This window comes from Vreelandella aquamarina (assembly GCF_044805175.1).
Classification (GTDB): Bacteria; Pseudomonadota; Gammaproteobacteria; order Pseudomonadales; family Halomonadaceae; genus Vreelandella; species Vreelandella aquamarina_B.
The window spans coordinates 3,210,344-3,268,014 of the sequence record NZ_CP085232.1 but is presented as its reverse complement, the minus strand read 5'-3'; the positions used below and the strand labels follow the sequence as shown (position 1 = coordinate 3,268,014).

Below are 57,671 nucleotides of genomic sequence, written 5' to 3'. Positions count from 1 at the left end.
AGACAATCCCGAGAGGCACAAAAGAAAACCAATGAAACGCATATTGCCATCGTCGATGCAATTAAAACACGTGACAGGGAACTGGCCAGACAAGCAATGCATGATCATTTCGAAACCTGGAATCAGCACACGATGCGGGCTTTTCCGGAGATGGTAGTGGCAAACGTGCTTGAGGAGTAAACTTGATCTTCTGCCAGCGGCTTTTAAACGCCCAAGGTATTATCAAACACCTTAAATTAACGGCTTGTTCTATAACTAACTGGTGAAAGTTAGCAAATAATAACATGTTGGTTCATTGGGTTACCGCTTAGAGCTTCTTTCAAAACTGTCGTGTGAGCTGCTTCAAGCAGATCAGGGAGCAGCCCAGTAAAGTGAACGCATAGTGGATGTCAGTGCGCCGCTCATATCGTGTTGCGAGTCGGCGCATCTGTTCCAACCAGGCAAAGGTTCTTTCAACTACCCAGCGATGGCGTCCCAGTCGCTGAGTATCTTCCACACCACGTCTGGCTATGCGAGCCTGAATATGGCGTCGATGGCAGGCACGACGACAACGAGCAAAGTCGTATGCCTTGTCGGCGTGAAGCTTACGTGGTCGCTGTCGAGGTCGACCAAGACGACCTGCTACGGGGGATACCGTGTCTAGCAGGACAGATAGGGGAACGCTGTCATGCATATTGGCTCCAGACAGAACGACCGCCAGTGGTGTGCCCTTTCGATCCGTCAGTAGGTGCCGTTTAGTCCCGGGTCGCCCACGGTCTGTCGGGTTTGGACCGGTAGCTGATCCCCCTTTTTTGCCTTGATGGAGGCACTGTCCATGCAAGCACGATCCCAATCCAATTGTTCCGCTTCTTGCAGGTGTTCCAGCAACGCCTGGTGAAGCTTTTTCCAGACACCCGCTTCATGCCAGTCCCGCAGCCGTCGCCAACAAGTGACGCCAGAACCGCACCCCATTTCTTGAGGCAACATCTCCCACGGAATGCCTGACTTAAGAACGAACAGGATGCCAGTCAAGGCGGCACGGTTGGACACACGTGGCCTGCCACCATCAGGCTTGGGTGGTTCAGGTGGCAAGAGCGGCTCGATAATATCCCAGAGTTCATCAGGTACAATCTTCTTAGCCATACTAACTAAGTTAGGCACGTAGGCGAGCTGTTTCAAGGGTTTTGAAAGGAGCTCTTAATGAGATGTGATCGGACAAGTCAACCTCAATCAATTTATTTGCTAAGAGATCACTCGCCTTAGAGGGTGTTTACAAATTTTCAGGACAGGCGAGTTAATCGGTTAAGCAACTGACGACTCGCTGCCAACCAAACCCAGGCTTCAGATACTTCAACACGTCGGTCATGGTGCATCACCAAACGGCGGGCCTTTTCGATCCAGGCATGGGTTCGCTCAACGACCCAACGCTTGGGAATAACTATGAAGCCTTTCGCATCAGGCTGGCGTGTGAAAAGGTTTTCCTGGTTCGGTGTACACCACTGGCCCACATTGGCATTACCAGGATGGCGTACGACTTCGACCGAAATGGCATGCTATTGGCTGATCGTCTGTGCGCAGCGTCCCGCATAGCCAGCATCAACAAAAACCCGTGATATGCCCGCATATTTTTCTATTCCACTGACCATGACAGGATGTGCGCCGTCGCGGTCTTGCACGCTGGCAGCTGTCACACTCACGGCAAGTATCAGCCCCAAGGTGTCGACCAAGACATGGCGTTTGCGACCTTTGACCTTCTTCCCTGCATCGTAACCACTCGTCCCTCCTTGCGGTGAACTCCGCGTCGACTGGGCATCCAAAACGGCGGTGCTGGGCATGGGGTCGCGCCCCTCACGTTCTCGCCATTGTGCACGTAACCGGTCGTGCATCTGTTCAAACTTGCCCTGTTGGCTCCAGCGGCGAAACGTCCGGTAGACGTTCTGCCAAGGCGGAAAATCCTTGGGTAGCATTCTCCACGAACACCCGCTTCGGACCACATAACAGCAGGCATCGACTAACAGGCGGCGAGGATAGCGAGGCGGTGTGCCACGCTCGCCATCACATTTCGAAAATGTCGGCTACAAGGTGCCACTCCTCATCAGTGAGTGAGCTGGGATAGCGCTGTTCTGGCTGTTGGCGACGGTGGGCTGGGTGATAGCCATAACGCCTTTCATGCTCAGCCTGAGGGGGGGGGTGGTGTCGCCACTTGCTTACGCCGAATGCCCATCTCGTCCAAGCCCCTGCGTACGGTCATGTGATGCACGGAGACACCTGTATGCGTGCAAAAGGCCTCGGTGATCTCGTCTAGAGTCGCGAGTGGCTTCTCCTCAACCAACTGGCACAGTAGGCGCTTCTCCGCGTTACCCATTTTTCTGGGTCGTCCACCTGTCGACATGATCCCTCCCCTTAATGGAAGGCCTCATCGTGTCAGGCATCTATTGTTTTTGTAAACACCCTCTAAACCAGCAGCGCTAAGCCATCAATTTGCTTGCGCATATCAACAGGTTCTAGATACAGGTATACCTTGAGGTCAGGGCCGGAGCGAGTCATGTCACAACCACGATTAACCGTTTTTCCCATGCTATCAGGTCGGCTAACGTGACTGTCTGTACTTTGGCATATGTACTTAACGGTATCTGCAGGGCGGCGGCATGAGACAGATGACCTAACCAAAACGCCTGATTGGGTTTGGGTTCGCGGCTCATGAGGATCTCCAAAGCAAAAGAGGCCATCGGTGTGATCAGAGAAGATACGCTTCGGTAGATGTGTTTTGTGGCGCGCTTACACCTACGGTACCGGCACAATCTACATAAAGCTGCGTCAAGCATATGAACAGGACAACCATAAGCGTTTAGAACCCCTCCTTGCCTTTATTCGGTTACAGGCTACACGACGCAGACATAAGAAAGCCCCAGCCTCTAATAGAAATTAGTTTTTCTGCTCTGGTGTTGTCCTTTGGGTCTGATGCAGGAATTTCGGATTTGACTCAGCCACATAGGAATTGGTGCTTCACGGTTGGCATGGCAACCCCTAACGAGTGGGAGATCTCATCTTCGTCTGCGTGGCTAGGAAATACACCGCTACAAATACCAGTCGTGGAATAGCTCAGAAGTGCTTTGAGGTGAGGCTTCGGGCCGGCGAGGTTATGGCATTGCAGGAGCTTAAAATAGGGCGCGCCATTCACGGCGGTTCGTTTTCGACAACCCGCAGCATGTTCTCCTTGGCATTGGCTATAACACTAGGGGTCGCGAATGAGAATACAAATGAAAATTTTATCTCGCTTGCGATGAATTATTTTTATAATAAAATCATGAAGTTATAAGTGATATTGGCTGAGGTTGATCTGCCTTATCAAGCTGTTTCTTGTTTTTCTGACTCCATGGGGTGTCTGAGGTGAAAAAAAAATTTGACCAAACGGAAAAATATGGTCTAGTGTAATATTTACCGAATGGTAAAAAACAAAATAAAGCGCACAACAATAACAGGAGCGCTACGTACCATGCTGACACGTCCAGAAGCTTTGGCGCTGGAAAATGCGTCAACCCATGAATTAGAGAACTTCTCTCGTCATGCTGCCAAACTTCGCGATGAATATTGGGGCAAGACGATGACTTATTCGCGCAAAGTTTTTGTTCCTCTTACTAACATGTGCCGCGATGACTGTGGTTATTGTACTTTTGTTCAGAAACCTGGGTCGCCTAACGCTCGGATCATGACGCCTGACGAAGTCATGGCTGTAGTTAGAGAGGGCGAGCGATTGGGCTGCAAGGAAGTGCTTTTTAGCCTCGGCGAAAAGCCAGAACAACGTTATTCAGAGGCTCGAGAGGCCTTGGCTAAGTTAGGGCATGTCAGCATGATTGATTATCTAATCGAGATGTGTAGACGTGTATTAGACGAAACTTCGCTTCTCCCTCATGTCAACGCTGGCACTCTTTCTGATGAAGAAGTTGCTCGCCTTAAACCCGTCAGCGTCAGTATGGGAATGATGTTGGAGAATGTTAGCCGCCGATTATTGCATCGCGGGCAAGCACATTACGCCTGTCCAGATAAAGTGCCGGTTCAACGTTTACGCACTTTGGAGCGAGCAGGTAGACATGGTGTCCCTTTTACCACAGGTATCCTTATTGGTATCGGAGAAACTTGGGAAGAGCGCGTCGATAGTCTACAGGCTATAAACTACCAGCATCGTTATTATGGTCATATTCAAGAAGTGATTGTCCAGAATTTCCGTGCAAAACCTGGCACCGCTATGGCTAACCATCCAGAGCCGGACTTAAACGATATGGTCCGCACTCTTGTTCTTGCGCGTCTGATACTTGACCCATCAATTAGTCTACAAGCCCCTCCTAATTTGGAGTCGCGATTTTCAGCTTATATAGGTGCTGGTATCAATGACTGGGGTGGCATTTCCCCTGTAACCCTTGACCATATCAACCCAGAGCGGGCTTGGCCCCAAATAGATGCTCTGCGTGAAGCGACAGCTCGCTGTGGATATGGCCTTGAAGAGCGTCTAGCTATTTATCCGAGATATTTAAAATCTCCGGAACACTTTCTCTCCACTTCACTCGCTGAACGTCTTGAAGAAATCGCTCGTGACGATGGTTTGGCTCTACAACAATGCGTCTAACACAGCGCCCATGAACCGGAGATATTTTTATGACTACAACGATAACACCACTCCATTCAATTGATCGCCTATCTGAAAATCTTGCATGTTCAGAAGTGAGTTGGAAAACGCGACATATATTAAAGAGTGTATTGGCGGGGGAAGAGTTAAGTGAGGCAAATGCCATACACCTTTTCCAAGTAGACGGAGCTGACTTAGATGCTTTAACTGCAACCGCTGACGAGGTACGCCGGCGTCGTGTAGGTGATGATGCCTCATTCGTGATTACTCGTAATATCAATTATACGAATGTTTGCTATATGGGGTGCCGTTTTTGTAATTTCGCCAAGCGCAAGAGCGACCCTGAAGCTGAATTCTTCGATATTGATGAGGTTGTACGTCGTGCCCAAGAAGCTTGGGATCGCGGGGCTACTGAGGTCTGTATACAAGGAGGGCTTCACCCAAATATTCCAGGCCATTTCTACCGAGATATGCTTAAAGCTATCAAGCGGGTCTTGCCAGACATGCATATCCATGCCTTTTCACCATTTGAAATTTGGTTTGGCGCTCAAAAAAGTCGCTTGTCTTATCGTGATTTCATTCGTGACTTAGTAGATAACGGTTTGGGTTCGATGCCGGGTACTGCTGCAGAGATCTTGGATACGGAAGTACGCAAGCAGTTAACTCGCGACAAATTAACTACCAATCAATGGGTAGAGATTATCACGACAGCTCACGAGGAAGGAGTACCTACTACTGCGACCATTATGTATGGCCACATCGATGGCCCTGAGCACTGGGCATCCCATATTGCTTTACTTCGAGACATACAAAAACGTACTGGTGGCTTTACCGAATTCGTACCGCTAGGGTTCGTGCATTATAAGACCCCTTTGTTCCTAGAGCATGAAGGAGTGCGTCCCGGTCCTACTCGTCTTGAGCATATCAGGATGCATGCTGTCTCGCGTCTGATGCTGGATGGTTGGATCAATAACATCCAGGCTTCCTGGGTAAAACTAGGGCCAGATCTTGCCCGTCAGATGCTAGCTGCTGGTGTCAATGATATGGGGGGTACTCTGATGAATGAAAGTATCTCACGAGCAGCCGGTGGACAGCATGGCCAGGAAATGCTTCCCAATAATCTTGTATCTATGATCCGTGAAATGGGTCGTCGTCCGGTTCGTCGCAATACACTTTATGAGGTAGTTGAAACTTTTAATGAAGAAACTCCTGCTTCATCATTTCGTCATGTTGCTGGAGGTTTTGCATGATACCTCGCGTCACCTTGCTTGCTGGCGGTGTGGGAGGCGCAAAACTAGCCGAGGGGTTAGCTGCCATTTGCCCATCTGAACGCCTCTCAGTCATCGGTAATGTAGCTGATGACCAGGAGTTTCATGGACTTTGGGTATCGCCAGATATTGATACTTTGACCTATAGCCTAGCGAATATGATTGATCGCCAACAGGGCTGGGGGCTAGCCAATGATAGTCATGGGGTACTGACTGCTTTGGAGCGCTTTGGCTGCGATACTTGGATGACGCTAGGTGACCAAGATATGGCAACACATATTTTTCGTACTCAACTACGACGCCAAGGTATTAGACCTAGCGCTATTGCTCAAAGCATTGCTAATTCTCTTGGTGTGAAAATCAACCTATTGCTGCCTACAGATGATTGCTTACAGACCATGATTAAAACGGATCAGGGCTGGCTAGCTTTTCAAGAATATTTTGTTAGGGAGCACTGTAAACCCGAGGTACTTGAGATTCGGTTTGAAGGTGCCAACCATGCGCGTCCAACTTATGAAGCCCTGGAAGCTATTGAAAATGCAGACTTGCTATTAATTGCACCTAGTAACCCTGTGGTCAGTATTGCACCCATCTTGGCTGTGCCTGGTATTCGTCAAGCCATAGAGAACTCTCACGCTGTCAAGCTGGCTGTCTCACCTTTGATTGGTGGTCAGACTGTTAAGGGGCCCGCTGATCGTATGCTGACAGCAATGGGGTATAGCAGCAGCAATTTAGGAGTCGCCGCCAATTATGCAGGTTTAATCGATGGTTTGATTATCGATGAAAGTGATCGAGCCGATCAAGATGCTTTAGAGGCTGAAGGGTTACGAGTCATGACTACGTCTACTCTCATGACCTGTCTTGAGGACAAAGCTCGCCTAGCTAAAGAAACCCTTACTTTTGCCAGTGCTTGTCGTCGTCAGGAGGTGGAAAGATGACTCAGAAACCACTGATCGTAATTCCAGTTAAAGAATTTAGCCAGGCTAAGAGCCGACTGGGGAAAACGCTTTCACCTTATCATCGCTCCACTCTGGCAAGGCGTTTGTGTGAGCGCACCCTGCGTTTTCTTGAGCACTGTTTTTATGACTACGATCGTCTTGTTGTCACCGATTCATCGGCTATCGGAAAACTGGCTATGGATTACGGTGCTATGGTCCTTGAGGAGCCAATTGCTGATGGGTTATCTCAGGCGGCTCGGCGTGCTGCAGCCTGGGCCTGTCGAAAGGGGTATCCGGCACAATTGCTTATCCCAGCAGACATTGTACAGCTTGAGGAAGCGGAAATACGACAATTGTTAGAGACCCATCAAGACGAGCCATTTGTGGTTATCTGTCCAGCTAACGACGGCGGTACAAACGCTTTATTAACTTCCCCACCCGATGTAATACCGTTCCGTTTTGGGCCTCGCTCAGCGGAAGCCCATCGTGAAACAGCCTTACGCCTTAGCTTGGCCTGTCAGGTACTTGATTTATCTAATTTACGCTTCGACCTAGATACACCCTCAGATATTAACACGCTGGGTTCCTTCATCCAGCAACACGGCGCTGAGACGCCGCAGGAGCTAAAGAAGTTATGGAACCTGTGCACGATACCTCACAGCATGACTCCCTGGACAGCCTGGCTGACAACGCCATGATCAATGACCACGTGGCACTTCAGGCCCTTTCAGGCATACCCGATATACATCCGGGAGATGACTTAGCTGCGATTTTGATTGAGAGCTTGCAGTGTCAAGGCATGGTTCTGCGCGAGGGTGACATCTTGGTGATTGCGCACAAAGTGATCTCCAAGGCCGAGGGTCAAGTTGTGGCTTTAGCGGGCATTACGCCAAGTAAAAAAGCACTCGAATTGGCTGAGCAGGTTAATAAAGATCCTCGGAAGGTTGAGGCTATTTTGCGGGAATCGACGCGTGTGGTGCGTGCTGTAAAACGTCCTGAACAAGAGGAAGGTACTCTCATAGCCGAACATCGCTTAGGTTTTATATGTGCTAATGCAGCGGTGGATGAATCCAACGTTGGTGCTGAGGAAACTGTCATTCTATTACCCCATGACCCTGATGCTAGTGCACGCCGCCTGTGCGAGCGCCTAGAAGAAGCTTTCGGGGTGAGTGTAGGTGTTGTAGTAACCGATACTTTTGGCCGTCCTTGGCGAATGGGTTTAGTTAATGTGGCTATTGGGCTAGCCAAGGTTCCGGCACGAATTGACCTGATAGGTGAGCGTGATGCATTCGGTCGAGTGCTGTCTGTGACCATGCCTGCTTTGGCTGATGAGCTGGCTGCCGCTTCTGGTTTGGTAATGGGCAAAAGTGACAAAACTCCGGTGGTGTTGTTCCGCGGCATCAACTGGCAACCCTGTGTCAGTTCTGCAAACGAGCTGATAAGACCCCAACAAGAGGACTTGTTCCGATGAGCGTTGCAATTCTTGGTGGTACCGGCCCACAGGGCCGAGGCTTGGCACTGCGCTTTGCGCGTGCTGGTATTCCGGTTGTGATCGGTTCCCGCGATGGTGAGCGGGCACAAAGTGTGGCTGAAGAGCTTAATGGACAACTCAACGATGCTGCAGCTATTACAGGTGAGGATCTACGTGGTGCTGTAACTACTGCCGATGAAATGGTTATCTTAGCTGTCCCCTACAGTGCCCATGACGCCACTCTTGAAGGAATCCGAGATCTACTTCCTGGGAAAATTTTGATCGATATTGTGGTGCCTTTAGCAGACGGTGACCCCAAAAAAGTGGATATGCCCGCTGCTGGCTCAGCTACTGAAGCTGCTCAGGCCCTCTTGGGTGATGACATCCCCGTAATTGGTGCACTACATAATGTTTCAGCGGCAACTCTTAATCACTTAGATCATCCGATCAACTGTGATGTTCTGGTATGCGGTAACGACTTAGCAGCGAGAGAGAAGGTTATAGAGCTGATCCGTAAAATCGACGTAGAGGCTTACAACGCTGGCCCGGCAATCAGTGCTCGTTGTATTGAGGCTATTACACCAATCTTAATACGCATCAATATCTCTAAAAAAGTTCCTTTTACCCATGCTGGTATACGTATCTGGGCTCCAGGCACCTGATACATTTATAAGACTAGTAACACTCAATAAGTACAATGTAAGGAGAAATACAATGGAATTCGGCATTTGTTTTAAAGGCTTCGTAAGTCCAGATCGTGCGCGTAAGCTGGTTCAGCAAGCTGAGGCAGCTGGTTTCGACTACTGCTGGTTTTATGATTCGCATATCTTGTGGCGTGAGTGTTATCCAGCTATTGCTATGTGTATGGAACACACCACTAAAATGCGCTTTGCTCCTTGTGTTACCAACCCTAATGCTCGTGATTGGTCATTGGCTGCCAGCTTGTTTGGTAGCCTCGCTAAACAGAGTGGTGGGCGGTTTGATATCGGTTTAGGACGTGGCGATAGTTCAGTCCGGGTTATGGGAAAAAAGCCTGCTACGCTAGCTCGCGTTGCTGAGTTTACTCATAAAGTCAAGGCGATGGTACGTGGTGAAGAAGTACACTACGGAGAATGTCCTGAGCCGGTCAAATTCCCTTGGGCGGATGGTTATGAGCTACCAGTTCATATCGGTGCCTATGGCCCCAAGGCTCTTAAAACTGCAGGCGAAGTGGGTGACGGTGTCATTCTACAGATCGGCGATACTTACCTGGTTGAGTGGCTAGGAAAACAGTCCATCAAAGCGGGTGAAGAAGCCGGTCGTGACATGTCAGACTATAAGGTTATTGTTGCAGCACCTGCTTACTTTGGTGATAAAGAAAGTTGCATCGAAGCTACGAAATGGTTTCCGGCCATGGTCGGCAATCACGTGGCCGATATTGTGGAAAAATATGGTACTGATAGCGGCTTAGTTCCTAAAAGCCTTACTGACTATATCGAGAAACGCAAGGGTTATGATTACTCGAAGCATGGGCAAAGTGATAACCCCTATCTCGACTTTATTACTCCAGAAATCGTAGAAAGTTTCTGCGTTCTGGGCCAGCCAGAAGATCATGTTAACAAGCTTCAGAAACTGCAAGAAGCTGGCATGACCCATTTTAATATTTATCTAGACAACGGTGACGAGGAAAACATTATCGCTCAGTACGGCGAACATGTGATCCCTCGCTTCCGTAGCTGATTTCGTCTGCCGATAAATAATCGGCTTCCATATCAATACAACATGAGGGCCACTAAAAGTGGCCCCCTAGAGCCCTTTGTGCTCCGTTTATGGAGCTCTTTAGTTTGACGCTTAAGGAGTAAATTATGGAAGACATTCGCATTAACAAGCAGCGCCTATGGGATAGTTTGATGGAAATGGGCGAAATCGGAGGTACTGAGAAAGGTGGCTGTTGTCGTCTGGCTTTGACGGATTTAGATAAGCAGGGCCGAAACTTATTTGTGAAGTGGTGTGAAGAATCTGGTTGCAGTATCACCGTGGACAAAATGGGAAATATCTTTGCCCGTCGTCCTGGCCAGGATAACTCACTGCCTCCAGTTGCTATGGGTAGTCACTTGGATACTCAGCCTACTGGTGGCAAGTTTGATGGTGTGTATGGCGTGCTGGCTGGCCTGGAGATTTTTCGAACATTGAATGAGCATGGCATTCAAACTCTTACTCCTTTGGAAACGATAGTTTGGACTAACGAAGAAGGCTCACGCTTCCCACCAGCTATGGTTTCTTCGGGGGTTTTTGCAGGTGCTTTTGACCTTGAATACGGCCTAAGCCGTGCTGATCTTGATGGCAAAACAATGGGTGAAGAGCTGAAGCGCATCGGTTATGCAGGAGATGCTGAAGTAGGTGGTCGACCCTTTAAGGCATTTTTTGAAGCACATATCGAACAGGGTCCGATCTTAGAAGATGAGCAAAAACAGATTGGAGTAGTTACCGACGCACAGGGACAACGTTGGTACGAAATTACTCTTACAGGCCAAGAGTCGCATGCTGGCCCAACACCTATGCTAAGCCGCCGCGATGCATTAGTTGGTGCCTCGCGTATTGTTGAACTGGTCAATCGTATAGGCATGATCAACCAGCCCAATGCTTGCGCTACGGTTGGGTTGATGCAGGTTTTTCCTAACTCACGAAATGTTATTCCTGGCCAAGTGTTTTTCACTGTGGACTTCCGTCATCCCGATGCGAAGGTCCTAGAAAGGATGGACCAGGAGCTAAGAGAAGGGGCACTTCGTATTGTTGAAGAGCTCAAGCTGGAAATGGATTTTGAACAAATTTGGTACTCGCCACCTGTGCCGTTTGATCAGACCTGTGTCAACTCTGTTCGCAAGGCCGCCGAAGAACTTTCGTTAAGCCACCGAGAAATGGTCAGCGGTGCTGGGCACGATGCTTGCTATATCGCTCGTGTAGCTCCTACTTCCATGATTTTTGTTCCTTGTGAAAAAGGCATCAGTCATAACGAATTGGAGCGAGCTGATGCAGACGATCTGGCGGCTGGTTGTAATGTTCTGCTTAAAGCGGTGTTGGAGCGTGCTAACGCTTGATTAAGCATCCGATTGTGTCACAGGAGAATAACAATGAAATTATCGGTGATGCGGGAGCGTCACCCTGGTGAAACCAGGGTAGCGTTGACTCCTGCCAATATATCGACTTTGACGAATCTTGGTTGTGAGGTTTTTGTAGAAACTGGCGCAGGCGATGCTGCTGGTTTTTCCAACGATAGCTATCGTGAAGCGGGAGCAGTAATACTCGAAACACGCTCTCAGTTGCTTGCCCAAGGTGAAATCATACTCTGTGTAGATGCCTCACACGAAGAAGCGCTGGCAGACTTACAAAAGGGGCATATTTGCATCGGCATGATGGATCCCCTTGGGCGAGCCGAACAATTCGTTAAATTAGCTGAACGAGGAGTTACAAGCGTAGCACTTGAATTAGTACCTCGCATTAGTCGTGCCCAGAGCATGGACGCCTTATCCTCTATTGCCACTTTGGCTGGTTACAAAGCTGTATTACTAGCAGCACTCCATGCCCCACGTATCTTTCCGATGATGATGACTGCAGCCGGCACGTTGAATCCCTCTCGGGTCTTTATTATGGGAGCTGGTGTTGCAGGTTTACAGGCAGCCGCTACGGCTAAGCGCTTGGGTGCAATCGTAGAAGCTTATGATGTGCGTCCTGCAGCAAGGGATCAGATCCTCTCTGTGGGTGCTAAACCTATTGAACTGGATCTTGATACTACATCCAGTGAAGGGCAGGGTGGCTACGCTAGTGAACAGGATGATGATTTCCTAAATCGGCAGCGAGAGCAGATGGCCAATATTCTTGCGAAACAGGATGTAGTCGTGACGACTGCAGCAATTCCGGGAGCCAAGGCGCCAGTTTTAATTACTGAGGAAATGGTGAAAAGCATGAAGCCGGGTGCCGTCATCGTTGATCTTGCAGCTGAACGAGGAGGTAACTGCGAACTGAGCCAGCCGGGTGAGACAGTAAAAGCTTATGGTGTAACTATTATCGGCCCAATCAATATCGTCGCCACGTTACCTCACCATGCCAGCCAGATGTATGGACGCAATGTAGAGAATTTACTGCTTCATATATTGGATGATGAGGGGGCGCTGAAGATGGATTTCGAGGACGAAATTCTTGATGAAACCGTAGTTACTTATGAAGGGGAAGTACGTGCCTCGCGTATTCGTGAGCGTCTATGTGTGGCTCCTTCCCATGAAGAGGAGACAGCCTGATGGATATGCTTGTAATGCAAATATCGCTCTTTGTATTAGCTGTCATCCTCGGTGTTGAGTTAATCACTAAAGTTCCTGCAACACTCCATACGCCTCTGATGTCGGGTAGTAATGCTATCTCTGGTATCACTCTGGTTGGGGCTTTACTTGCAGCAGGCTCAGGGGAAGTTGGTGGTATCTGGACTTCAGTACTTGGCATGGTTGCTGTCACCCTGGCTACTATCAATGTGGTGGGAGGTTTCCTAGTCACCAACCGCATGCTGCGCATGTTCCGCAAAAGGGGATAAACATGAGTCTATCTTTCGTAAACCTATTTTATCTTGTATCTGCGGTACTGTTTATTATCGGCATTAAGGGGCTGACTCGTCCACGCACCGCTGTCCGCGGTAACTTGCTAGCTGCTGTCGGTATGCTGGTTGCAGTTGTAGTCACTCTTTTAGATCAGTCGATACTTTCCTACGGATGGATTCTTGCTGGGGTTATCTTGGGTGGTGCGGTAGGTGTCTTACTAGCTACTCGCATCCAAATGACTGCGATGCCACAAATGGTTGCCTTGCTGAATGGTTTCGGTGGAGGTGCCTCTTTAGCTGTCGCTATGGCAAGCTTTCTTTCAACGAGTGGGCCAATCGCTGCTGCTGGCACCATCAGCTTTATAGCAATAGGCCTGACAGTATTAATCGGTGCAGTAACCTTGACCGGTAGTGCCATAGCTTTCGGCAAGCTACAAGAGCTGTTGCCGGGAAAACCGATTGGTTTTAAAGGCATCACACTTTTTAATGCTGCTTTGCTAGCTGTCGCTGTTGTGATTGTTGCAGTCCTATCAAATGGTAACGGTGGTATAGGCTTATTGCTATTGTTGACGGTTGTTGCCCTAGTATTAGGTGTAACGTTAGTCATCCCTATTGGGGGGGCTGATATGCCAGTCGTGATTGCCTTACTTAACTCTTATTCTGGTATCGCTGCTGCTGCAGCGGGTTTCATCATGGGTAACACGGTACTGATAGTTTCAGGTGCTTTAGTCGGTGCTTCTGGATTGATACTTACTCGTATCATGTGTGTAGCCATGAACCGCTCTTTGGCTGGTGTCTTGTTTGGCTCATTATCCGAAGAAGGTGGTGAGACTCTCGATGCTGACGAAGTATATGCTGGAAAAGTTAAGTCTTCTTCAGCAGAGGAAGTCAGTATGCTGCTAGAAACTGCGCGGCGAGTGGTAATTGTTCCGGGCTTCGGTCTAGCAATGGCTCAGGCCCAGCACGCAGTTAGAGATTTGGCAGATACATTGGAAAGGCGCGGTGTGGAAGTGATCTATGGTTTGCATCCGGTCGCTGGTCGTATGCCAGGCCATATGAACGTACTACTCGCCGAAGCTGAGGTGGACTATGACAAGATGCAGCCCATGGAGCAGGTGAATCCAAGTTTTGCGCAGACAGATGTCGTCATTGTTATCGGAGCTAACGACGTTACTAATCCAATGGCTCGAGAAGATAAAGGAAGCCCAATCTATGGAATGCCGATTCTAGATGTCGACCAGGCGCGGACTGTCGTAGTAGTAAAACGTAGTCTGAGCCCTGGCTTTGCCGGTCTCCCTAACCCTTTGTTCGCCAAAGACAACACTTTGATGCTGTTTGGCGATGGAAAGCAAGCAATTCTTGATCTTACAGGAGCTCTAAACGAAGCGGCATAATGCCATAGTTTTCTGACTATAAGCAGGGTGCCCGTAAAATGGCACCCTTTCATTTCAAGGGAATTTATTAAGATAATCTTACGACAACAACCACAAGAGAATTAATATGAATCATTATAAAAAATACCTCGCTGTTACTTGTATTTCCATGACTGGTATTTCTGCCGCCCATGCTGAGAAGCTTTTTTCTGACTCAAGTATTACTTTACTACACAGTGATCAGTATGAGGCTTTTGGAAAAGAGCAGCAGGAACATACTTTTTTTACCTTTGAGAATGTGACTGCCCATGATTGGGGAGGGACCTTCTTTTTTATCGATGCCAATCAAGGACATGGTAGCGCGGAAGGGCAGGATGATGTTTATGGTGAGTTTTCACCTTCAATAAATCTGAGTTGGCTGTCTGATCGAGATCTGTCAGCCGGACCTATTAAGGATGTTTTTCTGGCAGCAACCTATGAATTTGGTGGTGAAACCGACCTGAATAACTATTTAACTGGTTTCGGCTTCGCGTGGGATGTTCCAGGCTTTTCGTATGTCAATACAGCTTTCTACCATGCTAATAATAGCGAAATCGATAACGATCTTCAGATGACGCTGACTTGGGGAGCTCCCTTTGAGCTAGGGCCTGCTCTCTTCCTCTTTGATGGGTTCTTAGACTATTCAACTGCGGAGTCTGATCATAAATCTGAGTTAAACTTTACACCACAGTTGAAGCTTGATATTGGGCATTTTCAAGGCAATCCTGGTGTGCTCTACGCAGGTGTCGAATATTCTTATTGGAGAAATAAATATGGCCTTTCAGATAACTTAATTGAAACCGAAAGCTCGGTGAGTGCACTATTAAAGTTCCATTTTTGAATATTTAGAGTGACGTGGGGCGCATTTTGCGCCCTTTTTATTTTATATGTTTTTAAGCCCTAACCCTTTGAGAAGTACATGGGTAAGAAAGTCACCTGCGCGACGAAAGTCTTCTTCCTCCAGTTCACTCTTACCTAGTGCCAAACTAACCTGGGCGGAAAAATCAGCATAGGTTTGAGTGGAAGCCCATATGGTAAAGAAAAGATGTTCTGGGTCAATCGGATCCATAATGCCTTGTGTGATCCAACTGCGTACTAGCTCAATATCTGCAGTAAACTGGGGTAGTAGATTCTCCTCGAGATAAACCTGCAGGTGAGAAGCGCCGCTGATCACTTCGTTGGCGAATACTTTAGAGCCGTAAGGATGTACCCTTGAAATCTCAAGCTTGCCGCGAATGTAATTCTCCAGCATGCTAGCAGGCGTATCACCAGCTTGCTCAATTAACGCCATTTTTTCGATCCAAAGATCGAGAATATTTTTTAGGACGTGATGATACAAGCTGTCCTTCGAGGGAAAATAGTACAGCATGTTTTGCTTAGAAAGGCTTGCCTTTTCAGCGATAGCCTCTAAGGAAGCGCCGTTGAATCCCTGTTCTGCAAAAACAATTTCGGCAGCGGCGATAATTTTTTGCTCGAGAGCTTTACGGCTGGCGGAACGGCGAGGTGGTTTATGCTTGGTGATTGGCTGATTCATGGGACTCTCGACCAGGTTTTCATGTGCCACCGTACCCACCACTCAAGGTGTCATCATCAGTATAACTAATCGCGATCAGCGTACCAATGCACCGGATGGTTGGTTGCACCAAGGTGGTGAAACGAGTGACAGAATACCGATAGCCTTGAGCCACGTCTAGCCGTTCAGAATCTGCGAATAAGGATCACTCCTAAAAATAAAAGAACAACACCCAGAAGTCTTGGTAGAGAAATTGCCTGCTGTGGGAATCCCAAAACTCCAAAGTGGTCGAGCAAGGTGGATGCTAGCATCTGGCCTGCTACAACAAGTGCTAATAGAGTTGCAGCCCCCAGCTTGGGTGCAAAAATAACCATAACGGTCACATAGAAAGCGCCTAATATTCCTCCTGACCAGCTCCAAAGGGGAATATCAGAAAGCTGCTGCCAGCTGGGTACTGTAAGGCGTAAGGCTGTAGAAGCGCCCAGTAGTACTATAGTTCCTATACCAAAAGATACGGTTGCTGCCCACAATGGATGTCCCCAACCACGAGCCAACCCAGCATTGATACCAGCCTGCATCGGAAGCATAGCACCTGCTACCAATACTGTGATGAAATGGAACCACATAATAGTCACTCCTTTAAAGCAGTGATTACGGTTCTAACTTTATGAGTTAAATATCAAATATAAAATGGGCCCACCTTCATAAATACAGTGGGCCCTAATCGAAAGACATTTATGCAATTTTTGGTGAAGATACTCCCACCAAAAAGTTAGTAATTAACGTCTTACAGCTTGTGGTTCATTTAGCTCAGTTTGGCGAGCTACGGCTTCCAGCACCGGGGCAAAAGGTGCCCGCTTGATGTACTGGCCGGCGCCACGCTCCGCATTTAGCTCCCCATTACGCCAAACTATTTTCCCATGGCTCAATGTATGGGAGGGAATGCCTTTGACAGTGCGGCCTTCAAAAATATTGAAGTCTACGTTCATGTGGTGACTATCGGCAGAAATGGTACGTGTGCCCTGGGGATCCCATACAACAATATCGGCATCCGCACCTTCCGTGATACTGCCCTTCTGCGGATACATATTGAACAGTTTTGCTGTATTAGTAGATGTTACCGCAACAAACTCATTTAGGGTCAGCCTACCCTTATTAACCCCTTCGTCCCACAGAATTGCTAGGCGATCCTCCACCCCTGCCGTACCATTGGGAATCTTGGTGAAATCATCACGACCTGCTGCTTTTTGATCTTTGCAGAAACAGCAATGGTCCGTTGCTGTAGTATGAAGGTTGCCACCTTGCAAACCATTCCAAAGCGCGTCCTGGTGCTCCTTCGGACGGAAGGGAGGGCTCATAACGTGGCCTGCCGCGAAGTCGAAATCCTCATTGCGATAGACACTATCATCAATGGCTAGATGACCAGCTAGTACTTCACCATAAACCCGCTGCCCCGCTGATCTTGCTCTGGTAATAGCATCTAAAGAGTCTTTGCAGGAAACATGTACGATATAGATGGGTGTGTGCATCGCATGAGCTACCTGAATAGCTCGGTTGGCCGCTTCTCCTTCAACAAAAGGTGGGCGCGAAAGAGGGTGAGCCTCGGGGCCGGTAATACCTTTGGCCAGCATTTCTTGCTGAAGCTGATAAACTAATTCACCATTTTCCGCATGCACAGTAGGCATTGCTCCCAACTCTACACAGCGGCGGAAGCTGTTAACTAAGGTTTCATCATCGGCCATAATAGCATTTTTGTAGGCCATAAAGTGTTTGAAGCTGTTTACCCCGTGTTCTCGTACCAGAGTTTCCATATCTTCGTGTACAGAATCGTCCCACCAGGTGATCGCTACATGAAAGGTATAATCAGCTGCAGATTTTTCGGCCCATTCTTGCCACTGGTTGTAAGCGTCTAGGAGACGCTGCCCCGGTTGTGGAATGACGAAGTCGATAATACATGTAGTGCCACCGGCCAGGGCTGCAGCTGTGCCTGTGTAGAAATCATCGCTAGCTACAGTGCCCATAAAAGGAAACTGCATATGCGTGTGGGGATCGATTCCTCCCGGCATAACGTACTGGCCGTTAGCATCTATTACTTCTGCAGTTGTGGGGACATCGAGATTCTCGCCAATGGCAACAATTTTTCCACCTTCACAGTAGACATCGGCATTGAAGGTACGGTCTGCAGTGACAATTGTGCCACTCTTGATCAAAACGGACATGGATATCTCCTTTTACTCTTGTAAGTTATTGCTAATAGTTAAGGTTACGGCGTTATTGTTGTCCTTCAGGCACAACTACCGTTACAGGGCGGTACATTTTCATAAGGCCTAGATAAACAATGGCCCCAAGAACGACACCGACAAACCAGGCGTAGTTATAAATGTTCAAAAATATTCCGGGAACACTGTCTAATATTCCTGCAGCTGATAGGAATCCAGGAAGGTTGGGGAGAACTGCAATAATAAAGGCAATCCAGGCCACAGGATTCCAACCATTGCTGTAGCTGTATCTACCATTGGTCTTGAACAAGTCATCATGTGATAACTCTGTCTTCCTAAGCAGCAGATAGTCAGCCAGCATGATGCCTGCTAGTGGGCCGAGTAGAGCAGAATATCCAATGAGCCAAGTGAAAATGTAAGCGCCTGTAGTTTCTAATAGTTTCCAGGGCATGATGGCAATGCCCAGACCTGCAGTAATGTAACCCCCCATGCGGAAGGAGATTTTTCCTGGCATCAGGTTGGCGAAGCCGTTTGCTGGAGCTACTACGTTAGCGGCTAGGTTAGTGGTTACCGTAGCAATTATTAATGCCAATAGAGCAATAACAACAGCAGTTCCACCCATACGCTCAGTGATAGCTACAGGATCCCAAAGTGCTTCTCCATAGATCACAACAGTTGCAGAGGCAACGGCGACCGCGATGAACGCCAAAATTGCCATGGGAATAGGTAAACCTAGAGCTTGGCCGACAAGTTGATGTTTTTGACTTTTAGCGAACCGGGTAAAGTCAGGAATATTCAAAGCCAGGGTTGCCCAAAAACCAACCATGGCAGTTAGGCCCGGCCAAAAAGCTAGCCAAAATTCACCCTCTCGAGATCCCCCTGCCACAAACTCTGATGGAGTAGAAAGCATGGGGCCAAATCCCCCTGCTCTTGTGACCGCCCAAATCAATAGCCCGAAGCACATGGCAATCAGAAAAGGAGCCGCATAAGTCTCAAGGAAGCGAATGGACTCAGTACCGCGTGCAATAAAGTAGACATGCATGCCCCAGGAGGCCATAAAGCAAAGGAATTGCGCTAAGTCTATACCTAAGCCCGGTATCGGCTCGCCGACCAGAGCACGTTCAGTAAGGATATTGAGAATTGCGTATATGGCTGAGCCGCCTATCCATGTTTGGATGCCAAACCAGCCACAACCCACAATACCTCGCATCATGGCTGCAAGTTTGGCACCGGATGTGCCAAATGAAGCCCGAAGCAGAACAGGAAATGGAATGCCATGCTTGGTTCCTGCATGCCCCAGCAAAAGCATGGGAATAAGAATAATAGTATTAGCCAAGAATACAGTCAGGACTGCTTGCCACCATGACATTCCTTCTGGTATCAGGCTTGCTGCCAGCATGTAAGCCGGAACACACACCACCATTGATACCCACAAGCTGGCAATATTTAGCCAAGACCAAGTACGTTCTTCTTGCTCTACTGGTGCTAAATCGGCATTCCACAGCTCATGGCTGTAACCTGCCTTAATATTTTTGTGTTTTATTTCGCTCATGAATCAGCTCGCTATTTAGTTGTTATAGTGATGGGATAAGCTGTTTTCCCGAGTTTAATGAATAAAAGCCATTTAATAATGGACTAGCTCATCATAGGATTCGGGACGACGATCTCTGAAGAACTGCCACCCCTTGCGAACTTCTCGGATCATATCTAGATCAATCTCGTGAATAAGCAATTCATCCTTGTCTTCGCTGGCCTGTGCCTCGATCTGTCCCTTGGGGTTGACGATATAGCTAGAACCGTAAAACTCACCCATCTGCTCATCCCAAGGAGCTTCTTTACCTACACGGTTGATGGCACCGATAAAGACGCCATTAGCAGCGGCAGAAGCAGGCTGTTCCAGCTCCCAAAGGTATTGACTCTTACCTTTTACTGTTGCTGATGGATTGACAATATATTCTGCACCGTTAAGCGAAAGGGCCCGCCATCCTTCCGGAAAGTGTCGGTCGTAGCAGATATAGACACCTAACTTGCAGTAGGCTGTGTCAAAAACGGGGTAGCCCATATCTCCGGGTTTGAAGTAAAGTTTTTCCCAGAAACCAGGTGCTGTATCAGGAATATGGTTCTTACGATATTTTCCGAGATAACTCCCATCTGCATCTATGACAGCAGCAGTATTATAGAAAACACCGGGCATATCTTCTTCATAGATTGGCACTACAATGACCATATTGTGCTTTTTTGCATATTCTTGCATTAGCTTGGTCGTTGGTCCGTCAGGAATTTTTTCTGCTGAGTCATACCATTTACTATCTTGGCTCGGGCAGAAATATGGCTGAGTAAATACCTCCTGGAAGCAGAGCACTTGCACACCCTGTTCTGCCGCTTTTTCGATGAAGGGAATATGGGCGTCAATCATCATATTACGGATCTCCTCAGGACTCATTGAGGTATCACCCTTCAGAGACATTTGGATCAAACCGCATTTTACTTTTTTCACCATTTTGAAACCTCATTATTTTATTGTTGAAGTGTTGCTATGGAGGTTGTGTCGTTGCACTTCCTTTAGATTTAGCGGGCTTAGCCGCTTTTTTCGGGCACATAAAGGCCCATTTGCTCAGCAATCCTTGAGCTGAACACTATGTATTGATGCGCGATACAAACTCCAGCTGTACCAAGCTCACCCTAAGAAGCTGTGGGCAGGTGAGAAGTCAGATGGCACATCGCGATTATTCAGTAAGCTGATGAATAGTAAGTATTTTTTTTCATTGGCGGTATGCTCAAATTGTGATTGTATTTTTTACCTTTTGGTAAAGATAAAAGCCATTTTTCTAGTGGTCAAGGGGTTTTTGCAACTGAGGGTCAAGAGTTTTTCCCTCATGTAACGCCGTATTTTGACACTAGGATTCCCAAAGGCTGTATTGATGAGCAGGTTGAAAAGTACATCCTCGCGTTTTTAAAAGAGAGGAAGTGCTTGAAATTCAAGCAGCTAATCAAGGGTTAGTAGCGAGGAGCATGATTAATTATGGGCGTGTCACCAGGAGTGTTGTGCTTATATATCAGGCTTATTGATTAGCTTATTCAGCTCCTCTAGATAGCTTTCTAATACAAGGTTAGACATTCCACCTTTGCGTGTAATAGCGCTGTACCTTGTCAAATAGTGCCATTGATTAGAAAGGAGAGGTCTCATTTGGCCATCATGTACCCACCGCTCAGCGTAATGAGTGGGTAGGTAGCCAATATAGCGGCCTGAAAGAATTAAAAAGGCCACGCCTTCTCGGTCAGTGGCTGAGGCAGAGGCTTTCAGTGAGTCGTGGACTGATTTGATCTCCGGTGTCTGAGCGTAAGCTGGAACGACTGCATCATAGTCGCTCAAAGTCTCTTTGGTTATGTCTACGGTGTTAAATAGCGGATGACCAACAGCGCAATAAAGTCTTGATTTCTCTTCATACAGCGCCAGGTAATTGAGCCCCGGTAGAGTTTTGAGGTTGGGTATTACTCCGGTGTGCAGTCGTCCATCAAGTACTGCCAGCTCAATATCGCTTGGTGGAATCATTCGGATGTTGATGCGGACATCTGGTCCGCGTTCTTTGAGTGCACTAAGGGCATGGGTAATGTGCATCTCTGGCATGGTGACCAAGTTGTCAGTGATGCCGATGTTTAGCTCGCCCTTGAGTTGGGCGTGCAGCCCATTGACCTGTGTTCGAAAACCTTCGACTGCAGCTAGTAGCTGTAAGGCTGATTGGTAGACCTCGGTACCTTCACTAGTTAGTGCAAAGCCGCTGCGCCCGCGCTGGCAGAGGCGCAGTCCGAGCCTAGTCTCCAAGTCGCTCATCGCCATACTTATAGCAGCTCGACTGATACCCAGTTCAATTTCGGCAGCAGAGAAGCCCCCGCATTCAACGACTTTACGGTAAATTCTTAATAGACGAAGGTCTGAGTCGCCGGGCTGCCCCATAGGGGCAATTTTTTTGTGTTGTCCCATTTTTCTTCCTTTTGATTGTGAGCCTATTCAAGCCGTTCATCCTCATCGCTTAAGGTAGCAACGAGGATGAGGTGTAAAGTTAACTAAATGGTTGCGTGAAATTAAACAACTTTCTATTTAACTGATTCAATGAGATGCCTAGCCTGACACATGAAACCTACAATAATGGCAATAGAAAATAGAGGTCAGTGGCCATGTCAGCTCAAGAACTCTCTCCTACCGCCGGTCTCAGTGCTGAGCAGATTGATTCCTACTGGATGCCTTACACCGGTAACAGACAATTCAAGCGTGATCCACGCATAATTGTTAGTGCTAAAGGCAGCTATCTAACCGATGCCCACGGGCGACAAATATTTGATGGTCTATCGGGTCTGTGGACCTGCGGCGCTGGTCACTCACGGCCAGAAATAGCCAATGCAGTCAGCAAGCAACTGCGCGAATTAGATTATTCTCCCGCTTTCCAGTTTGGCCACCCTAAAGCATTTGAGCTGGCACACAGGCTGCGTGAGCTAACCCCGAAAGGTTTGGATTACACATTTTTCACTGGTTCAGGATCTGAAAGCGCTGATACTTCTTTAAAAATTGCTAGGGCCTATTGGCGAAAGAAAGGCAAACCCACCAAGACTAAATTGATTGGGCGCGCTAAAGGATATCATGGGGTGAATTTCGGTGGCTTCAGTCTGGGCGGTATTGGCGCTAACCGTGCTCTTTATGGACAGGGTGTCGATGCTGATCACCTCCCCCATACCTTGATTCCAGAGAATGCTTTTACTCGCGGCATGCCTGAAAACGGTGCCGAAAAGGCTAACGAATTATTGGAGCTGATTGCACTGCACGACGCTTCTAATATCGCTGCAGTGATTGTTGAGCCTCTTGCTGGCTCCGCAGGAGTAATTCCTCCCCCCAAAGGGTACTTGAAGAGATTACGCGAGATCTGCGATCAGCATGACATATTGCTGATCTTTGATGAGGTAATCACGGCCTTTGGCCGGATGGGGTCTATGACGGGTGCTGAGGAGTTTGGCATCACCCCAGACATTATGAACTTTGCCAAGCAGCTGACTAATGGCGCGGTTCCTATGGGGGGGGTGATTGTGCAGAGCGAGATTTACCACACCTTTATGGAGCAGGGTGGCCCTGATTATATGCTTGAACTGCCCCATGGTTATACATATTCGGGCCACCCTGTGGGTTGTGCAGCAGCTCTGGCGTCCTTGGATGTGTTGGAGAAAGAATGCTTGATCGACCGAGTGCGTGAAATGAGCCCGGTCTTTGAAGAGGCGCTGCACAGCCTTAAAGGAACTCGTTATATCAGTGATATACGAAACTATGGCCTTGCCGGAGCTCTTCAGATTGAGTCGTATCCAGGTGAACCTGCACGCCGTCCCTACGAAATTGCCATGAAATGTTGGGAGAAGGGTTTCTATGTGCGCTACGGCGGTGACACCATCCAGCTCGGACTGCCATTTATCGTAGAGCGTGATGAGATTGACCGGGTGGTCAATGCTATTGGTGAGGCCATTGGCCAATTGAACTGAAATTTCAACTTTAATAGACGCAATAAGAGGCAACCAATGACAAAAATCGGCCATTTAATCAACGGTGTAAATGTTGATCGCGAAGAGCGTACTCAAGATATTTTCAATCCATCTGTTGGTGAGGTTATCGGACAGGTAAGCCTTGCTAGTAAGGCTACTGTTGAGGAAGCCATTGCAGCTGCTCAGTCCGCATACCCGGCTTGGCGTGACACTCCGGTAGCAAAACGTGCAAGAGTCATGTTCCGCTTCAAGCAACTGCTGGAAGAGCATGCAGATGAGATTGTCCGGCTAGTTGGTCAGGAGCATGGTAAGATCGTGCATGATGCGCGAGGTGAACTTGCCCGTGGCATCGAAAATGTAGAGTATGCTTGCTATGCCCCCGAACTTCTCAAAGGCGAACACAGCAAGAATACAGGCCCAAGTATTGATTCTTGGAGTGAATTTCAACCTCTAGGTGTAGTTGCTGGCATTACACCGTTTAACTTCCCTGCCATGGTACCACTATGGATGTATCCTATGGCTATCGCTTGCGGCAACACCTTCGTTCTGAAGCCGTCTGAGCGTGACCCCACTTCTGCGCTATATATTGCTAATCTGGCCCAAGAAGCTGGATTGCCCGCAGGAGTTCTTAATGTAGTCAATGGTGATAAAGAAGCTGTTGACACTCTTCTCGATGACCAGCGTGTGCAAGCCGTCAGCTTTGTTGGCTCTACTCCTATCGCTGAATACATTTATGCACGGGCTAACGCCAACGGCAAGCGATGCCAAGCTCTAGGCGGTGCCAAAAACCATGCTATCGTCATGCCCGATGCTGATATGGACAACGTAGTAAACTCCCTTAACGGGGCAGCTTTTGGCTCTTCCGGTGAGCGTTGCATGGCACTTTCTGTTGCAGTGGCAGTGGGAGATGAAGCTGCCGATATGCTGATAGCCAAGATGCAAGAACAGATGGCCTCGCTTAAGGTTGGCCCTTTTTCTGATAAGAGCAACGACTTTGGCCCCGTGATCACTAAAGCACACCAAGAAAAGGTTTGTGGCTATATTGACAGTGCTGAACAGCAGGGTGCCAAGATCGTAGTTGACGGGCGAGACGTAAAGGTGTCCGGACATGAAAATGGCTTCTATGTTGGCGGAACCCTGATCGACCAAGTTACTCCTGAGATGAAGTGTTATAAAGAGGAGATTTTTGGTCCGGTCCTGCTAGTTGTGCGGGTAGGTTCTATGGATGAGGCCATGAAGTTAATTGATGACCATGAATATGGTAATGGCACTTGTATCTATACCCGTGATGGGGAAGCGGCACGTTACTTTAGTGACCGTATTCAAGTGGGTATGGTAGGGATTAACGTGCCGCTTCCGGTGCCGGTGTCCTATCACAGCTTTGGTGGTTGGAAACGTTCACTATTTGGTGACCTTTCTGCTTATGGTCCAGATTCAGTTCGTTTCTACACTCGACGTAAAACAATAACGCAACGGTGGCCCTCCGCTGGAGTGCGTGAAAATGCACAGTTTTCGTTCCCTTCGTGATTGAGCAACGCTCACCATAAGTGCATGAGCAAAGGCTTCATGCACTTTGTTTCTAACAATAAGAGATCATGATCATGCATATTGCTATTCCAAAGGAAATCAAAAATCATGAATACCGCGTTGCGTTGACTCCTAGCGGCGCACGTGAATTAATTGGCCGTGGTCATACCGTCACTATACAGACTGGTGCAGGGGAGGGCGCTGGTTTTGCAGACGCTACTTATACAGCTGCTGGCGCTCAGATTGAGAACGATGTAGCCAAGTTGTGGAGTAATGCTGAGCTAATTCTTAAGGTCAAAGAGCCTCAGGCTGAAGAAGTCAAACGCCTCAGTACAGGTCAAACTTTGTTCACCTATTTGCATCTGGCCGCCGAGGAGTCTTTGACTCGTGGTCTTATCGAAAGTGGTGCCACTTGTATTGCGTATGAGACCATCACCGATCGCCAGGGAGGTTTGCCGCTTCTCGCTCCAATGAGCACAGTTGCTGGACGAATGGCTATTCAAGCAGGTGCACACAGCTTGGAAAAAGCCCAGGGTGGCTCTGGCGTTCTTTTACCTGGCGTGCCAGGCGTGGCTCCGGCGAAGGTGGCTGTAATAGGCGGTGGTGTGGTGGGTGAAAACGCTGCACGGATGGCGCTTGGGTTAGGTGCTGATGTAAAGGTTCTAGATAAATCGATTCCTCGTTTAGAAGTGCTTGATGATCGCTACAAGGGGCGTATTAAGACGGTATTTTCTACGGCAGACGCTATTGATGAGGTAGTGCGTGAATCTGACCTAATAGTGGGGGCAGTACTGATTCCAGGTGCCGCCGCACCTAAGCTTATCACTCGCGCGATGCTTGCTGATATGAAGCCAGGCAGCGTCTTGGTAGACGTTGCCATCGACCAAGGTGGCTGCTTTGAAACCAGCAAGGCAACTACTCATGCTGAGCCAACTTATATTATCGATGGTATTGTCCATTACTGCGTCGCCAATATGCCAGGAGCTTTGGCTCGTACCTCAACGCAAGCACTAACCAATGCTACATTGCCCTTTATTCTTGCGCTAGCTGATAAAGGGTGGAAGCAGGCGCTTTCCGATGATCCTCACTTCCTTTCCGGGCTCAACGTCCATGAAGGACATATTACTTATCAAGCCGTAGCTAATGCTTTTAACCTTGAATGTGTTGAGCCGACTAGCTTGTTAAAATAGGCCAAAATTGAATTGGTTGAATTTTAGGTATTAGTGTTGCCTTATCGATTTGAATCATGTGCTGATAGGGTAACGAATTGGAATGTTAATATACCTCCTTCAGGGTGGCATGCATTATAATGTAGGCTTGAAGGAGGTTTTGTTTTGCATTAAAAGTAAACTTGAAATATAGAGGCTCTTTTAATAATCCTGCTCTGGTCGACTGGAGTTACCTCTCAAGCAACGCCAAGTCATTAATTTTCTTGCACATAACTACAGATTCTCGACAGACGTATACCTTCAGGCCCGGTAGATGTCAAGCAAGTTGTCGTGTCTGATCATTGTCACGCCGCCTGTTTTTCTGGTTCAACCAGCGTGACTTCGGGTTCCCGCTCCGGATTGAGCGAAACGGTTTCGATAGGCGCCCAGTTGCGGGTCTTGCCGCTCCAGCGCGCTGGGTTGGCCTTGCGGGCCGCCAGGTTCAGTGCGTGACGCCGCGTCAGGATGGCCTTGTCCTTGCTCGTATGGCGCTCGCCCGGTGTCACGAAACGGATGCCGCTGTGGCGGTGCTCATGGTTGTACCAGTGGACGAAGCCATGCACCCATTGCCGTGCTTCACCGACGCTGGCAAAGCCGTCCACCGGGTAATCCGGCCGATACTTGCAGGTACGGAACGCCGCCTCGGAGTAGGGGTTGTCGTTACTGACCCATGGCCGGCTGTAGGACGGCGTGATGTTGAGGTCGTGCAGCTTCTCCAGCAGCGTGGCGCCCTTGAACGGGCTGCCGTTGTCGGCATGCAGCACCAGCGGCTGGTTGACCACCTTCTCAGCCAGCACGGCCCGCTCGATGACGGTGCGCGAGTTGAGCGCTGACTCGGCCAGGAAGACCTCCCAGCCAACGATCTTGCGGCTGAAGATATCGAGGATCATCACCAGGTAGTAATGCTCACCCTTGATCGGTCCACCGAGCCAGGTGCAATCCCAGCATCAGGTCTGATTGGGGGGCGATCGCGTGGTAGGTCGTGGGCCTGGCGTGGTGCCTCGGCGCTCTGGCACGACCGCGATGGACGACCTCGTGATGCCGTCGCAATACCCGGTAGAACGTCGATACCGAGGCGATATAGCGGCTTTCCTCGTCCAGCAGCCGCACGACGATCTGGTCGGGTGGCAGGTTGGCGAATTCCGGCCGGTGGCACGCATCAAGGATCTCCTGCTCCTCAGCCGCTGTCAGGGCATTGGTGGGCACCGGCCGCTCGGCAAAAGGGCGCTGATCCTCCCGGAGTTCGCCATCACGGGTCCAGCGCTGATGGGGCCGGGGCGTGATGCCCAGGACCTCGCAGGCGTGCTCGAGACGGGCACCAGCGTTGCGCGCCTCATTGATCAGCTCGACAGCATGACGGCGATCCGGGGTGCTGATCATTCGTCCTCGTCCCCCCAGATCGCCTTCGCCTTTTTTGAAAGGGTCAGCAGCGCTGCGGTTTCAGCCAATGCCTCGTTCTTGCGCTTGAGTTCCCGTTCCAGCTCACGGTTGCGTTTGCGCTGCTCCTTGAGCGCGTCAGCCTCCCGCCGGCGCTCGTCGTGCGAGAGGCTGGCGGCCTGCTCGCAATCATGGCGCCACCGCTGGAGCTGTTCGGGATACAGGCCACGGCGTCGGCAATACTCGGCGACTTCCTCGGCATTCATGGCCGCGGTCTCGACCACGGCACCGAACTTGTCCCGAGAGGACCAACCTTCGGTCCCTTGGTCAGAGGCATCGGGCAGGCAACGCCCTTCGGCACGGGCCTCCTTGCGCCACTTGTAAATGATGGCGACGGAGATACTTTCCTGATCCGCCACCTCCTGGGCGGTCAGGAGGTGGGGTGGCAGCAGCTTGGCCACCACGGCTTGTCGGCGTTCCTCGGAGTAGCGAGGCATGAGCGTCTCCTTTCGCCCCCTGATCGGTTTATAAGAACAGGGTATCAGAGGACACGACACTCATCCTGACACTGGGGGACGGTAGGGACTGAAAAATGCCAATAGGAGTTTAACGGTACATAACGAAAGTGAATCTGCTTAGGCAGTACAGGTGGGTTAGCGTGCAAAATAGCACTGCGTCCGATATTAATCTTGAGGGTAGCGTCGTTAACAGTGAGCCAGTGCAGTGACCGGCAAAGTCTGGCGTAGGATCCGGGCAGGCCGGTTTCCGTGGTGCAAGGTTAGAGTCAAGTCTTTGGTAGTTGGGAGGTAGCAAATTGCGTTTGATCCACAACCAGGGTACCTAAATAAGTACACTTTGTGCGTTGACCAAAGGTCAAATCTGGTCAAAAACAGGACACAGAAAAGTCACGGCGTGTGACAGTATTGCGCCATCAATAGGCACAGCATGGTGTTAATCGACTTAATGATAGTTGGTTTTATAAAAGAAGTTTTGTTAGTAAGATTTTGTTTTATAAGTTTTTTTATGATTTATGCCGGTAGTGAAGAAGATGGAGTGAGATGACAAAAAGCGGCCTCCGAAGCCGAAGGTCGCAGGTTCAATTCCTGCCGGGCGCGCCAGATATATCAAGGGCTTACGTTTATGCGTAAGCCCTTTTGTTTGCGTGTGCCCAAATGGTGCCCACTTTGCGCCCTCTTTTGTTTTCCCCCTCACGGCGTCAGGCGCTTTCTGAATGACGTTCGGCTATTTCAAAGCACAGCGTTGGGCACACCATTATCATTAGGTAATGCCCATCCATTCTGCCAACTGCTGATTTGCCTTCAATCGTTGGCGTTGTAACAACGCACTATTGAAAATCACATCCAGAGGTGACGTCGGCGTAGCCAATGGCAGTGTCACAGCCGCCTCATCACGAAACTGCTGACAGACCGTTTCATTGTTATCGAGACATTGCCACCAGTGCAAAATATCTTGTTTCGCCTTTTGCATCACCTGGGCAGCAGGTAATCGGTCTGATTTGGATTGATTGGCTTTTTCCGTCGCTGGAAGTAAATTCCATAGGTCGTTGTTGTTCCAGCGCGACCAAGGAAAGCAGTGGTCGATAGCATACGTTTTCTTGTGTAGATCGCTGCGTGTCCAGACACAGGGTAGGGGCATTGGGTTTTGTAGACGCTGCGCCACCAGCTGGCGCACTTGCTGTGTATCTCGACGACTTTCCTGCCACTGTAAAGCGAGATGTAAGGTGCCGGTATCGTAGGAGGCATCATAGCGTTGCATTAACTGAACCCACTCGTGCACGATGGCGGGTTCTAGCCAGCAGGCATAGCGGCTCATCGAATCCCACAGTGTGGCAGGAATATGAAAGGTTCCAAACGATGCCAATGTAGCGCTATCGAGTCGAATGGCCTGCTCGCGAATGCGTAGGCGTTGATAACTTCCATCAAATATTGGGCGCTGGCTACCGGGCCAGGTAGTGAAGTGGGTCGGCATTTTGAGAATGGTCTGGCAGGCATCGCGAATAGCCCGCATGACCGTGGCAGCACACTGAGGGTCATAAAAAGCTGAGCCAATACGAAGATCATGCGGCGACAGTTGCTTCAAACGATAGAAATCATCTTTCGCGAAACCGTACCCTTTGTTGCCGGGAGCTTGGCGCAAATCACGCTCTACCAACAAGGGGCGGTACAGCTTTATCCAGAAAAGCCCTACCGCCCCCAGAGGCACCGTGACCCACTCATCAGTTCGTGAGAGCACAATACCAGGTGCGCTATCGGCCAAGCGCACTAGGGTACGCAGTAAGCCGAGCTTATAAGAGGATGATTTGTCATCATTAACGATAATATGGCGTAAAGAAGGCAAGGCTCCCGTACCATCATCTGGTAACTTGAGCACACGCAAATGCCAAGCAACACCCGCACGACCAAGTTGGTCTCCATGGTGGCCGCTTTGCACGGGGAGCAGCGCTAGGTGTTGAGCCCAGCGATCTAGAACCCCCATATCGACAGGGTAGAACTGCCGCTCATCGTGGTTTGGACCTTCACGGCAGGTCATCACGAGGTGCCCGCCAGGGGCTAAGAGTGAGCATAAGACGCGTAAAGCACGCTGCTGCTCATCGGGCGATAAATGCATCCACACTGCGGATACCAAAATTAGCTGAAAGCGCTGTGACAATTGGCGCACATGGTTTAAGGCAGGCAAAGTGTCGTCCAGCCAACTAACATCGAGTCCGGCAGTAGAGGTTTGACCCAGGGCCCTCAACTTTTCCGCTGGTTCAACGGCCATGACCTGCCAGCCACGTTCGGCTAATGCTTTGGCATCACGCCCACTACCAGCTCCGATATCCAGTGCTAATCCTGGCTGTTCAGGCAAATGATGGAGCCACTCACCATGAACGCGCTCGAAATCCAGCGACTGGTACTGCTCAAACAGACGCTGAGCATACTCGTCATAAAAACATGTTGCTTTAGAAATCGTCATGCCAGATTCCTAGCAGAAAGTTACAGGGACAGTTATAGCCGGTGCGTCAAAGGGTTAGAACATTGTGGTTTTTGAGCATAACTTGTACTTAAAAGCGGACGTCCTTAATTAAGTTCTTCCACCTCAAATGCCACAATTTGCCGCTGTACGCTGGAGAACTCCACGCCAATTAAGTGAATCGGTTTGCCGCTGGCACGGTACTTGTCGGCATAGCCCTTGGTTTTGATCTGCTCAAGCGCCTTGCCTTCAGGCAGCTGTTCCACCACTTTGAACTCAAACAAGTAAATATGGCCGCTGAAATCGACGCTCATATCCACTTTGCCGTGGTGACTAGCGTCTTCCACCGTCACATTCACGCCCAGCGCGGCGAAGTGGCTGTAAAACACGCTCGCGTAGTGGCCTTCATACTGGGCTATAGGGTTGTTGCGGTACCAGTCATGGGGTAAACCGGCATAAAGCGCTTTGAGGTGGGTTTCTAAGCCCGTAATATCATGCTCCAGCAGCACGTTAAACAGCGCCAGTTGATAGGTCTGCGCTGCGCTGTCCTGGATACCCAGCACGGGCAATAGAAACTCGTTGAGGCTGCTTTCTACTTCCCGGTTAGGAAAGCCGAGCGAGTAAAGACGGTAGCCGGTCATGGGCTCTTGTACGTCTTGAATCGTAATGTAACCCGTCTGGAACAGCAGTGCCTCAGTAGCGATGTCATCCACGTCAAAACGGCCTAACAACTGCGCTTTCGCTTGAAGCTTATTAAGTTGCGGCGTAAATACTCCGCGCTGTTTTAGCAGCGCCACTAAAAATGTGGGCGTGGCGCTTTCAAACCAGTAGGGGCTGAAGGTACGTTTTTGCAACAGAAGCAGCACATCGAACGGGTTGTAAACGCTGGACACGTCTTGCCCGCCCCAGCGGTAGCCGTTGTACCAGCGGCGAATCTCGTTACGGTCAAGCCCTGGCAGCTCTGGCGCAAACACCGTATCTACATCGTGGTCGGTGTAGCCGCAAATGGTGGCGTAAGGGGCATCTAACGTAATGTCGTTGAGGTTATTTAGCCCTGAAAACAGGCTGACTTTGCTGAACTTGGAAACGCCGGTCAGCAGCACAAAGTGGAGGTGGGGGTCGGTGTCTTTCAGCACGCTATAGAGGTTTTTCAGACCCTCACGCAGTTCGCGGGCCCTATCGCCATCGAGGATATTATCCAGGATAGGCTTATCGTACTCGTCGATCAGCACGACCACGCGTTGGCCGTGAAGACGATGCGCGTGCTCGATCAAACTAGCAAAGTCGTCTGCAATGCGCTCAGGTGGCGTTGATGTAATCTGCAGGTGTGCCCGCTGCTGCTGCAACTGATACCGAATGTTAGCGTCTAGGTCCTCACGGTCAGTCGCCACTCCATTGCCAAAGCTTAAGCGCACCACCGGGTAGCGCTGTTGCCAGTCCCACTTACTGTGAATATATAACCCGTCAAACAGCGCTTCGCGCCCCTCAAACAGGCAGCCCAAGGTATCCAGTAGCAGGCTTTTGCCAAAACGGCGCGGGCGGGAAAGAAAGTAATAGCCACCCGTTTCGGCCAGCGCATGCATAAAGGGCGTTTTATCAACGTAGTAGTACTGCCCCTGGCGCAGTTTCTCAAACGATTGAATACCAATGGGCAACTTACGACGATGAGGAGATGGCATGCTTGGCCTCCAAGGCTGAAGCGATCAATCACAGGGCAGTTTAGCATGGTGGCGATAAGGGCAGGTTGCGAGTACGATGATGCGTCTTTTTGTAGCGGCACTGCTCGCGTTTTATCCTTGCATATCGACGATAGAGCTTGTTGTCTTCGGCATGGGTGGTGTTTGCTTCCGTACAGCATCTCTCTGCTCGAACGAAACAAGCGCTATTAGCCTCAAGCCTGAAAAGGTTGCTAGCCCAATGGCTTGCACGTGAGCGTTCAAGAAGCCTCCCACTCTTTTGTATGCAATATTGCTCGCCACTATTTATTATTAGCCACTATCTATTGTTAGCCACTGTCTAAAGCCCGCCCCTTCGCGGTCGATAATAAAAAATAGGATGCATCTTCATTCTGCCAAGGTTGGCCATCACTACAATAAGTTAGATAACCCACAGGTGGCTCAATGCTGGAAAAGCTCCACAAGATCAATGTGAAATATACCTTGGCGTTTATCCTGGTGGCCTTGTCGCTGCTAGGCGTTGTGGTGGTCGATAGCCTGCTTGTCCAGTCAATGCGCGAACGCATGACAGCGTTTAGTGGCTCCTTTAACCCGGCGGTATCAGCAGTGCTCAATGCGGACCGCGACCTGTATCAGGCCCGGGTGGCTGAGCTTGAAGTGTTGCGTGAAGCGCCGGGGAGTGATGGGGCGAGCGCTCAGTTCAACGATTACCGCGAAAATGCTGAGCAAGCCTATGATCGAATGCATAAATTCCTCGCACTGCTGGACGCATATCCGCAGGTGAGCGAGGGGCTTGACCCGTTCGAGGATCTTTATATGGCATGGGAGACGGCGTCACAGGCCGTCTTCGACCTACATGCGGAAGGCGAGCTTGATGCCGCTGAAGAGCAGTTAGAGGGAGACTCGTTAGCGGCCTTTAATGCCTTGCGTGAGCTATACAACATTGCCGGAGAAAGTGCTGATGCGCGTGGCTTGGCCCTGGAGCAAGAAACACTGGCGGCAGTCGCCGTGCAGCAACGCTGGGTGTTGGGCTTCACCCCCTCTGTCAGCCTAGTTGTCCGGTTGGCGATATCGCCTAAACTCAGTCCAGAGGGAGCGGTATGGAATTCATGTGCCACGTTATTCTGAAGAGCGTAAAGCCGCCATCCTGAAAAAGTTATTGCCGCCCCACAATCGCAGTGTGGCGTCGGTAGCAACGGAAGAAGGCATCTCCAACGCGACGCTGTATAGTTGGTTAAAACAGTGTCGAGAAAAAGGAGTCCCTGTGCCGGGTTACACCCAAGGCGACAACGAATGGTCACCTGACGCCAAGCTAGCCGTTGTCATCGAAACCGCGACGATGTCAGAAACAGAGCTTGGCGCTTACTGTCGTGAAAAAGGCCTTTATCCCGAGCAAATCCAGCAATGGAAAGCCGCTTGTCTCGAAGGAGCTGGTCGGCAAGAAGAGCAGGCAAAAGCAGCGCAGAAACAGCGCAAAGAAGACCGAAAGACCATCAAGCAGCTCAAAGCGGAAGTACGGCGCAAAGACAAGGTGCTGGCAGAAACAACGTCGTTGCTAGTGCTTTCAAAAAAGCTCGAAGCCTTGTACGGCGAGGATCCGGACAGCGGCGAGGACGACTAACGCCTCTCAAGGAACGTGCAAGGCTCATCGCGCTATTTGACGAAGCGGTTATGGGTGGCGCGTCCCGTTATCAAGCGGCTGCCGTGATCGGCATAAGCGAACGCACACTGAAGCGGTGGCGATCTGAGCGCGGCGCTATTGTCGAGGATCAGCGTCCACATGCAGGGCAACACAGGCAGCCGCATCAGCTGACGCATGAGGAAGAGCAAGCCATTTTGAACACGTGCCATCGCCCCGAGTATCAGAGCTTGCCGCCGTCTCAAATCGTTCCTTTATTGGCCGACGAAGGCGTCTATCTGGCCTCCGAATCGTCGTTTTATCGGGTCTTGAAAAAGCATCATCAGCAGCACCATCGTGGCCGTATGAAACCACGTCGTTCAGTCCCCGAGCCGACTAGCTTTACGGCTACAGGGCCAAACCAGGTCTGGAGCTGGGACATCAGTTATTGTGCCTCCGTTGTGCGAGGTCAGCACTGGTATCTTTACCTGATCATGGATATCTACAGCCGCAAAATCATTGCTTGGGAAGTCCACGACACGGAATCGGGCGAGTTGGCTAAACAGCTTTTGGAACGTGCCTTGCTGCGAGAAGGTTGCTGGCATCAGCCGCCAGTACTGCACTCTGATAACGGAGCACCGATGACCTCCTATACGCTCAAAGCGAGGCTAACAGAGCTGGGCATGTTGATGTCTTACAGTCGGCCGAGAGTAAGCAATGATAACCCTTACTCGGAAGCGCTGTTCCGTACCGTCAAATACTGTCCAGCGTGGCCCACCAAGGGCTTCGCATCGCTGGGCGCGGTACGAGAATGGATGCTAGCGTTCGAGCGGGCTTACAACGAACAGCACCTGCACAGTGGCATCCAGTATGTCACGCCAGCGGACCGTCATCGCGGCGTAGACCAAGAGCGCCTGGAACGCCGGAACGCGGTATACCAACGTGCGAAGCAGCGACATCCGCAACGCTGGTCGGGCCACACTCGAAACTGGGAAGTCACCGGCCCAGTCTCGCTTAACCCGGGAAAAATGCACGAAATCGAGCGTAATCAACAGGCTGCTTAAGCGCAGCCATTTGGACAACTGGGTTGAAAATCACCGTTCACGGCATTTGTGTTATTGGTCACGCTGGTCATCGCCTTGATGGGGCCGAATCTGATGTCCCGAGCAATTCGTCAAGTCAGCGGGCGTATTCGCGATATTACCCAAGGTGAGGGTGATCTTACCGCACGCATTGATAGCCAGCGGCGTGATGAGATTGGTGAACTAGCCCGCGAGTTTGATGGTTTTATCGCGCGTATGGATGTCAGCTTCCAGTCGGTTCGTGATGGGGCCTATAGCATCAATATGACGTCTGGCGAAATTGCTTCAGGTAGCGAAGACCTCGCTTCGCGGACCGAGGAGCAAGCTTCCGCTCTGCAAGAAACGGCGTCTAGCATGGAAGAGATGTCCTCAATCGTGCGCCAGAACAGCGAATCGGCCAGCAATGCCGATACGCTTTCCAGTCAGGCCGCTGAAAAAGCTGAGAAAGGTGTTAAAGAGGTTCAGCACTCGGTTAAATTGATGCGTGAACTTGAGGCCAGTTCGCGCCAGGTGGGCGAGATTGTTGAAGTCATCGACTCGATTGCCTTCCAGACTAATATTCTGGCGCTTAACGCCTCGGTTGAGGCGGCGCGTGCGGGTGAGCATGGCCGCGGCTTTGCGGTAGTGGCCAGCGAAGTGCGTAATCTCGCCAGTCGCAGCGCGGATTCATCCAATAAAATTCGTGAAATGATCACGGATATCAGTCAGCGCATCGCTAGCGTAGCCGAGCAAGCGGTGCGAAGCGGTGAGGGGATTCAGGATACGGTGGATGCCATCCGCCAGGTGGCGGGGCTGATGAATGAGATTTCGCTTGCCGTTCGCGAGCAGGAGGCAGGCATCCAACAAGTCGGTGCGGCGCTGACGCAAATGGATTCAGCCACTCAGCAGAATGTCACCATGGTATCGCAAACCAGTGGATCAGCAGCGTCGCTCCAGCAGGAAGCCAACCGACTCACCCGCCTAGTGGATACGTTCAAGCTCAGTGGTGACAAGTCAGTGGCCGCGTCTTCGACGCTACCCAAACAGACCTCTCAGCACACACCGCAGCGCAACCAGGCAAAAGATGAACCTGATTGGGAAGCTTTTTAGAGGATGATCATCACAGCAGATTCATCGGGAAGTAAGTGTTGGGCAGCGCATTCTATGATTGGGCAAGCGTGTTGGCACGTTTGCCCGTTCATTAGTAAAAAATACTCCCAGTTTTTTAAAAATATAAACAGCCGAGTACAGCACATTATAAAATCGTTTTGGTGTGACGGTTGACGCGATACTTTAAGAAGCGCAGACTGCCTTCAGTTGGTTAGCAAGTTGCACGTTGTCAGTTGTATCGAAGCATTTAGCGTTGAGCCTGGTGAAAGTTTCTTGTTCTACCCTCTGTAACTCGGGTAATTCCCCGGCATTTATTTCGCTAAATCGAGGATTTCGATCATGGCTACTGGCACCGTAAAATGGTTTAACGACGCAAAAGGCTTCGGCTTTATCTCTCCTGAAGCGGGCGGCGACGACCTGTTTGCTCACTTCTCTGAAATTAAGGCTGATGGCTTTAAATCCTTGCAAGATGGTCAAAAGGTCGCTTTTGATGTCACGCAAGGAAAAAAAGGTCTTCAGGCCTCTAATATTCAAGTGATGGCGTAACTGCCTTAACGGAATATCACTTGTCGGTTTAGCCGATAAGTCTTGAAACCCCGCCTTGCGCGGGGTTTTTGCGTTTGATGTGCTTTGCCTGCTGGCAACTACTCTATGACTTTCAAACAGGTAAAGCCGGTAGCCAACAACCGGCTCCTGCACCTCCTTAATCATGTACCCCGCCTGGAAGAGCAGTGCTTCGGTGGCGATGCCATCCACATCAAAGCGGCCTAGTAGCTGCGCTTTGGCCTGAAGGGGGCTGAGCTGCGCGGTAAACACACCGTGTTTTTTCAACAGGCCAATCAGAAAGGGGTGAGCGTGGCGCGCTCAAACCAGTAGGGTCCAGTTCGTGTTTATGAGTAGGCGGCTGAAGCTTATACTTTTGAATAAAAATCTTTATCATTATTATTTGTATTAGTGTCTGATGTGTTAGCCTATCAGCGTAACCACCATTGTCCCATCAAGCCTTTAGAGAGGTGTATGCATGAAACGAATTTCTATCGCGATTGTGGCGGGTCTACTGAGCAGTGGTATTGCGTTTGCCGATGAGCAAAATCGCATGGATCATTTTGAAGGTGAAGCCTCCGAAACGCTCACTCAAGCTCTTGAAAATATGGCGGAAGGGAATCAGCGGTTAGCTGAGCTTCTCGGCGCAGAGGCTCTTACAGACGAGCAAATGGGTGAGATTCACATGCTGACTTATACCCTGGAAAATGCCCTTCAGCGGGTGGACCAAGAGGTAGAGTCGATGGCGGTCTCGTTAGAAGAGGTTCACCTTGGTTCTGAATCGCTTGACCAAGAGCGTGTTGCGATAAACGGTGCTGACTACCTAGATGCAGCAGCGCCCTTTGTTCAATAAAGCGCACTATCCGCCGCTGCATACGCGCAAGTTGGTGCGGGTGCAGCGGCGCCTTAGCCGCAAAAAGGTTCGAACAGGCGGGCTAAAGCCAAGCAGATGGTGGGTGAGTAAGTGAGTTTCGAGCTCTACCACTGTTCAATGCGGCTGTGGAAAGCCAACAACGCGGTTTTTGCCAGTCAGCTTGGCTTGATAGAGAGCATCATCTGCTTTTTTAATCAGCTCGAAGGTGCTTTTAATATCACTGTCTGGCTCACGTACCGCTACGCCGATACTGACAGTGACTACGTGCAGCGGAGAATCCTCATGCGGAATATCGAGGTCTGCTATCCCGCGACGTAAACTTTCGCCCATCGCCATGGCTTGTTCGCGGTTGGTGTCCTGAAGGGTGATGATAAATTCTTCACCACCATAACGCGCCACTAGGTCATTCCCACGGCGCAAGCGTTGCTGCAGTGAGCGCGCAACACTTTGCAAGCAGTGGTCACCTGCTTGGTGGCCGTAGTAATCATTGAATGCCTTGAAATAGTCGATATCGAGCATAATAACGGTCATGCTTAAACCATTGCGTAACGCCGTCGACCATTCCCGAGCCAGAACTTCTTCGAAGTAGCGTCGGTTGATCACGCCGGTGAGACCGTCGATACGGGACAGTTTTTCTAACTGTTGATTAGCTTCTTCTAATTCCTGGGTGCGCTCTCTCACTCTGCCTTCCAACGCTTCACTGATTTCTCGATACTGGATGAGTAAGCGCTCTGTTTCCTCGTTCTTTTCGCGAAAGACCTCAGATGCTCTTGATAGCTCCTGAAGCTCAGGGCTGGCTTTTTGGAGCGGTATGACGGAAGTCGTTTCACCCCGTGCGAGACGCCGAAACGTCATGGCCAAATTCTCAATCGGCGTTGCGATGCTTCGGCCGATCGCATACGAGAGACCAATGATGAGTAGCAGCGTAATAGCGCTGCCAGCTAACGCCAATATAAATACCTGGCGTATTGTGCTGGTGACACCTTTCTCAATTTGTGCCATTTCGAGGTGAAGTTCCTCGGAAAGCCGGTCTGACTGATAAAGAATTTCGTAGGTTTCTGCCGCCATGACGACGTTGACCAGGAAAAGATAGCCCCGTGTGCGCTGTATGGCTTCCAGTATGACTTCTTGATAGGCGAGAACTGATTCATCCATTTGGTGAAGTAAGGCCAAAGAAGTGCTGTCCTGGCGCCGCTCTTTTAACTGGCGAATCAGCGCCTGTGATTGGCGAACATTGTTTTTAATTTGCCAAATCAGAGAGTTGTCGAGGGTGTCAAAATACTGGTGAGTGAGCTGTTCAATTTGTAACGTTGCATTGCGAAGGCGCTCCAACATGGTGGTCGAAGCCGATCCCGCACCGCGCGATAGGAACTCATCCAATAGTGCGCCATGTGCATTCGCTCGGGTTTGGATGGATTCATTGGTTAGCCAACTTTGGCGGTTACGTTGCTCCTTTACCTCTGAGAACGCTTTCTGAAAACTATCCAAGTGCGTGGCGATTATGCCAGCACGCGCCATGACCGGTTCGCTGGCATCGCCCTCAAGCCGAGACAGCAATGCTCTTGCCTGCTCGAAAACCAAGTCGGCTTGGTTCGCCGAGAAACTTTCACCTTCCTGGACAAACTCTTCCGATAGGCGCTGGAGATCCATCATCTTGGTGGCCAAATTCTGGCCTAGCTCTACCCGTTCGCTGAAAACAGTGAACCGTTGGAAGTCAGAGTAGATATTGCGGATGGCAAGACCCATGGAAAGTGCCATACCTACGCCGATTAACCCAATCACCAAAAAGCCTGTAAAGAGCTTATTCTTTAGGTGCCACCGCGAAAATTGCATCATGCCAGCAATAGGTCTCTCCACTTGGTCAGCGTGTATTCATACGTATCCATGACCGTATTCCAGACCGCCACGTTTTCGAATCGTTGCTGATAGCTCCCACCGCGACGAATCTCACCCGCCTCTGCCACGATGTTGCCATCTGTCCCGGCCATGGGGCTTTCAGCAGGCTTGCCTGCGTACCAGAAGTCCCATTCGCCAGTACTGAGATGCTGTTTAGTTCGCTGAGGATTGGAAATATAGTAGCCCTGCCTTGCGATAAAGGCTCCGGGCCAGCCTGACAGCCACCAGTTCATGAAGGCATAAGCGGCTTCCTTGCGCTCATCGTTTACGGCTGACGATAAGCACATGACTCCGTACCAAGCGCGATAGCCTTCCTTGGGGGCGGCATACGTGCAGGGAATGCCCATGCCACGCAGGCGGGATGCCGCCGGTGAAAACATGCTCTCAATATCAACGTCGCCTCTTGCCATTAGATCCACAGAGTGAGGCACGGACGACCAAAACCCACGGAAATGGCCTTGCCGCTTGTAATCAATCAAGATATCGAACAGCTGGTCCACTTCTTGTCGGCTCATTTGGCCAATATTCTCAAAGCGGATAAGTCCACGGGCTTGAGCAGCCAGCGCAAGGTCAAAGAGGCCGATACTGGGAGCATTAATGATAGCGACCCGGCCACGGTGCGCTGGGCTTAACAGCCACCCCCAACTCTCCGTTTCATAGGGAGTACCTTCATCGATGGTATCTGTGCGGTAGCCGAAAGAGTCGACGTTATGTGCATAAGGCAGGAAGCTGATGAAGTCGGAAGGTGCAGAACCCAGGGTGCCATTAGGCTGAATATAAAGTAGTCGGTGGGGAGCATCCCCCTGACCAATCTGGGCATGAGGCGAAATTCGACCCATTTTGGGTAGGTCATTGATTTCATGCCAGTAATCTAACCGCTGGGTTTCAATTGGCTGGATAGCATTGGCTTGCCAAAGCACCCGAATACTGTCGGACCATTGCTCGTAAAGGTCAAAAGCTCCGGGGTCGGTGGCTGCCTTGAGTAAAACCTCGGCACTGCCACCGGGGTAGAACTCAATATTGATCCCTAGATCCTGCTCTGCGCGGCGCCGTATCGGCTCTTGCAGAGTCACATGCGTACCAACCACTCGCAGGGTAGGCTTGCGGTTCACAGCCTGCACAATGGCTGGAAAGCTTGCCTTACCTAGCAGAAGACCAATACCACCGGCTTTTAGTAAGTCGCGACGTTTCAACAGGGTACTCCCTTATAACGAGGACTTTTAACCCTGCTGAAAAACGCAGGGTCCACGCCTTGAGAGAATTTTCTACCCCATCATATTCAAAGAGCTGAGTCTCTTGCTAGCTTTTGTTAAAGTTTTGTAAGCCACTGTGGTTTGATGAACCATTAGGTAGGGTGGGACATAGCGTAATGTTTACTCCGTACTGGCGGCCATTAATTCAGGCAGTGCCGCTTTGGTAGACTGCTCCGGTAGCTGGAAACGGCCTACCGTCTGCGCCATGACGTTGGCGGTTGATGTCAGCTTATCGGCTGTCTGGCGTGCATCGGCAACCGCTTGGCGTGAAATATCGAGCGCGCTATAAATCTCATTGACGCTGCTTTCCAACTCCTCAATTCCCTGCTGCTGTTGCTCAATCGCTCCGTCTACGCGCGTGAGTCGTTCGGTAACTTGCTCAAATGCCTCGGTCAGTGCTTGTGTCGAGGTGTCCAACGTCTCCGTTTGCGCAACGCCCTGTTTTATCTGGGTAGTAGTAGCTTCAATGTTGGTGCGAATACGCGCTGCGGTATCTTGGGTGTTGCCCGCTAGCATACGCACTTCGTTAGCAACGACAGCGAAGCCACGGCCATGCTCACCCGCACGCGCAGCTTCTACCGATGCATTAAGTGCCAGCAAGTTGGTTTGAAAAGTGATTTGATCAATATCGCTAAGCAGCTGAGCAATGGTTGCCGACTGTTTATGAAGGCTATCCATCATGCTTCGCATGGATTGCATGTGCTGGCGACTTTCTTGAACGTTCTGCTGTGCTTCTTCTGCCAAGCGACGCACTTGCTTGAACTCATGAGCAGTTTCACGGGTAGTAGCGGAAAGCTCAGTGCTACTGGTAGAGATGCGTTCTGTTTGGCTAGCATTGCGAGTAGTTTGGTCGCTCAATTGGTCTTGGGCGTGTAATAATTGATGGCTGTAGTCATTGACGGCTTGAGCGGCAGTCTGGGTTTGGCGCAAGCTGTCGGCCACGTTATCCCGCATGGCCGCAATGGCATTCACGGCGGGTAACTGCTGCTCCCGTGCTGAGAACGCCATATCCAAACGCCCTTGGCTGGCTTCAGCTGCAAAACGGCTAACGTGCAAACCCTCTTTTACCATTCTCCTTAATACCGTGGCGAGATAACCCAAGATAGCCACCTGAACAACCACAGCTCCGCCATGCATCGCCAAGCAGACAAGCAGCTCAGCGATGCCATGTTGGCCTTCGTGCATGTTCAATAGATCGCCATAAAGCGAAACAAGGCCCAGGTACTGAAGCCAGGTGAATACAGCGTGGTGTAGTGCAATAACCCCGCCCCCAACCACTATGACACGCCAATCGCTGTAGAGAATAAGCGCTGACAGCAGAACGAAAATACTGAAATGTGCTTCAATCATGCCCCCGCTCTGCTCGATCAGCACCGCCGACCATCCCATTAGGATGGCAGCTTTCGTAAAGCCATTAATAATGTGCCCTGTCCAGGTGCGCTGTATCCAGTAAGTAAGGGGGAGCGTCAGAAGCCCGAAGGTTGCCGCTAGCCAGAATGTGCCGGTAAAAGCCCCCACCACGAGGCACAGCGCCGCAATTAGACTGATCGGTAGCCACATAATGCGGTCAGTGCGAGCCGTGTGCCGTGCGAAAAGGCTAGTTTGCATGAGAGCTCCTGGGATCATGAAGCATGCTGCTTGAAGGTTGTACATTGTCTGTACAAATGGTTTTTCGTGTCAACGAAAAGTGATGAAAACTTGCACAGGGTCAAGAAAAGATGCCCCTAGACGCTGTAGGGCGCAGTTTAATGTTTGTTTTTGTGTCGGCAAGTAATTTTTAGAAATCTGAAAGGACGCGCTGTTGCGGAGGGCAGCTATTGCGCTGATAAGTGGATATGATTGAGGATCCCGCAAGAGCCTGGAAAGTGTCCTCAGCCACTTGAGTCGCTAATAAAATAGCTAATACAGTCGTTAGTAAAGTAGCTAAATAGATGGTTAGGTAGGTAGCTAAAAAGCGTGGACCCGTTGTTATCACAGCTGGCTATTGAACACTTCGTAAATACAGCAACTTAATGGAAAAATTAAAAATTATGAAAATTCAACAAGATGCTGAAAAAATGAAGCTCGTCACGCTAGCCTTTGATCAGGCGCATAATGCGGTGATGATGACCGATGCTGACTTTAACAACGGCGGGCCTTTTATTGTTTACTGCAATTCAGCGTTTTGCCAGATGACCGGCTACGAACGCGAAGCGCTGATAGGGCGCTCGCCTAGCATGCTGCAAGGCCATGATACCGATGTTGCCGTCATCAATTCACTGCGCCAAGCGCTAAAAAACCGCACTTTTTGGGAAGGCAGCACGATTAACTACCGAAAAAGCGGAGAAGCTTATGTAGTGAATTGGAGCATATCGCCTGTTTTTGACGAAAATAATCTGCTTACGCACTTTTTATCCATTCAGCAAGATATTACTTCTCGTATTGAAGCAGACAGGGGGCGTAATGCTCTTTTAAAAGCGCTTGATCAGGCTAATGACCCAGTACTGATCACCGATAGTCGAGAAACTATTGTGTTCGTCAACACAGCATTTGAAAAGCTGACGGGCTATTGCAAAGAAGAAGTGTTGGGGCGGACACCGCGCTTTCTGAATTCAGGTGAACAAGATGCAAAGTTTTATCGCGACCTTTGGCATGCGCTAAAAAATAGGCTGCCGTTTCAAGCACGTTTCGTCAATCGTCGTAAAGATGGCAGCCGCTACTATGTTGAGCAAAGTATTGCCCCCGTGCTGAATGAGCAAGGTAATTGCACACACTTTATTAGTACTTCGTGGCAGGTGGATGACATTGTTGAGCGGGAAAAAGTGCTGTATGCAATGGCTACGGAAGATAAATTAACCGGGCTTTTAACGCGTCGGGCTGGCGATGAAGCCTTAACACGCGCGTATCATCGCTACCTTGAAGAGCACTGCCCACTTAGCGTTATCATTTGTGATATTGATCATTTTAAAGCTGTTAATGACACCTATGGCCATTTAATTGGTGATCGGATTATTGAGCAAGTTGCTAAGGTACTAAGAGAGCAAACACGACCAGACGACCTGGTGATTCGCTGGGGCGGCGAAGAGTTTTTGGTAGTGATTAATGCGCCTATCTTGACGGCAACGAACTTGGCGGAGCGTTTGAGAAAGGCTGTTTTTTCGCTTAAAGATGAAGACGTTGGCCGCTTGACGCTCTCACTTGGCGTGGCTGAACTACTGCCCGAGGAGTCGGTAGAGCAACTCCTCGGCAGGGCGGACGGTGCGCTGTATCGTGCCAAACGGAATGGCCGTAATATGGCGGTGACCGCCGCAGGCCAGAATACCTCGGGCACAATGTTAAGCAGCACGTTATGAGGAGTCCGCCACTTGATGATAGAGAGCTATAGCACGCTCGCCGGCCAGTTCTTTGGCCTAGTGTCGCTAATACTGTGCGTATGGGCGTTTGCAAGCAAGCAGGATGACCGGCTATTAGTGCTGCTGCTCTCCGCTAATGTAGCGTTTGCCTTGCAATTTATGTTTTTCGGCAGCTGGACGGCAGCGGCACTATCTTTATTGGTTATTATGCGCATTGCCCTGGCACGCCGCTACCCAGGCAGCAAAATGGCCATGGCAGCGACGCTAGCCGCAAGTGGTGTCGCTGCAGCCTTCACTTGGCAGGGCTGGGCAGACCTACCTGCCATCATTGCCATGGTGCTAGGTACTGTGGGTATGTTCCTGCTGCGTGGCATTCCAATGCGTGTCTTTTTAGGGTTAGCCGCATTGGCATGGGCGCTTAGCCATATTCTCGTAGGTTCGGTAGGAGGAACCTTAGCCGAGGCGCTTGTGATTGTGACCAATGCCATCACTATTTATCGCCTCTATCGAGCCAAGCAGCGCTATCCAGGGGTTATGGAACGCGTTTAGACGCCGCCAGCACATATAAAAACTCCAACCCCAGCGTAGCGGCCGCTAGCGATGTGATATCGCCGTGGTCGTAGGCGGGGTTGACTTCCACTAGGTCCATCCCTACCAGCTCCATCCCCACCATGCCGCGCATTACTTTTAGCATCAGATCGGTGGACATACCGCCGCATACCGGCGTGCCGGTGCCCGGTGCGAAGGCTGGGTCTAGGCCATCGATATCCAGCGTTACATACGCCGGGTGGTGGCCTACTTTGGCGCGGATGCGCTCCAGCACGGCGGCGGGGCCGTGGTCGTTCACCCAGTCGGCGTCTAGCACCTCATAAGGGTGGTTGTGGCGGTCATAGCTAGTGCGAATACCAATTTGCAGCGAATGCTCTGGCACCACCAGGCCCTCTTGTAAGGCGTGATGGAAGATAGTGCCGTGGTCGAAACGCGTGCCTTGCTCGTAGGTGTCGGTGTGGGCATCAAAGTGAATCAGTGCCAGCGGGCCGTGCTCGCGGGCATGGGCGCGCAGCAGCGGCAGGCTGATGTAGTGGTCGCCGCCCAGCGTTAACATCTTTTTGCCCGCTTTCAGCCAGCGCATGGCGTGGGTTTCCAGGTTGTCCACCAGGCTCTCCGGCTCGCCGTAGGCGTAGTCCAGGTTACCCGCATCGCATACCTTCAGGCGCTCTTCCAGGGCGAAGTCCCACGGCCAGCGCTTGCCTTCCCAGATCAGGTTGGCGGTGCTTTGGCGAATGGCATTCGGCCCCATACGGGTGCCTGAACGGCCTGAACACGCTAGGTCAAACGGCACACCGCTGACCACTACCTCGGCATCCGTGGCGTGCGGGTCAGTGGCTTTAGGCACGCCCATAAAGGTGGAGATAACATCACCAAACAGGCTGGGCATGATCTGCGATGGGGTCACCTAACGGGTACTCCTGTAGTGAATAGTGAAAAGGATGGGCAGTGAAAAGGGTGTACAGTCGAAAGCGAGCGGTGGTAGGGAGCTCAAAGAAGCGCGACGATAAGGAATTTTTGGCGATGAATAAAATGAATGTTTAGAATGAAATCATTCGTTACATAAATAATGAGGCGCTATGCGTTCGCTCCGCCACTTTGATCTAAACCTGCTACTGGTGTTTGAGGTGCTGATGCGCGAGCGTCATGTGACCCGCGCCGCTGAAAAGCTTCATTTAAGCCAGCCAGCGTTGAGCCATTCACTCAAGCGCCTGCGTGAAGCGCTAAACGACCCGCTATTGGTACGCACCGAGCAAGGGCTGCAGCCAACCCCCAGAGCGCTCGCGCTGCTGCCGGTGGTACAGCAAGCCTTAGCCGCGTTGCAGGAAGGCCTTGCACCGCCTGCTTCCTTTGACCCAGCCACCAGCACCCGGCGCTTTACTCTGGCGACCACCGACTACTTTGAAGAGGTCATGTATCCGGCATTTCTTAGCCAACTGCTGAGCTATGCGCCGGGCATCAGTTTCTCGATTGAACTTATTACCCCGGAAGTGCTTAGCGAGGCCCTAGAGCAGCGCCAGGTGGATATGGTAGTGGGGCTAGATAGCCAGTCATCGCTACCCAGCGGCGTGGTGCAAACGCCCTGGATGCACGAAGAGCTGGTGTGTCTAGCCGCCCGACACAACGCCCATGTAGGTGATGCCTTGGCGTTAGAGCAGTTTGCCCGCCAGCCTCATGTAGAGCTGGCCGATATCAGTGGTTTAGTGCCGAGCCGTATCGAAAACTGCCTTGCCCAGCATGGCCTTAGCCGTAGGGTGATCTCTAAAAACCTTAACTACATAGCCGCCGCACGGGTAGTAGCGCTCACCGATGCGATTATTACCTTGCCCCGGCAAATGGCCGAGCGCTTCGTTGCTATGCTGCCCGTTCGCATGGTCGCCCCGCCTGACGAGCTACCCGCCTTAACCATGACGCTGATCCAGCACAACCTCTACGCCAATGCCCCTGAAAACGTGTGGCTCTATGACGAGCTGACCGCGTTTGCACAGAGTGCTAGCCGGTAAAAAAATGTCTGGTATGTAGCGGTGTTGTAGATAAACAACGCAGTTGAATCAAAGGTTGAATGGCCACTGGCGGGTTTGAGGACACATCCTAAACTGCTATCTGTCGCGTTATTTTGCGCAATAGTGAATAGGCAATAGTGAATAGGCGGTGCCCAAAGACGCTGGGGTCATTACCCAGCGGCGAGGGGTTGGGCGCTGAATGCGAACAAACCAAGGGAGAAGGCGTGTGAAAATAGGCGCACCGAAAGAGATTGCTCGGGGAGAGGCGCGGGTCGCGCTGACCCCCGAGAGCGCGAAGCACCTGCAGAAGCTGGGCCATGAGTGTCTTGTTGAAACAGGTGCCGGCTTGGCAGCGGGTTTTAATGACGACACTTATCGTGACGCTGGTGTGGCCGTGGTGGAGAGTGCTGAGGCACTCTGGCGCGACGCTGAGGTGGTCATTAAAGTCCGCGAGCCGACTGATGCCGAAGCTAAACAGCTGCGGAAAGGCCAAACGCTAATTGCTTTCTTCTGGCCAGCGCAGAACGAAGCGCTGCTGGAAACCTGTAAAGCCCAAGGCGCGACCGTCATCGCGATGGACATGGTGCCGCGTATTTCCCGGGCGCAGAAGATGGACGCGCTCTCCTCCATGGCGAACATTGCGGGCTACCGTGCGGTGATTGAAGCGGGGAACAACTTCGGCCGCTTCTTTACCGGCCAGGTGACCGCCGCGGGCAAAGTACCGCCTGCCAAGGTGCTGGTGATCGGGGCCGGGGTCGCGGGGCTAGCTGCGATTGGTACGGCGACCAGCTTAGGGGCCGTGGTGCGCGCCTTTGATGTGCGTCCCGAAGTCTCCGAGCAGATCGAGTCCATGGGCGCTGAGTTCCTGTTCCTTGATTTCGACGAGAGCCAGGATGGCTCCGAGAGTGGTGGCTACGCGGCACCCTCAAGCCCTGAGTTCCGCGAAAAGCAGCTAGCGTGCTTCCGCGAGCAGGCGCCGGATGTGGATATTGTGATTACCACGGCGCTGATTCCCGGCAAGCCTGCGCCTAAGCTGTGGCTGGAAGATATGGTCGCTGCCATGAAGCCCGGCTCGGTGATTGTGGACTTAGCCGCCGAGAAGGGCGGCAACTGCGACCTGACCAAGCCCGACGAGCGCGTGGTGAGCGATAACGGCGTGGTGGTGATCGGCTATACCGATTTCCCCTCGCGCATGGCGACACAGGCCTCGTTGCTCTACGCCACTAATATTCGCCACATGCTTACCGATCTCACCCCAGAGAAAGACGGCGTTATCCACCACAACATGGAGGATGACGTCATTCGCGGGGCTACGGTGACCCACCAAGGGGAGATCACCTTCCCGCCGCCGCCGCCCAAGGTGAAAGCCATTGGCGCGGCCAAGCCGAAGAAGAAAGAGAAAGAACCCACGCCTGAAGAGAAGAAGGCCGCCGAGCTTGCCACCTTTAAAGCGCAAACCAAGCGCCAGGTGAGCATGCTGGCAGTGGGTGGCGCGCTGATGTTGCTGCTTGGCTTAGTGGCACCGGCCTCGTTCATGCAGCACTTTATTGTCTTTGTGCTGGCCTGCTTTATCGGCTTCCAGGTGATTTGGAAAGTCAGCCACTCGCTGCATACACCGCTGATGGCGGTCACTAACGCCATTTCCGGCATCATTATTTTGGGGGCGATCCTGCAAATTGGCTCGGGCAGCGCGGTGGTTAGCGTGCTGGCGGCGATTTCGGTGTTAATCGCATCAATCAATATCGTGGGTGGCTTCCTGGTAACACGCCGGATGCTGGCCATGTTCCAAAAATCCTAAGCGGCGGAGAGACGATATGTTAGAGCAAGGATTCGTATCTGCCGCAGCGATTGCGGCAAGCGTGCTGTTTATTCTGTCGCTGGGCGGCCTGAGTAACCAGGAAAAAGCCAAACGGGCCGTGTGGTACGGCATTGTTGGTATGGCGCTGGCGGTGTTTTTCACCTCGTTCGGCCCAGGTATCGGCGGCTACTGGTGGCTGATTCCGATGATGCTGATTGGCGCGGCCATTGGGGCCTACGTGGCGGGTAAGGTCGAAATGACCGAAATGCCCCAGCTGGTAGCGGCGCTGCACAGCTTTGTGGGCTTGGCAGCGGTATTTGTGGCCTGGAGTGCAGACCTGGAACGCCGCCGAGTGATGGCTGCCCGCGCCGCTGAGGCATCGCTGGACCAGTTCTCCGCCTTTGCCGCCCTGGTGGCCACCAAAGCCCCCGATGAGCTGATGTTCCTGCAAATCGAGGTGGTGCTGGGCATCTTTATCGGCGCGGTAACCTTTACCGGCTCGGTGATTGCCTTCGGTAAGCTCGCTGGCAAAGTGGATGGCAAACCACGGCAGCTGCCCGGCGGCCATATGCTGAATGCCGGAGCGGCGGCGCTCTCACTGCTGTTGGCGATACTTTACCTCAACGGTGCCGGCTTCTGGACGCTGTTGGTGATTGCGGCGCTAGCGTTCTTTATCGGTTACCACCTAATCATGGGTATCGGCGGGGCGGATATGCCGGTGGTGGTCTCGATGCTGAACAGCTACTCCGGCTGGGCGGCGGCGGCCATTGGTTTCACGCTCTCCAACGACTTGCTGATTGTGACCGGTGCGCTGGTGGGCTCCTCTGGTGCGATTCTCTCTTACATTATGTGTAAGGCGATGAACCGCAACTTCGTCAGCGTGATCCTAGGCGGCTTTGGCGGCACTAAAGGGCCAGCTGCAGAAATTGAAGGCGAGCAGGTGTCCATTGATGCCAACGGCGTTGCCACGGCGCTCAACGATGCCGACAGCATCATTATTGTGCCGGGTTACGGCATGGCGGTGGCCCAGGCGCAAACGGCGGTGAGCGATTTAGTGCGTAAGCTGCGCACTGCAGGCAAAACCGTCCGCTTCGGCATTCACCCCGTGGCTGGGCGCTTGCCAGGCCATATGAACGTGCTGCTGGCGGAAGCCAAGGTGCCCTACGATATCGTGCTGGAAATGGACGAGATCAATGACGACTTTGCCAGTACCGACGTGGTCATCGTTATCGGCTCCAACGACATCGTCAATCCTGCCGCCGAAGAGGACCCCAACAGCCCCATCGCCGGGATGCCGGTTCTCAAGGTATGGGAAGCGAAGCAGGTGTTTGTCAGCAAGCGTGGCCAGGGCACCGGCTACTCGGGCATCGAGAACCCGCTGTTCTTCAAGGAGAACACGCGTATGTTCTACGGCGATGCTCGCGATAGCATTAATGCTCTACTGCCACTGGTGGAGTGATTCAGTGAAGCGATAGACTGACGTGGAGCGGGGCACTTAGCGCTCCGTTCCACGATTTAATTACTAATAACTATCAGGCTGGTGATTAAATGCAAATTGTAGCTATCGGGAAGGTGCTTTAAAACTGTAAGACATGAATACCGCATCCGCTGGCGTTGATACAGCCGCGTACAGCCATGATGCAAAGCATTTGTTCCCTTGGTATCGCCAAGGCATAAGAGCAATAAGGGAGAGAGCTATGAGCGGTAAATGTCCTGTCATGCACGGTGGTAACACCTCGACTGGTACTTCCAACAAAGATTGGTGGCCAGAAGGGTTGAACCTGGATATTTTGCATCAGCAAGATCGCAAATCGAACCCGATGGACCCGGATTTCAACTACCGTGAAGAAGTGCGTAAGCTCGACTTCGACGCGCTGAAAAAAGATGTCCATGCGCTAATGACCGACAGCCAAGAGTGGTGGCCCGCAGACTGGGGGCACTACGGCGGTTTGATGATCCGTATGGCTTGGCACGCCGCAGGCACCTACCGTATTGCTGATGGCCGTGGGGGCGGCGGAACCGGCAGCCAGCGTTTTGCACCGCTCAACTCCTGGCCGGACAACGTCAGCCTGGATAAAGCACGCCGCTTGCTGTGGCCGGTTAAGAAAAAGTACGGTAATAAAATCAGCTGGGCAGACCTAATGATTCTGGCTGGTACCGTGGCCTATGAATCTATGGGCCTACCCTCCTACGGCTTCTCGTTTGGCCGCGCCGACATTTGGGAACCCGAGAAAGACATTTACTGGGGTGACGAAAAAGAGTGGCTGGCACCTTCTGACGAGCGCTACGGCGATGTGAACAAGCCGGAAACCATGGAAAACCCGCTGGCTGCGGTGCAGATGGGCTTGATCTACGTTAACCCTGAAGGTGTTAACGGCCAGCCCGACCCGCTGAAAACCGCCCAGCAGGTGCGTGAAACGTTCGCCCGTATGGCGATGAACGATGAAGAGACCGCGGCCCTTACCGCAGGCGGCCACACCGTGGGTAAGTGTCACGGTAATGGCGACGCCTCGGCGCTGGGTGCCGAGCCGGAAGCCGCAGACGTTGAGAACCAGGGCTTTGGTTGGAACAACCCCAATATGCAGGGTAAGGCGAGCAACGCCGTGACTTCGGGCATTGAAGGCGCCTGGACCACCAACCCGACTCAGTTCGATATGGGCTACTTCGATCTGCTGTTCGGCTACGAGTGGGAGCTAAGAAAGAGCCCCGCCGGTGCCCACCAGTGGGAGCCTATCGATATTAAAGAAGAAGATAAGCCGGTCGACGCCAGTGACCCTTCTATTCGCCACAACCCGATCATGACCGATGCGGACATGGCGATGAAGATGGACCCGACCTATCGCGCCATCTGCGAAAAATTCATGGCCGACCCGGAGTACTTCAAGAAAACCTTCGCCAAAGCCTGGTTCAAGCTGACCCACCGTGACCTGGGGCCCAAGTCTCGCTACATCGGCCCGGAAGTACCGGCGGAAGACCTGATTTGGCAAGACCCGATTCCAGCAGGGAATACCGACTATTGCGAAGAAGTGGTCAAAAAGAAAATCGCTGAAAGCGGCCTGAGCATTAGCGACATGGTGTCGACCGCTTGGGATAGCGCACGTACTTACCGTGGTTCGGATATGCGCGGTGGTGCCAACGGCGCCCGTATCCGTCTGGCACCGCAGAAGGATTGGCAGGGTAACGAGCCGGAGCGCCTGGCCAAAGTGCTAAGCGTTTACGAGCAGATTTCTGCCGACACCGGCGCCAGCATCGCGGACATTATTGTGCTGGCGGGTAGCGTAGGTATCGAGAAAGCAGCGAAAGCCGCCGGTTACGAGGTGCGCGTGCCCTTCCTGAAAGGTCGTGGCGATGCCACTGCGGAAATGACCGATGCCGACTCCTTCGCGCCTCTGGAGCCGCTGGCGGATGGCTTCCGCAACTGGCAGAAGAAAGAGTACGTAGTGAAGCCAGAAGAAATGCTGCTAGACCGCGCCCAGCTGATGGGCTTAACCGGCCCGGAAATGACCGTGCTGCTTGGCGGTATGCGCGTACTGGGCACCAACTACGGTGGCACTAAACACGGCGTATTTACAGACCGTGAAGGCCAGCTAACGAACGACTTCTTCGTTAACCTGACCGACATGGGCAACGCTTGGGTGCCGGTAGGCAATCATGTTTACGAAATCCGCGACCGTAAAACCGATACGGTGAAGTGGACCGCCTCCCGCGTTGACCTGGTGTTTGGTTCCAACTCGCTGCTGCGCTCTTACGCAGAGGTATACGCCCAGGACGATAACCACGAGAAGTTCGTCAAAGACTTCGTTGCCGCCTGGACGAAGGTGATGAACGCCGACCGTTTCGACGTCGCCTCGTAAATCCCCCGGGCGCTGTATGCCCTAGCAAGCACCCACCGAAAGAAGCTCGCACCGAAAGGTGCGGGCTTTTTCGTTGCTAACGCCAAACGCTGAGCTGCTGGCGATACGCCGCCTGCGCCTGGGTGGCGCTAATCGGCTGCAAACGCACTTTCGTGCCCGGCAAGCACTGGGCGAGGCGGGCGCAGGCCATCGGCGTCAAAGCGCCTAAGCGCGGGTAGCCGCCGATGGTTTGTCGATCGTTCATCAGAATAATCGGCTGGCCGTCGGGGGGAATCTGCACCGCCCCCAGCGGAATCCCTTCGGAGACGATGCCACCCAGGCGGCTGTTCAGCGCTTTACCGGTTAGCCGGATACCCATACGGTCAGCACGCTGGTCCACCGTCCAGGACTGGTTGAAGGCGTCAAACAGGCTGCGCCCGGCAAAGTGCGCGGCTTGGGAACCCAGTACCATGTCCAGCACATTTTCTGCTGGATCGGGCAGGGGAGTATAGGCACCTTGAGGCAGCCTACGCGGTGTGGCGCTGCTGCCTTTCCAGGTGAGCTGATCGCCGGTTGTTAGGGGCTTGCCATCTTCGTGCAGGCCGCCGATGTGCTCTCTTACGGTGCACGCTTGACTGCCTAGCACCTCTGGCGCATCGAGCCCGCCAGGAAAGGCGAGATAGGCGCGCAGGCCCCAGCGAGGCTGGCGAAATACCAGCGCTTGGCCGGTTTTCATTATAAAGCTGGCATTGGGCGCAAGTGACTGGCCATCCAGCGTGGCGGCAAGGTCGGCCCCCGCTAGGGCGAGGCGTACCTCGCTATTGGCCACCAGCGTGAGATTGCCGCCCATGACGATTTCCAGCGCTGCGCTATCGAGCGAGTTGCCCAGTAGCCAGTTGGCCCAGCGGAAGGAGATCCAGTCGGCGGCACCGCCCTGGGTAACGCCTAGGTGGCCGACCCCGAAACGGCCCGAATCTTGAATCAGCGCCAGCGGCCCGGCTTGTTTAACGGTCAACATGGGTTGGCTCATGACCGCTCCTCCAGCGGGGTGGTATCGCCCCCTGCTGCTTCAAATGCTGATTGGGATATCGCCTTAAAGCGCACTTTATCGCCAGGGCGCAGCAGCGGCTCGCCGCGTTTGGCGTGCTCGAAAAGCGGCACCGCCGTTCTGCCAAGAATGTTCCAGCCGCCCGGGGAGAGCAGGGGATAAATGGCGGTTTGCCGGTCGGCAATGCCGACGCTACCGGCTGCGACGCGGCGGCGTGGGGTTTTTAAGCGCGGGGTGGCAATGGCTTCGTCCACCAGGCCCATAAAGCCGTAGCCAGGGGCAAAACCGAGTGCGAACACGCAGTAGTCGTGGCCACAGTGGCGCTCAATCAGCGCCTCGACGCTGAGCCCTGCGCGCTTGGCGACTACCGGTAGCTCGGGGCCAACGCTCTCGTCGTACCACACAGGGATTTCATGGAGCTGGCCCTGCTGGGCATCGGCAGGCGTGAGGTTGCGCAGCGCGTTGCGTACCAGAGTGGTAGCCTGGGCAAAGGTGAGTTGCTGGCAGTCGTAGTGCACCAGCAGGGTGGTGTACGACGGGATCAGGTCGATCAGCGCGTGACCAAAGGCGCGCCGCAGCGCTTCGTCAGCGGCGATGATCCACGCCATATTGGTTTCATCTATGGCCTCGAACAGGCGCACCGTCAGAGCGTCCATCGCTGCCGTCTCCAAGCGCAGTTTCACGCGGACTCCAACGCCGTAAAGGCCTCACGGATGGCGCGCACGGCGGCCACGGATTCGGGGTTATCGCCATGCACGCACAGCGTATCGCAGGGGAGCTGTAAGGCGCTGCCGTCACGGGCGGTCAGCGCTTCGCCTTTGGCTAGGGCCACGGCTTGGGCAACGATGGTGGCCTGATCGTGGTGCACGGCCCCGGGGAGGCGGCGGGAGGCCAAGTGGCCGGTGGCCTCATAAGCGCGGTCAGCGAAGGTTTCAAACCATAGCGTCACACCCATTTTTTCCGCTAATTGGCGATGTAGCTCTGGGTTAGCCGTGGCCATCACCATCAGCGGCAGGCGGGCATCGAATGCCTTCACGGCGCGCATGGCACCTTCCAGTAGCTCCAAGTTGGCGGCCATGTCGTTGTACATCGCGCCGTGGGGCTTCACGTAACTCAGCGTGGTGCCTTCCGCTTGGCAAATACCCGCCAGCGCGCCGATCTGGTAGAGCATCATATCCTCCACCTCGGCAGGCGAGCAGGCCAGGGAACGGCGGCCAAAGCCCATTAAATCCGGGTAGCCGGGGTGCGCGCCGATCTTCACGCCATGCTGGACGGCCAGTGTCACCGTTTTACGCATCACATGGGGGTCCGAGGCGTGGTAGCCGCAGGCAATGTTGGCACAGTCAACATGGGGCATGACATCGGCATCCAAACCCATCGACCAGTTGCCGAAACTTTCGCCCATGTCGCAGTTAAGTAGCGGAATCGCCATAACGTCTCCTGCAGGGTTGCGTGTTGTTAGTGGTTGATATCGCGGTTGATTAGTCAAAAGAGTGCGAGCAGGCGCTTATCATGATTACTAACTAGTCAGCGTGTTTATGTTTGTATTAGCGCAAAAATAATATATGGAGCCTATGGCGCAAGTGCCAATCGTTTTTAACGATATTAAGTATCGGCACTACCTATCATACTGTTATTTAGTGGAAAAATAGTTGACGCTAGAGCGCTATACGATTATCAACTAAATAAAGCGACTCAAAAAAGATTACAAAAAAGACGCCCTTATCTGCCGTATGTAACGCCGTTGCGCTACCCATAAAAATGGCAATGAAAGGGGGATGTCGAGGAGTACCACATGTGGTTGCCAGCCCCGCAACAGCTTGCCCATGCTCATTACGGCAGGTTGTACACACATTTGCATAGCGACGCTTCACCTTGGTTACCTAAGGTGGGCGGCGTGGTGAAAGTACCTCACACGGTGCTTTCCCTAAATGCTTTTTTACAGGCTGGTTAAGTACGATGCTGGATTTTAAGGAACTCGACGCTTTTGTATGGGCAGTGCGGCTTGGCTCTTTTCGTAAAGCAGCGGTGCGTTTGCATATTACCCAGCCCTCGGTGTCTGAGCGCATCTCGCGGTTAGAGAGCACGGTGGGCGAGCTACTGCTTGAGCGCTCGGCGCGTCCCATTCAACCCACCATGCGCGGGCGGGAGTTCTTTCTTCACGCCGAGCGAATGCTGGCCCAGCGCGATGAAGCCCTCAAGCTCTTCGATAGCGAAGAGGCCTTTTCCGCCCCGCTGCGCCTGGGCACGATTGAAACCATCGCCCACAGCTGGTTCCCCACGTTTATGCAGCGCCTCACCGAGCGCTATCCGCGGCTGATTATCGAACTCACGGTGGATTACTCCCCAGCACTGAACGAACGGTTGAACAGTAACGAGCTTGATATTCTGCTGGCCATGAACGGTTATCTACCCCCCGAGCAGATCGACCATGAGACGCTCAGCCCCTATGAAATGGGGATGTTTGTTTCACCTCGGCACGCCCGGATGTTAAGCAAGCGCCCTGATGCCTGGCACTCAACCCTGCCGTTTATCTCCTTTGGCAAGCTGGCGCGCCCTTATGAGGAGTTAGTGCGCTATTTGGCCGACCAAGGGGTTCGCCAGCCGCGTATTCATAGCGTGAGCACCTTGATGACCATTTTGCGCTTAACCACGGAAGGGCTGGGGATTGGCGCGCTGCCGGTGGCCACCGTGCTGGATGAGTGGCGGCGGGGCGAGCTGTACCGTTTGGCGCTGCCCGCGCCGCTGCCTGCCATGCACTATGATGTTATTTGGCGCAGTGCTAACCATCCACGCTTCTGCCGTAGTGTTGGCCGTTTGGCGCAGGAGTGCGCGCTAGAGTATGCCGCTGAAAAACATACGGACATTACTAATACTTGTTTGACTGGGCGCTGGGTAACCCCTAGCGCTTCTTCCTCCACCCCGAAGCAACACCTCCCACATGATAATTAAGAGGATTTCTCCCATGCGACCACGTATTGCTACACCTCTGCTTCTCGCTACTGCTTGCAGCTTGGCGGCAGCCGCCACGGCCCAGGCCGCCGAGTGGACCATGGCGACGCCCTATGGCGATGCCAGCTTCCATACCCAAAACACCAAGCAGTTCGCGGAAGACGTGGCGGAAGCCACCGACGGCGAGCTGACCATTACCGTACACAGCGGTGGTTCGCTGGTTTCCCACGGTGAGATTAAGCCCTCGGTTCGCCGCGGCACGATCGATGCCGGTGAAGTATTCCTGTCAATCCTCTCCAACGACGACCCAATCTTCGAAGTGGATACGCTGCCCGGTGTGGCCGGTAGCTACGATGATGCATACGCGCTGTGGCAAGCCACCAAGCCGATGATTACCGACCTATTCGCTTACGAGGGGTTGATTCCGCTCTATGCCGTCGCATGGCCTTCGCAGGGTATCTATACGTCTGAGCCGCTGACCGACCCCGCTCAGTTTGAAGGACTGCGCGTGCGTGCGCCGAACATCAACACCCAGCGCTTCGTCGATAACCTGGGCGGTAGCCCAACGGAAACTGAAGAGTCCGATATCCCCACTGCCTTCAGCACGGGCCGTGTAGACGCCATGATTACCTCAAGCTCTACCGGTAACTCCATGGCCGCGTGGGATTACGTCACCGACTACACCGACGCTAACCTGTGGCTACCGAAAAACATTGTATTTATCAGCCAGCGCAGCTTTGACCGCTTAGACGAGGCGACGCAAGAGGCGTTACTGGAAGCAGCCGCCCGTGCCGAAGAGCGTGGCTGGCAGATGAGCCGCGAAGATAATGAGGCGAGCCTGGCTGTTCTGCAGGAGAACGGCATTAGCGTCTCCCAGCCCAATGCCGAGGTAGCCGCCGCGCTGCAAGCTGCAGGTGATGAACTGTTTGCCGATTGGCAGTCCCGTGCGGATGACGAAGCCAAGCAAGCGCTGGAAGCGTATCGTGCCCAGCGTAGCAACTAATCTCTCGTTGATGTGTTAACCCTCGGGGGCAGCCTGTGTGCTGCCCCTTTCTCCACGCGCTCTGCGAGGCTGCGAACATGACGTTTAAATTCGACAAACTCTACCGCCTTGGTGCCTGGGGCGCAGCAGCGTGCATGGTGGCGATTTGTGCGCTGATCGCGCTCCAGGTCACTTTCCGTTTAGTGGATGCGCTATTGGTGTTGGTCGGCCAGGAGCGGCTGGGTGTCAGCATTACCGGCGTCTCGGAAATGGCTTCCTATTTATTGGTAGGTGCCACCTTTCTTGGGTTGGCCTATACGTTTGTGCATCATGCCCATATTCGGGTAACGCTGCTGATTTCCCGCCTGCCCTCGGCGCTACGCGTTTGGTTTGAGGTATTTGGCCTGATCATCGCGTTAGTGATCAGCGTGCTGCTGGCCTATGGCCTGATTGGCTTAGCGAGAGAGAGCTTAGAGTACAATGATGTGTCATCAGGCTTTCTATCGATTCCCCTGTGGATTCCCCAGGTGGTGCTGGTCGTTGGAGTAGG

The 57,671-nt window shown here is 51.9% G+C and carries 47 protein-coding genes and 3 pseudogenes (2 of these 50 running past the window's edge); 32 read left to right on the top strand and 18 right to left on the bottom strand.

The window, feature by feature from the left end; translation table 11 throughout:
- On the top strand, nt 1-180 hold the final stretch of the coding sequence (locus tag LG300_RS15080; RefSeq protein ID WP_404376123.1) for a FadR/GntR family transcriptional regulator. The gene continues 540 nt to the left of window position 1, outside the view; only the last 180 of its 720 coding nucleotides appear in the window; the start codon falls outside the window, past its left edge; the stop codon is at nt 178-180.
- 139 nt (nt 181-319) lie between these two features.
- Here the strand turns inward: LG300_RS15080 and LG300_RS15075 are convergent.
- Both LG300_RS15075 and LG300_RS15070 read right to left on the bottom strand, forming a co-directional pair.
- Nucleotides 320-1,122 (bottom strand): IS5 family transposase gene (locus tag LG300_RS15075; protein ID WP_404376122.1). Its coding sequence is split into 2 segments (ribosomal slippage): nt 320-798 and nt 798-1,122, totalling 804 coding nucleotides; the frame shifts between segments, so codons are not numbered across the junction.
- A gap of 137 nt (nt 1,123-1,259) precedes the next feature.
- Nucleotides 1,260-2,371 (bottom strand): annotated as a pseudogene (locus LG300_RS15070) (IS5 family transposase).
- Nucleotides 2,372-3,121: 750 nt separating this feature from the next.
- Here LG300_RS15070 and LG300_RS15065 point away from each other — a divergent pair.
- The 13 genes from LG300_RS15065 to LG300_RS15005 all read left to right on the top strand — a co-directional run bounded on the left by LG300_RS15065 (nt 3,122) and on the right by LG300_RS15005 (nt 15,097).
- Nucleotides 3,122-3,298 (top strand): hypothetical protein, encoded by a 177-nt coding sequence (locus LG300_RS15065; RefSeq protein ID WP_404376121.1) that lies wholly within the window; start codon nt 3,122-3,124, stop codon nt 3,296-3,298.
- Nucleotides 3,299-3,475: 177 nt separating this feature from the next.
- Nucleotides 3,476-4,603, top strand: coding sequence for a 7,8-didemethyl-8-hydroxy-5-deazariboflavin synthase CofG (gene cofG, locus LG300_RS15060; RefSeq protein WP_404376120.1), 1,128 nt, complete (start codon nt 3,476-3,478; stop codon nt 4,601-4,603).
- Between the two features lie 29 nt (nt 4,604-4,632).
- Nucleotides 4,633-5,853 carry a 5-amino-6-(D-ribitylamino)uracil--L-tyrosine 4-hydroxyphenyl transferase CofH gene (cofH, locus tag LG300_RS15055; RefSeq protein WP_404376119.1) on the top strand — a complete coding sequence of 407 codons (1,221 nt, stop codon included), beginning with the start codon at nt 4,633-4,635 and terminating at the stop codon, nt 5,851-5,853.
- Nucleotides 5,850-6,809 (top strand): 2-phospho-L-lactate transferase, encoded by a 960-nt coding sequence (cofD, locus tag LG300_RS15050; protein ID WP_404376118.1) that lies wholly within the window; start codon nt 5,850-5,852, stop codon nt 6,807-6,809. The genes cofH and cofD overlap by 4 nt, the downstream gene beginning before the upstream one ends.
- Entirely contained in the window at nt 6,806-7,507 is a 702-nt protein-coding gene (gene cofC / locus LG300_RS15045; RefSeq protein WP_404376117.1) for a 2-phospho-L-lactate guanylyltransferase, read from the top strand. Before cofD ends, cofC begins: the two co-directional genes overlap by 4 nt.
- Complete coding sequence (gene cofE / locus LG300_RS15040) at nt 7,444-8,280, top strand: coenzyme F420-0:L-glutamate ligase (protein WP_404376116.1); 837 nt, start codon at nt 7,444-7,446, stop codon at nt 8,278-8,280. Before cofC ends, cofE begins: the two co-directional genes overlap by 64 nt.
- Nucleotides 8,277-8,942 (top strand): NADPH-dependent F420 reductase, encoded by a 666-nt coding sequence (gene npdG, locus LG300_RS15035; protein WP_404376115.1) that lies wholly within the window; start codon nt 8,277-8,279, stop codon nt 8,940-8,942. The genes cofE and npdG overlap by 4 nt, the downstream gene beginning before the upstream one ends.
- 52 nt (nt 8,943-8,994) lie before the next feature.
- On the top strand, nt 8,995-9,999 hold the full coding sequence (locus LG300_RS15030; protein ID WP_404376114.1) for a TIGR03842 family LLM class F420-dependent oxidoreductase: 1,005 nt from the start codon (nt 8,995-8,997) through the stop codon (nt 9,997-9,999).
- 125 nt (nt 10,000-10,124) lie between these two features.
- Complete coding sequence (locus LG300_RS15025) at nt 10,125-11,357, top strand: Zn-dependent hydrolase (RefSeq protein WP_404376113.1); 1,233 nt, start codon at nt 10,125-10,127, stop codon at nt 11,355-11,357.
- 33 nt (nt 11,358-11,390) lie between these two features.
- Nucleotides 11,391-12,554, top strand: a complete 1,164-nt coding sequence (locus tag LG300_RS15020; protein WP_404376111.1) for a Re/Si-specific NAD(P)(+) transhydrogenase subunit alpha — start codon at nt 11,391-11,393, stop codon at nt 12,552-12,554.
- On the top strand, nt 12,554-12,841 hold the full coding sequence (locus LG300_RS15015) for an NAD(P) transhydrogenase subunit alpha (RefSeq protein WP_404376110.1): 288 nt from the start codon (nt 12,554-12,556) through the stop codon (nt 12,839-12,841). The genes LG300_RS15020 and LG300_RS15015 overlap by 1 nt, the downstream gene beginning before the upstream one ends.
- Before the next feature lie 2 nt (nt 12,842-12,843).
- Nucleotides 12,844-14,238, top strand: a complete 1,395-nt coding sequence (locus LG300_RS15010) for an NAD(P)(+) transhydrogenase (Re/Si-specific) subunit beta (protein ID WP_404376109.1) — start codon at nt 12,844-12,846, stop codon at nt 14,236-14,238.
- 106 nt (nt 14,239-14,344) lie between these two features.
- Nucleotides 14,345-15,097: an outer membrane protein OmpK gene (locus LG300_RS15005; protein WP_404376108.1), complete on the top strand. Its 753-nt coding sequence runs from the start codon at nt 14,345-14,347 to the stop codon at nt 15,095-15,097.
- A 42-nt stretch (nt 15,098-15,139) separates the two neighbouring features.
- Here LG300_RS15005 and LG300_RS15000 read toward each other — a convergent pair whose 3' ends face one another.
- The 6 genes from LG300_RS15000 to LG300_RS14975 form a co-directional block, all read right to left on the bottom strand.
- Nucleotides 15,140-15,790, bottom strand: a complete 651-nt coding sequence (locus LG300_RS15000; protein ID WP_404376107.1) for a TetR/AcrR family transcriptional regulator — start codon at nt 15,788-15,790, stop codon at nt 15,140-15,142.
- A gap of 164 nt (nt 15,791-15,954) precedes the next feature.
- Nucleotides 15,955-16,395, bottom strand: a complete 441-nt coding sequence (locus LG300_RS14995; protein ID WP_404376106.1) for a DMT family transporter — start codon at nt 16,393-16,395, stop codon at nt 15,955-15,957.
- 153 nt (nt 16,396-16,548) lie between these two features.
- A complete protein-coding gene (hydA, locus tag LG300_RS14990) occupies nt 16,549-17,988 on the bottom strand; it encodes a dihydropyrimidinase (protein WP_404376105.1) in 1,440 nt (479 codons plus the stop codon).
- 52 nt (nt 17,989-18,040) lie between these two features.
- Nucleotides 18,041-19,540, bottom strand: coding sequence for an NCS1 family nucleobase:cation symporter-1 (locus tag LG300_RS14985; RefSeq protein WP_404376104.1), 1,500 nt, complete (start codon nt 19,538-19,540; stop codon nt 18,041-18,043).
- Between the two features lie 72 nt (nt 19,541-19,612).
- Entirely contained in the window at nt 19,613-20,485 is an 873-nt protein-coding gene (locus tag LG300_RS14980) for a nitrilase-related carbon-nitrogen hydrolase (RefSeq protein ID WP_404378049.1), read from the bottom strand.
- Between the two features lie 552 nt (nt 20,486-21,037).
- Complete coding sequence (locus LG300_RS14975; protein ID WP_404376103.1) at nt 21,038-21,970, bottom strand: LysR family transcriptional regulator; 933 nt, start codon at nt 21,968-21,970, stop codon at nt 21,038-21,040.
- A gap of 194 nt (nt 21,971-22,164) precedes the next feature.
- On the opposite strand from LG300_RS14975, the gene LG300_RS14970 reads away from it, so the two are divergent.
- The 3 genes from LG300_RS14970 to ald all read left to right on the top strand — a co-directional run bounded on the left by LG300_RS14970 (nt 22,165) and on the right by ald (nt 26,225).
- On the top strand, nt 22,165-23,508 hold the full coding sequence (locus LG300_RS14970) for an aspartate aminotransferase family protein (protein ID WP_404376102.1): 1,344 nt from the start codon (nt 22,165-22,167) through the stop codon (nt 23,506-23,508).
- Between the two features lie 36 nt (nt 23,509-23,544).
- Nucleotides 23,545-25,035, top strand: coding sequence for a CoA-acylating methylmalonate-semialdehyde dehydrogenase (locus LG300_RS14965; RefSeq protein WP_404376101.1), 1,491 nt, complete (start codon nt 23,545-23,547; stop codon nt 25,033-25,035).
- 74 nt (nt 25,036-25,109) lie between these two features.
- Nucleotides 25,110-26,225 (top strand): alanine dehydrogenase, encoded by a 1,116-nt coding sequence (ald, locus tag LG300_RS14960; protein ID WP_404376100.1) that lies wholly within the window; start codon nt 25,110-25,112, stop codon nt 26,223-26,225.
- 323 nt (nt 26,226-26,548) lie between these two features.
- On the opposite strand, the pseudogene LG300_RS14955 reads toward ald, so the two are convergent.
- The 3 genes and pseudogenes from LG300_RS14955 to LG300_RS14945 all read right to left on the bottom strand — a co-directional run bounded on the left by LG300_RS14955 (nt 26,549) and on the right by LG300_RS14945 (nt 32,272).
- Nucleotides 26,549-28,117, bottom strand: a pseudogene (locus LG300_RS14955) (IS3 family transposase).
- Between the two features lie 781 nt (nt 28,118-28,898).
- Nucleotides 28,899-30,596 carry a methyltransferase domain-containing protein gene (locus LG300_RS14950; protein WP_404376099.1) on the bottom strand — a complete coding sequence of 566 codons (1,698 nt, stop codon included), beginning with the start codon at nt 30,594-30,596 and terminating at the stop codon, nt 28,899-28,901.
- A 104-nt stretch (nt 30,597-30,700) separates the two neighbouring features.
- Nucleotides 30,701-32,272: an ATP-binding protein gene (locus LG300_RS14945; RefSeq protein ID WP_404376097.1), complete on the bottom strand. Its 1,572-nt coding sequence runs from the start codon at nt 32,270-32,272 to the stop codon at nt 30,701-30,703.
- Nucleotides 32,273-32,713: 441 nt separating this feature from the next.
- Here LG300_RS14945 and LG300_RS14940 point away from each other — a divergent pair, with 441 nt between their 5' ends.
- The 6 genes and pseudogenes from LG300_RS14940 (at nt 32,714) to LG300_RS14915 (ending at nt 37,454) form a co-directional block, all read left to right on the top strand.
- The gene (locus tag LG300_RS14940) at nt 32,714-33,397 is read left to right on the top strand and encodes a hypothetical protein (RefSeq protein WP_404376096.1); all 684 of its coding nucleotides are present in this window, start codon (nt 32,714-32,716) and stop codon (nt 33,395-33,397) included.
- Nucleotides 33,381-33,464 (top strand): annotated as a pseudogene (locus LG300_RS14935) (hypothetical protein); the annotation flags it as partial. The gene LG300_RS14940 and the pseudogene LG300_RS14935, both read left to right, overlap by 17 nt.
- Nucleotides 33,465-33,673: 209 nt before the next feature.
- Nucleotides 33,674-34,951, top strand: coding sequence for an IS3 family transposase (locus tag LG300_RS14930; protein ID WP_404375620.1), 1,278 nt, complete (start codon nt 33,674-33,676; stop codon nt 34,949-34,951).
- A gap of 93 nt (nt 34,952-35,044) precedes the next feature.
- Nucleotides 35,045-36,058, top strand: a complete 1,014-nt coding sequence (locus tag LG300_RS14925) for a methyl-accepting chemotaxis protein (protein ID WP_404376095.1) — start codon at nt 35,045-35,047, stop codon at nt 36,056-36,058.
- A gap of 339 nt (nt 36,059-36,397) precedes the next feature.
- On the top strand, nt 36,398-36,604 hold the full coding sequence (locus LG300_RS14920; RefSeq protein WP_404376093.1) for a cold-shock protein: 207 nt from the start codon (nt 36,398-36,400) through the stop codon (nt 36,602-36,604).
- Nucleotides 36,605-37,079: 475 nt separating this feature from the next.
- The gene (locus LG300_RS14915; protein ID WP_404376092.1) at nt 37,080-37,454 is read left to right on the top strand and encodes a DUF6746 family protein; all 375 of its coding nucleotides are present in this window, start codon (nt 37,080-37,082) and stop codon (nt 37,452-37,454) included.
- A 135-nt stretch (nt 37,455-37,589) separates the two neighbouring features.
- Here LG300_RS14915 and LG300_RS14910 read toward each other — a convergent pair whose 3' ends face one another.
- The 3 genes from LG300_RS14910 to LG300_RS14900 all read right to left on the bottom strand — a co-directional run bounded on the left by LG300_RS14910 (nt 37,590) and on the right by LG300_RS14900 (nt 42,232).
- The gene (locus LG300_RS14910) at nt 37,590-39,233 is read right to left on the bottom strand and encodes a diguanylate cyclase (protein WP_404376091.1); all 1,644 of its coding nucleotides are present in this window, start codon (nt 39,231-39,233) and stop codon (nt 37,590-37,592) included.
- Between the two features lie 74 nt (nt 39,234-39,307).
- The gene (locus tag LG300_RS14905; protein WP_404376090.1) at nt 39,308-40,564 is read right to left on the bottom strand and encodes a PotD/PotF family extracellular solute-binding protein; all 1,257 of its coding nucleotides are present in this window, start codon (nt 40,562-40,564) and stop codon (nt 39,308-39,310) included.
- A gap of 180 nt (nt 40,565-40,744) precedes the next feature.
- Nucleotides 40,745-42,232, bottom strand: coding sequence for a methyl-accepting chemotaxis protein (locus LG300_RS14900; RefSeq protein ID WP_404376089.1), 1,488 nt, complete (start codon nt 42,230-42,232; stop codon nt 40,745-40,747).
- Nucleotides 42,233-42,636: 404 nt separating this feature from the next.
- On the opposite strand from LG300_RS14900, the gene LG300_RS14895 reads away from it, so the two are divergent.
- Nucleotides 42,637-43,956 (top strand): diguanylate cyclase, encoded by a 1,320-nt coding sequence (locus tag LG300_RS14895; protein ID WP_404376088.1) that lies wholly within the window; start codon nt 42,637-42,639, stop codon nt 43,954-43,956.
- Nucleotides 43,957-43,971: 15 nt separating this feature from the next.
- Nucleotides 43,972-44,505: a YgjV family protein gene (locus tag LG300_RS14890; RefSeq protein ID WP_404376087.1), complete on the top strand. Its 534-nt coding sequence runs from the start codon at nt 43,972-43,974 to the stop codon at nt 44,503-44,505.
- Here LG300_RS14890 and speB read toward each other — a convergent pair.
- Complete coding sequence (speB, locus tag LG300_RS14885) at nt 44,489-45,394, bottom strand: agmatinase (protein WP_404378048.1); 906 nt, start codon at nt 45,392-45,394, stop codon at nt 44,489-44,491. The two genes, LG300_RS14890 and speB, sit on opposite strands and share 17 nt — an antisense overlap.
- 190 nt (nt 45,395-45,584) lie before the next feature.
- Here speB and LG300_RS14880 point away from each other — a divergent pair, with 190 nt between their 5' ends.
- The 4 genes from LG300_RS14880 (at nt 45,585) to katG (ending at nt 52,160) form a co-directional block, all read left to right on the top strand.
- Nucleotides 45,585-46,508, top strand: coding sequence for a LysR family transcriptional regulator (locus LG300_RS14880; protein ID WP_404376086.1), 924 nt, complete (start codon nt 45,585-45,587; stop codon nt 46,506-46,508).
- A 226-nt stretch (nt 46,509-46,734) separates the two neighbouring features.
- Nucleotides 46,735-48,306: a Re/Si-specific NAD(P)(+) transhydrogenase subunit alpha gene (locus tag LG300_RS14875; RefSeq protein ID WP_404376085.1), complete on the top strand. Its 1,572-nt coding sequence runs from the start codon at nt 46,735-46,737 to the stop codon at nt 48,304-48,306.
- 16 nt (nt 48,307-48,322) lie between these two features.
- Nucleotides 48,323-49,765 (top strand): NAD(P)(+) transhydrogenase (Re/Si-specific) subunit beta, encoded by a 1,443-nt coding sequence (locus LG300_RS14870; RefSeq protein ID WP_404376084.1) that lies wholly within the window; start codon nt 48,323-48,325, stop codon nt 49,763-49,765.
- Nucleotides 49,766-50,003: 238 nt separating this feature from the next.
- A complete protein-coding gene (gene katG, locus LG300_RS14865; RefSeq protein ID WP_404376083.1) occupies nt 50,004-52,160 on the top strand; it encodes a catalase/peroxidase HPI in 2,157 nt (718 codons plus the stop codon).
- 76 nt (nt 52,161-52,236) lie between these two features.
- Here katG and LG300_RS14860 read toward each other — a convergent pair whose 3' ends face one another.
- Genes LG300_RS14860 through LG300_RS14850 form a run of 3 tightly spaced genes read right to left on the bottom strand, consistent with a single transcriptional unit; the run spans nt 52,237 to nt 54,619 of the window.
- Entirely contained in the window at nt 52,237-53,169 is a 933-nt protein-coding gene (locus LG300_RS14860) for a biotin-dependent carboxyltransferase family protein (protein WP_404376082.1), read from the bottom strand.
- Complete coding sequence (gene pxpB / locus LG300_RS14855; protein WP_404376081.1) at nt 53,166-53,870, bottom strand: 5-oxoprolinase subunit PxpB; 705 nt, start codon at nt 53,868-53,870, stop codon at nt 53,166-53,168. The genes LG300_RS14860 and pxpB overlap by 4 nt, the downstream gene beginning before the upstream one ends.
- Nucleotides 53,867-54,619, bottom strand: coding sequence for a 5-oxoprolinase subunit PxpA (locus LG300_RS14850; RefSeq protein WP_404376080.1), 753 nt, complete (start codon nt 54,617-54,619; stop codon nt 53,867-53,869). The genes pxpB and LG300_RS14850 overlap by 4 nt, the downstream gene beginning before the upstream one ends.
- A gap of 527 nt (nt 54,620-55,146) precedes the next feature.
- On the opposite strand from LG300_RS14850, the gene LG300_RS14845 reads away from it, so the two are divergent.
- The 3 genes from LG300_RS14845 to LG300_RS14835 form a co-directional block, all read left to right on the top strand.
- Nucleotides 55,147-56,139 (top strand): LysR family transcriptional regulator, encoded by a 993-nt coding sequence (locus LG300_RS14845; RefSeq protein ID WP_404376079.1) that lies wholly within the window; start codon nt 55,147-55,149, stop codon nt 56,137-56,139.
- A gap of 13 nt (nt 56,140-56,152) precedes the next feature.
- Nucleotides 56,153-57,142 (top strand): TRAP transporter substrate-binding protein, encoded by a 990-nt coding sequence (locus LG300_RS14840; protein ID WP_404376078.1) that lies wholly within the window; start codon nt 56,153-56,155, stop codon nt 57,140-57,142.
- 77 nt (nt 57,143-57,219) lie between these two features.
- A protein-coding gene (locus LG300_RS14835) for a TRAP transporter small permease (protein WP_404376077.1) crosses the window boundary here: on the top strand, nt 57,220-57,671 show its 5' portion. The gene runs 112 nt beyond the window's last position; 452 of the gene's 564 nt are visible here — the first part of the coding sequence; the start codon lies at nt 57,220-57,222; its stop codon lies beyond the right edge, outside the window.

Coding starts and splice junctions, on each gene's coding strand:
- LG300_RS14985 (WP_404376104.1), bottom strand. CDS start 19,540: ATGAGCGAAATAAAACACAAAAATATTAAGGCAGGTTACAGCCATGAG.
- cofD (WP_404376118.1), top strand. CDS start 5,850: ATGATACCTCGCGTCACCTTGCTTGCTGGCGGTGTGGGAGGCGCAAAA.
- LG300_RS14945 (WP_404376097.1), bottom strand. CDS start 32,272: ATGCCATCTCCTCATCGTCGTAAGTTGCCCATTGGTATTCAATCGTTT.
- hydA (WP_404376105.1), bottom strand. CDS start 17,988: ATGTCCGTTTTGATCAAGAGTGGCACAATTGTCACTGCAGACCGTACC.
- LG300_RS14930 (WP_404375620.1), top strand. CDS start 33,674: ATGGAAAGCCGCTTGTCTCGAAGGAGCTGGTCGGCAAGAAGAGCAGGC.
- LG300_RS14975 (WP_404376103.1), bottom strand. CDS start 21,970: ATGGGACAACACAAAAAAATTGCCCCTATGGGGCAGCCCGGCGACTCA.
- LG300_RS14910 (WP_404376091.1), bottom strand. CDS start 39,233: ATGGCACTTTCCATGGGTCTTGCCATCCGCAATATCTACTCTGACTTC.
- LG300_RS14995 (WP_404376106.1), bottom strand. CDS start 16,395: ATGTGGTTCCATTTCATCACAGTATTGGTAGCAGGTGCTATGCTTCCG.
- LG300_RS14870 (WP_404376084.1), top strand. CDS start 48,323: ATGTTAGAGCAAGGATTCGTATCTGCCGCAGCGATTGCGGCAAGCGTG.
- npdG (WP_404376115.1), top strand. CDS start 8,277: ATGAGCGTTGCAATTCTTGGTGGTACCGGCCCACAGGGCCGAGGCTTG.
- speB (WP_404378048.1), bottom strand. CDS start 45,394: ATGCCCAGCCTGTTTGGTGATGTTATCTCCACCTTTATGGGCGTGCCT.
- LG300_RS14925 (WP_404376095.1), top strand. CDS start 35,045: ATGTCCCGAGCAATTCGTCAAGTCAGCGGGCGTATTCGCGATATTACC.
- ald (WP_404376100.1), top strand. CDS start 25,110: ATGCATATTGCTATTCCAAAGGAAATCAAAAATCATGAATACCGCGTT.
- LG300_RS14860 (WP_404376082.1), bottom strand. CDS start 53,169: ATGAGCCAACCCATGTTGACCGTTAAACAAGCCGGGCCGCTGGCGCTG.
- katG (WP_404376083.1), top strand. CDS start 50,004: ATGAGCGGTAAATGTCCTGTCATGCACGGTGGTAACACCTCGACTGGT.
- LG300_RS15000 (WP_404376107.1), bottom strand. CDS start 15,790: ATGAATCAGCCAATCACCAAGCATAAACCACCTCGCCGTTCCGCCAGC.
- LG300_RS14950 (WP_404376099.1), bottom strand. CDS start 30,596: ATGACGATTTCTAAAGCAACATGTTTTTATGACGAGTATGCTCAGCGT.
- cofH (WP_404376119.1), top strand. CDS start 4,633: ATGACTACAACGATAACACCACTCCATTCAATTGATCGCCTATCTGAA.
- LG300_RS15010 (WP_404376109.1), top strand. CDS start 12,844: ATGAGTCTATCTTTCGTAAACCTATTTTATCTTGTATCTGCGGTACTG.
- LG300_RS14890 (WP_404376087.1), top strand. CDS start 43,972: ATGATAGAGAGCTATAGCACGCTCGCCGGCCAGTTCTTTGGCCTAGTG.
- LG300_RS14920 (WP_404376093.1), top strand. CDS start 36,398: ATGGCTACTGGCACCGTAAAATGGTTTAACGACGCAAAAGGCTTCGGC.
- LG300_RS14840 (WP_404376078.1), top strand. CDS start 56,153: ATGCGACCACGTATTGCTACACCTCTGCTTCTCGCTACTGCTTGCAGC.
- LG300_RS14850 (WP_404376080.1), bottom strand. CDS start 54,619: ATGGCGATTCCGCTACTTAACTGCGACATGGGCGAAAGTTTCGGCAAC.
- LG300_RS14940 (WP_404376096.1), top strand. CDS start 32,714: ATGCTGGAAAAGCTCCACAAGATCAATGTGAAATATACCTTGGCGTTT.
- LG300_RS15030 (WP_404376114.1), top strand. CDS start 8,995: ATGGAATTCGGCATTTGTTTTAAAGGCTTCGTAAGTCCAGATCGTGCG.
- LG300_RS15025 (WP_404376113.1), top strand. CDS start 10,125: ATGGAAGACATTCGCATTAACAAGCAGCGCCTATGGGATAGTTTGATG.
- LG300_RS15065 (WP_404376121.1), top strand. CDS start 3,122: ATGGCATTGCAGGAGCTTAAAATAGGGCGCGCCATTCACGGCGGTTCG.
- LG300_RS14915 (WP_404376092.1), top strand. CDS start 37,080: ATGAAACGAATTTCTATCGCGATTGTGGCGGGTCTACTGAGCAGTGGT.
- LG300_RS14845 (WP_404376079.1), top strand. CDS start 55,147: ATGCTGGATTTTAAGGAACTCGACGCTTTTGTATGGGCAGTGCGGCTT.
- LG300_RS15020 (WP_404376111.1), top strand. CDS start 11,391: ATGAAATTATCGGTGATGCGGGAGCGTCACCCTGGTGAAACCAGGGTA.
- LG300_RS14970 (WP_404376102.1), top strand. CDS start 22,165: ATGTCAGCTCAAGAACTCTCTCCTACCGCCGGTCTCAGTGCTGAGCAG.
- cofC (WP_404376117.1), top strand. CDS start 6,806: ATGACTCAGAAACCACTGATCGTAATTCCAGTTAAAGAATTTAGCCAG.
- LG300_RS15015 (WP_404376110.1), top strand. CDS start 12,554: ATGGATATGCTTGTAATGCAAATATCGCTCTTTGTATTAGCTGTCATC.
- LG300_RS14965 (WP_404376101.1), top strand. CDS start 23,545: ATGACAAAAATCGGCCATTTAATCAACGGTGTAAATGTTGATCGCGAA.
- LG300_RS14895 (WP_404376088.1), top strand. CDS start 42,637: ATGGAAAAATTAAAAATTATGAAAATTCAACAAGATGCTGAAAAAATG.
- cofE (WP_404376116.1), top strand. CDS start 7,444: ATGGAACCTGTGCACGATACCTCACAGCATGACTCCCTGGACAGCCTG.
- LG300_RS14900 (WP_404376089.1), bottom strand. CDS start 42,232: ATGCAAACTAGCCTTTTCGCACGGCACACGGCTCGCACTGACCGCATT.
- LG300_RS14880 (WP_404376086.1), top strand. CDS start 45,585: ATGCGTTCGCTCCGCCACTTTGATCTAAACCTGCTACTGGTGTTTGAG.
- cofG (WP_404376120.1), top strand. CDS start 3,476: ATGCTGACACGTCCAGAAGCTTTGGCGCTGGAAAATGCGTCAACCCAT.
- LG300_RS15005 (WP_404376108.1), top strand. CDS start 14,345: ATGAATCATTATAAAAAATACCTCGCTGTTACTTGTATTTCCATGACT.